Raw genomic sequence first — 57,671 nt, 5'->3', positions numbered from 1 at the left:
ACTGCGTCGTACTCAAGCCGGCCGAATCGACCCCGATCTCCATCCTGATCCTGGCCGAACTGATCGCCGACCTGCTGCCGCCGGGCGTGCTGAACATCGTCAATGGTTTCGGTCGCGAAGCCGGCATGCCGCTGGCCACCAGCAAGCGCATCGCCAAGATCGCCTTCACCGGCTCGACCTCCACCGGCCGCGTCATCGCCCAGGCCGCTGCCAACAACCTGATCCCGGCCACGCTTGAACTGGGCGGCAAGTCGCCGAACATCTTCTTCGCCGACGTCATGGACAAGGATGACGGCTTCCTCGACAAGGCCATCGAAGGCATGGTGCTGTTCGCCTTCAACCAGGGCGAAGTCTGTACCTGCCCGAGCCGTGCCCTGATCCAGGAATCGATCTACGACAAGTTCATGGAACGGGTCCTCAAGCGCGTCGCTGCCATCAAGCAGGGCAACCCGCTCGACACCGACTGCATGATGGGTGCCCAGGCTTCGCAAGAGCAGATGACCAAGATCCAGTCCTATCTCGAAGTTGGCAAGCAGGAAGGCGCCGAATGCCTGATCGGTGGCGCCCGCGCCGTGCTCGAAGGCGACCTGGCCGGCGGTTACTACATCCAGCCGACCTTGTTCAAGGGCCACAACAAGATGCGCATCTTCCAGGAAGAAATTTTTGGACCAGTGCTTGCCGTCACCACCTTCAAGGATGAAGCTGAAGCCCTCGAAATCGCCAACGACACCCTGTACGGCCTCGGCGCCGGCGTCTGGAGCCGCAACGGCAACGTCGCCTACCGCATGGGTCGCGCCATCAAGGCCGGTCGCGTCTGGACCAACTGCTACCACGCCTACCCGGCGCACGCAGCGTTCGGCGGCTACAAGGAATCCGGCATCGGCCGTGAAACCCACAAGGTCATGCTGGACCACTATCAACAGACGAAGAACCTGCTCGTTTCGTACAGCGAAAGCAAGCTGGGCTTCTTCTAAACCGGGCATCTCCTCCACTGGCCGCATTTAGTTTTGCGGGCAACTCTTCGGGGGCGGGCAACCGCCCCCCTTTTTTAGGAGAAAAACATGGTCGACCGTGTCATTTGCACCCCGGCAACGCTTGAACTCATTGCGCTCCTGAAACAGCAATACGGCCCGGAGCTGATGTTTCACCAATCCGGCGGCTGCTGCGACAACAGTGCTGCCAACTGCTACCTGCCTACCGACCTCACCATCGGCGCCTACGATGTCCATCTCGGCGACATCGGCGGCGTGCCTTTCTACATCAGCGCCTCGCAATACGAATACTGGAAGCACACGCAACTGATCATCGACGTGATCGACGGATCGGGCGGCACCTTCTCGCTCGAAGGCAATACCGGCAAGGCTTTCCACACCCGTTCGCGACTGTTCACCGATGCCGAATGGGCTGAATTGCAGGCGGCTGGCCTCGTTTAATTCAAGGAATTTTCCACATGAACAAGCACCTGAGCATTACCCTGCTGCCTCTGCTCGCAGCCACCCTGTTCACCGCTGCCCCGGTCCATGCAGCCGACGGCGAAGCCATCGTCAAGAAAGCCCGCTGCGTCGCCTGCCACGCCGTCGACCAGAAGCGCGTCGGTCCGGCCTACAAGGAAGTCGCCGCCAAATACAAGGGCGATACCAAGATTGCCGCTGTCCTTTTCGACAAGGTCCGCCACGGCGGTTCCGGCAACTGGGGCCAGGTCCCGATGATTCCCCACCCGGCCGACAAGATCAGCGACGACGACCTCAAGGCCGCCGTACAGTGGATTCTGGCACTGGAATAAGCAACACGGCGCCCCGGTTTCGGGCGCCCAAAGGGAGAACAGCAACTCCTCGACAAGAATGGCCGCAGGCCATCGAATGAAAAACCGCGGGCCCCAAGCCGGTCACGACCCCGGCCGAGCGCCCCGCCCCCTCTGCGCTGCACCGTTTCTGCGAAGCAGGCCGAATTCCACGGTCAACCCGAAAAAACCGCCAAAATCGAAAGGCCGGGCCAGTTCGACAAGGGCCGGAACAGGCAACAGTTTGCACTGCCGGGTCCGGATTTCGGCGCCCATGTTAAAATTGGCCGCTTTTTCCGGTAAAAGAAGCGGAGAGCAAGATGAGCACCCTAACCACAGGCGATCGAGTGACGCACCCCAACCAGCAGGAATGGGGTCTGGGCAAAGTGCTTAGCGCAACCCCCGACAATCTTGATGTGTTTTTTGTCGGCGCGGGCCGCAAGCGGCTCTCACGATCCTTCATCAAACTCGAGAAAGCCGAAGGGGCAGCCTCGAAACACCGCCTCCTCGACAACCTGATCGAAACCTCGCAAATTGTTGGCGACAGCTTTGTCACCATTCCCATGGCGATTGAACGCTTCATGGCCAAATACCCGAACGGCTTCGAGGATGCTGATTACATCAAATCCGTGCGCGAGGCCAACATGCGCGGGCAAAAGATGTGCGCCCAGCTGCTGAGCCAGGACGAGCTTTCCCGGCTCATTGCCGAAGGCAGCTTCGATGCCGTCTGCGATCGGGCCCGGCACGTCGAAACCAGCGCCAACCTGCTGACCAAGAGCGAGCGCAAGACCCTGCACGAAGCCCTCGAACTGCCCGCCTGCCAAAAACTGTTCTCCCTGGCCCTGGCCGAACTGCTCTACGGGACAGAAAGCGAGGAGGCGCGCTTCAAGCACTTCCTGCGCACGCTCGGCATCCTGGAACTGAACAAATGGCAGTTCGCGACACTGTTCAGCTTCATCCGCCACCCGCAGCAATCCGCCTTCATCAAGCCGACCGCCATCCAGAATGCCGCCAAGGCCCTGTGCTGGCGGATCAACTACAAGCCCGACCCGAACTGGAAGACCTACGACGCAGTCGCCCGGCTGTACAGCTACGTCCGCACAAATCTGCTCGAAGAAGGCCTGATGCCGCGCGATCTGATCGATGTGCAGGCCTTCATCTGGTCCGTCGCCCAGAAATAACCTGGCCGCCCTTCACTGGCGCAGCGCCCCACTCTCAGAAAAGGAAAAACATGAACGCTCAAGCCTTAGCCGAAAAACTGAACAAGCTCGGATTTACCCCCACCGCCCTGAGTGAACCGTCGAAACGCGAGGACGGGATGATCGTCTTTACCAAGGGCGTGCACGTTCAAGTGCCGCTGCATGGCGACGAACCCAACGTCGTCCTTGAAAGCGACGATGGCGACCTGGAGTTTTACGATGCCCAGCGCAACATCGAGGATCTGATCACCGATCTGAAGGCCGCCCTGCAAAGCGAACAGGCCATGAATTCACGCTGAACCAGGCAGGGCTGATGAAGCCGACGGGGCAACAAGAAGTGCCTCTTCGGCGCCAGCCTGCCCTCAAGCCACCCCGGCCAGAACTGAGCGCAGCACTCCTGCTCCCTTTGCCGTCAGCGACCAAGCCAACACCCCGCAATTGATCAGCACCGTTGCCCAGAACGTCGTCTGAAACGACGCCTTGCTCGACTTGTGGCGCAGCACGCGCTGCGCCATCAAAGCTCCCGGCCAGCCGCCGAACAGGGCGATCATGTGCAAGGTATTCTCCGCCGTCCGCCACCGCCCACCCTGCGCTGCCGCCTTGTCCCAGGCATAAATCACAAAAGCCAGCAGGCTCGCCCCGGCATACAGGCCGACGACCGCCAGCGGCAGCTTGCCAGCCAGCGCACAGGCACCGACGAAGGCAAAAAACAGCACGGCCAGCATCGGCAAGCCGCGGCCAGAACTTTTCCAGCCCGAAGCCGCAACCCGCGAATTCGTCGACTCGAGAAACGCCACGCCCTCCGCCCGAGCCCTGCCCTTGGCATCCGTCGCGTGCTCATAAGTCACGATCACGCCCTCGACCGGTCGCCGACCGCGCCGGGCAAAGGCCTTGATGTGCAGGAAGACCGGCTCACCCCCGCCATTCGGCGTGATGAAGCCAAAGCCCTGATCGTCTTTCCAGCTCGTTATTTTTCCCTGATAGCGCATGAGTCTGATCCGCAAAACCGATTAACTCTGGCTTGTATCACCTGATTCAGGGTTCAATCAACACCCTGCTGATCGGTGCACCGTCTATACATCAGGCATTAACGCATCACCCAGCCACCGCAAACGGGGAATACCTGGCCGACAAAGCAATTGGCCAGATCGCTGCACAAATAGGCGGCGAATTCGGCGTCCTCTTCCGCGCCGACCAGCCGTCCGAGCGGAACCTCGCGCTTCAGACGTTCCTGAAAACGCGGGTCGGCCTGCACCTCGGGCGGGAAGTAGGTCGGGTTTTCAACGAAGTTCTGAGCAATGGCATTGACCTGAACATTGTGCGGTGCGACCTCGACGCCGACGGCCTGCGCGTAGGCCAGCTGGGCGCCGCGCGCCGCGCTGTAGGTCGACCGCCCCTTCATGCCGCGCAGGGCCGAAGCGCTGCCCATGACCAGAATCTTGCCCGAACGGCGGGCGATCATTGCTGGCAAGACGGCCCGGAACAACCGCGCCAACGGATGGACAAGGATCCCGAAGGTGTCGTTCCACTCCGCTTCGGCGACCTCGGCGACGGCCGTGCCCGGCGCCGGAATAGCTAGGTTGGCGACAAGAACATCGACCCGCCCAGCCTCGGCGACGATGGCAGCAGGCGCATCGACATCAACAAGCGAGGCCGTATTGGCGATCACCGTCGCGCCATGGCGGGCAAACACCTCACACAGCACCGGCCCCATGAACATGTCGGCCTGGGTGACCAGCACCCGTTTACCAAGCAGTTTTTGATCGGACATGTGCGCTCCTTTGGCGAAGGTCTGCTAATCCCTGCGCCGCGACGGCTTAGCGCACGGGGGGTAGCGTGGTGATTTTTTCCAGCCGGTCTTCCAGCTCGCCGATGTAGGCGGCAAGCGTGTTACCGGATTGTTCGGTGAACGAGCGGAAATCATGCTCAAGCCGGTCGATTCTGGCAAGGACCATCTCTTTCGCTTCGCCGTTCAGCGTCGTTTGCCGGGTCAATTCGCTATCAAGAAAGGCGCGCAATTCGGTGAAGCGGGAAGCCTCGGCACTGTCCGCAAGCTCCCGGTTGGTCTGCAAGGCGCGTGAGTGGCGACGGGCTTCAAGGAGAACGGAACCCTGCAGGTAGACGACATAGATCAGAAACAGCACCGTGATGAAGACCAACAATCCGAGCATCAACAGGCCCAATGGCATTTGCACCGAGGTAAAGCCGAGCCATAACTCGGTAGGCGCAAGAAAGACGCCCCAGTTCAAGGCAGCGAAAACGGCGACCACGGCCAAAATGATCAGCAACAATAGCGAGTGAAGTTTCATGTCAGGGCTCCCGAATGGACGAGTATTGATGGGTGAAAGCCTGCACCAGGCTTCAATACGAGGCACAGGAAGAACGCGAAAAGTCGACGCACTGTGCCCCAACAAATTTCACGGCTGTTTATCCAGCCAATGCTGCGTGCCAAATTTGGTTTTTAGAATATCACGCATATTCAGACCGCATCTGTGCGCTACGGCACGTAAAAAAGCCACCCGAAGGTGGCGATTAATTTGAATTTTGGCTGTTTTTCCCGGTTGACCGTAGCAATGGCTATTACTTTGGTCAGAGCATCTTGCTCCGCTGTGGAGCAGCTGTTCCATTTTTGAACAAACCGCCGGGCAGCATGCGTTGCAGCGTACCGTCACGTTTGAACAGGTGTTTGAGTGCGCCGGCGATGTGCAGGCCGATCAGGCCGGCGAGGCCCCAGACAAAAACAACGTGGCCCAGTTTGAAGGCGCCGTTGAGCGTTTCGTCCGGCCAGCCCATTTTAGGCAGTTCGATGCCGAAGAACTTGATGGCGTAGGGCGTGAAGGACGAGGCAAGGAAGCCGGCCAGCGGCGCCATGAACAACAGGGCATAAAGCGCGTGATGAACCGCCGTGGCCAGTTTGGCCTCCCAGCCGGTGACTAGCGGCTTGGGGGCCGTATGACCGCGGCGCCAGGCCAGGCGGGCGAAGATGAGCAACAACGCGAGCAGGCCGAGCGATTTGTGCAGACTGTAGGCAGCGCTGCGCTCGGCGCCCTTGGGCAGATCGACCATGGTCCACCCCAGCCAGAGCAGCCAGATGACGACGATGGCCTGCGCCCAATGGAGCACGATGGCCGGCAGCGTGTAGCGTTGACCGCTCATCGGATGCTGACGCCCCAAGGCAGTTCGCCGACTTCGATATCAGGCAGCTTCTTGTAGCTGGCAGTGTCGATGACGGAAACCGTACCGGAGCGGCCATTGGCCACGTAGAGCTTGGCGCCGTCCGGCGTGATGGCCATGTTCCACGGGCGTTTGCCGACCTCGATGGTGGCGACGACGGTGTTGCTGGCAACATCGATGGCCATCACCGACGGGTCGCGCCCGTTGGAAACGAAAACCCGCTTGCCATCGGGATGGATGGCAATCCCCGCAGGGTACTGGCCAGCGGGGATTTCAGCGATGACGCGGCGTTCAGCAACATCGATGGCGTAGACCTTGCCGGCCATTTCGCTGGCCACATAGGCCCGGCTACCGTCGGGCAGGAAGCCGATACCGCGCGGCCGCTTGCCGACCGGGATGCTGGCCACCTGCTTGCGGGCCTTCACATCGACGACATCGACCTGCTCCGCCTCTTCGGCGCTGACATAGAGCCAGCGTCCGTCCGGGCTGAACACGGCATGTTCCGGATTCTTGCCCTGCACCTTGATGCGCGCCAGTTCCTTGCCCTGCGGCGCGGCGAGCAGCACGACGCTGTTGTCGTCCTCGACCGCCACGGCGAGCAATTTGCCATCGACCGAGAGGCTGACGCCTTCCGGCGAATCGCCAACCGGGACGGTCTTGATCAGCTTGCCGGCAACGGTATCGACGATCAGCAGGCTGCCCGTCTTGCCGTCAGTCAGATACAACCGCCCTGCGCCGGCGGCAATGCCGCGCGGCCGCTGACCGGCTGGAATGTCGCTGAGACGCTGGTCGGTGGCGGTGTCGATGACGCTGACCGTGGCCGATTTTTCATTCGGTACATAGGCAAACGGCGCGGCCAGTGCAGCGCCGCCGAAAGCCGCAATCAGCGTGACCAGCAGGAGTTTCGGCAGGCGCGGGCGCATGTTCAGATCGCCTGATATGAAATGCCGTTGCGCTTGAAGATGTCGGCAATCGTGCCGTCATTCTTCAATGCCACCAGCGCCCCGCCGATGGCCTCGGCCAGCGCCTGATCCTCGACCTTGACGGCCATGCCAAGCGGCCAGCTGTCGATCTTCAATTCGGCGAATTTCGGGCTTTCCAGAACGAGATTGCCCTGCCCCTTGGTCGCCGCTTCAAGTTCGGCGCGCGGCGCCAGTACGGCCGCCACCTTACCGTCGGCCATACCCTTGGCGGCTTCGGCCACCGTCTTGAAATGCACGACGTTTTCGCGCAGGCGGCCATTCAGCACGCCAAGCAGGAAGGAGTCGGCCAGCGAAGCGGTTTCGACACCGATCTTCTCGCGCGTGAAGATTTCCAGTGCGACAGCCGCCGAGCCGGACAGCGGCTTCGGCACACGCTCCGGATTGCGCGCCAAGGCCAGCGTTTCGACGTGGTAGGCGCCGAAGATGCGGACCTTGTCGTTGGACCGCGCCAGATACTCGTCGACCGGCACGTGCATCATGACGTCGGATGGCTGGGTGCCCAAGTAATGGCCTTTCCAGACCATGTTGCGCAGGTCATCGTTCATGTCCTCGTCGGCGTTGTAGCCGACGACTTCGGCCGTCAGGCCGAGCTTGGCAGCAATCGCCCGGGCGACGTCGGCATCGATACCCTTGCCGCCGGCCATCGAATACGGCGGGAAATCGTTATACACCGCGACGCGCAGACGACCGCGCTGGCGAATCGTTTCAAGGCCATCGGCCAGCGCCGGCAAGGCGGCAACCATGGGCAAGGTGGCCAGTGCCTTCAGCCAGAGACGACGATCATTCTTCATGGACGGTTTCCAGCCAGGTACGGATGGCCCACATGGCCTCCTGACTCAGTGTACCCTCGAACGGCGGCATATAGACACGACCGTCGCGAACGGCCCCCTTGCGGATGCGGGGCAGGAAAACCTCATCACCTTCATCGCCGAGCGGCAGGTAGCGCAGGTCCGGGGCGATGCCGCCGGAGATGCCACCCAGGCCATGGCAACGGGCGCAATTCTGGTTGTAGGCGGAATCTCCAATGCGGATGGCGGTCTTATCCTTGCGAAAAGGATTGCTTGGCAGGAAATCGGCGCCCAGGTTTTTCAGCCCGGTCGTATCGACGGCCTGTGGTACGACGTCACCGTGAGCAAAAACCTGTGGCGCGGTTGTGCAAATGAAAAGGGCTGCGGCAACAGCACCGAGGTGTCGGAAGGGATGTTTCACAATGTCTCCTTATTTGATTGCGGGTTACTGCCTTTGTGACAAGACATCTGCAAACCCTGTGCCAGCTCACTAGGCAAACCGGAAAATCCCTTGGCCACCGGCTTTCGCCAGAGACGGTGCGAAAACAGTCACATTTGCCAGCGCATGGCACGGCATTTGCTGAAAGGTGTAGCGCACTGCTCGCATCATTGCTAATAAAAAGGGCAGGTGTTACGTTATGAAGCAACAAAACTATAAATACAGATAGAGAAGTCGCCGGAGGAGAGATGGGACAAATTCAACTATTGGCCGAAATTCACGGCCAGCGCCTGGAACAGGCAAGGCAACTGTTTTTTGATCAGGGCACCCTGCCCGATGGTTTGATCGATCCGGTCATCCTTCGTTCCTGGGAACGTTGCCGGCGCTTCGGGCTGGGCGATGCCCATGCTATCCCGGCCGTCGAGGCCATGGATCGCGTAGCGCTCAAAACCGAACAGGACCGCAACCGCTTCCTGCTCGCTCAGGGGCGGCCGATCATGGAGCATGTCTACGAGCAGATCCGTGAATCCGGCAGCATGGTTATCCTGGCCGACGCCAACGGCCTGCTCCTCGAAACCGTCGGTGATGCCGATTTCGTCGGCCGCGCCGACCGCGTTGCGCTGTCGGCCGGTGCCTCCTGGGACGAAAACCAGCGCGGCACCAACGCCATCGGCACCGCCTTGTCGGAAGAAATTCCCATTTCCATCCTCGGCGGCGAACACTTCCTCGAACACAACGGCTTCCTTACCTGCTGCGCCAGCCCGATCTTCGGGCCGGACGGCCGGCTGATCGGTGTCCTCGACATTTCCGGTGACTACCGCAGCTATCAGCGCCACACCCTGGGCCTGGTCCGGATGTCGTCGGCCATCGTCGAAAAGCGCCTGTTCGAGTCGATGCACGCCCGCGACATCCTCGTCTGCTTCCACAGCCGCGCCGACTACCTGGGCAGCCCGAAAGAAGGCATCGCCGCCGTTTCGCCGGATGGCCAGGTGCTCGCCATGAACCGCAACGGCACAGAGCTGCTCGGCATCCGCCAGGTGGACGCTGTGCGCCGCGACTTTTCGATGGTTTTCGAAAGCAACCTGTCGGCGCTCGTCGACCGTCTTCGCCATACGCCATTCGGCAGCTACGAGATCAACGTCAATGGCAAATCCCTACACGTCCAGCTGCGCGGTCAACTGCCGCCGCTATCCGTGGCCGGCCGCGTCTACGACGAACCAGCAAGTCTGCGCGCTCCGCGCCGGCCCGAAACCGCCGCCCCGTCAGGCCCGACGCTCGACACCCTGAACACCGGCGACGCCCGCCTGCAGGCCGCCATCGAACGGGCCCGGCGCATTCTCGGCAAGGACATCCCGATCCTCATCCAGGGCGAATCAGGCGCCGGCAAGGAAATGTTCGCCAAAGGCTTCCATAACAGCGGCCCGCGCGGCACCGGCCCCTTCGTCGCGCTCAACTGCGCCTCGATCCCGGAAACCCTGATCGAGTCCGAACTGTTCGGCTATCAAGGCGGCGCCTTCACCGGCGCCCGCAAGGAAGGCGCGCCGGGCAAGATCCAGCAGGCGCACGGCGGCACCCTCTTCCTTGACGAAATCGGCGACATGCCGCTCAACCTGCAGGCCCGCCTGCTCCGCGTACTGCAGGAGCGTTGCGTCACGCCGCTGGGCAGCACACGGGCGATTCAGGTCGATATCTCGCTGGTCTGCGCCACCCACCGCAAATTGCGCGAAGAAGTCGCCCGCGGCGCCTTCCGCGAAGACCTTTATTACCGCCTCAACGGCATGAGCGTCACCATGCCCGCCCTGCGCGAACGGACCGACATCAGCGCCCTGGTTGCCAAGATTGCCGCCTCGGAAACGACCACCCGCAGCCTGCAGGTGCGTTTCTCCGACAAGGCCCGGCACGCCATCGAGAATTACGCCTGGCCGGGCAACATCCGCCAGTTGTTTAACGTCATCCGCGTCGCCATCGCCCTGCTCGACGACGACGAATCGCTGATCACCGAAAGCCACTTGCCGGAAGAGCTGTTCGAAACCATCATCGCCAGTGCCCCCAACGCGCCACAAGCCTTCGACCCGTGGGCTGCGGCACCGCTCGAAGGCGCCAACAGCATGGACGCCATCAGCCGTCAGGCCGCCATGCGCGCCCTCGACGCCGCTGGCGGCAACATCTCCTCAGCCGCCCGCCAGCTCGGCATCAGCCGCAACACGCTGTATCGCAAGCTGGGGCGAATGTAAGGACTAGAGGCCAGGCAGCGGGCTGCGCGTCAGCGCCACGCTGACGATGTAGACGTAGGCCAGCACGGCCAGCCCGAAGTAGCGCACGCGGATGGCCAGGGTCCGGCCGCGTTTGAGCGCCATCATGCCGAGCAGGATGTAGGCGAGCAGACCGAAGAGCTTGGCGGTCAGCCAGCCGTTCACGAACGGGTACTGGCCGCTCAGCCAGGCCATCGTCAGCGCGCTGCCGAGCAGCAGGGTATCGACGATGTGCGGTAGAACCCGCGTCAGCCGGTGCTGGCGCAGCGGCGATTCGCGCAGCATCCACCAGCCACGCAGGCAAAAGCCGAGGCCGCTGAGCACAACGCAAGTGATATGCAGGTGTTTGAGGACGAGGTAGCTCATGGCGTTGCCGGCCTGGCGGCGAGTTTAGCCTCGATTTCGGCGAAGTGCTGGCGATAGCGTCCGATGGCGCCGGCCAGGTTCCACCACAGCCAGCCATTGGCCACGGCAAAGGCCAGACCGGCCGGGCGGGCCAGCCAGGCCGGGATGAAGATGGCGGCGAGCAGCAGGGCCAGGGCGACGCCGTAAGCCAGCATCTGCCGGTGCATGGCTGGCTCGGCGAGAATCTTGTTCATGGCCGGGGCCGGCACCTTGGCCTGACCGCAGTTCTGCAGGTGCATCCAGGATAAAAAAGGGACGATCTTGTAGAGCATGCCGGTGATGAAGGGGATGAATCCGCCGGCAATGAGCAAAACGCCGAACATCAGCGTCCAGCCTTCGATGTCGGAAGCTGAGGGCAGGATTGCCACGGTCAACAGGAAAAAAAGGCCAAAAATGAAAAGTATCAGGCCGAGTTGCCAGTAGCGGTAGGTGGCATCCGGCCGCGCCCGCCGCCGCTTGCCCTGCAGGCGCAGGGTCAGCCCGGCGAAGGCGATGCCGGCCAGTGCGGCGCCAAGCTGGCCGAGACGGACGAGCAGCGGCCAGTCGGCGAGCACGCCAACGCTCCACAAAAGCAGCATGGCCAGCATGAAGACCGGGAACCACCAACTGGCGCGCGCCGGGTAACCGGGCGTTAGCTGGAACATTGGCACGACGACATAGGCCATCGCCGCGAGCAGGACACCGGCCCAGCCGCCCAGCCCCCAGCCGGCATGCAGGTCGGCCAGCGCCATGAGGGGCAAGGGCCAGCCATAGGCTAGCGCCAGGGCGAGGACGGCGCCGAGGCCGACCACGCCGGCCAGACTGAACAGGGCGAACTTGATGCCGCGGATGGTCGGGCTGGTTGTCGGGACTGCGATCAGGGCGCTGACAGTCACGGCCAGGAAAAACAGCACGGTCAGCGCGAGCATGAAAGCGGCGATGCCGAGCAGCGCGGGCGCGCCGAAGAGAAAACCGGCCGCCAGCAGCAGCGCCCCGGCCGAGAGGCCGACATGGACGATCCGGGCCACGGCCACTGGCCGTTTGAGACTGGCGCCGGCGACTACCGGCAAAATCTGGATGAGCGCGCCGAGCATGACCTGGAGCATGAAGCCGATGGTGATCAGGTGCGTCGCCGCGAGGGCGCCGGGCGTCCACCGCGAGGCGAAGATATCCGGCCCTTCGAAGGCGACAAGCAGGCCGGCCAGCACGGCAAAGAGCGGCGCCGTCAGGAAGAAACGCAGCGGTGCGGCGAAGGGCGGCGCGTTCTCGAAGGCCAGCATCGCTTGCATGGAGCGTGAATTGTCGAGGGAAGCGGCTGGTCTAGCGGGAGATCAGGATTTCGAAGGTGCCGTCGGGCAGCAACTCGGTTTCGTACGCATGGCCGTTCTGGCGCAGCACCTTGTAGAGCGGGTGCGGCTCGCGGAAGAGGAGCAGCAACATCTTCTCGCCGTCCTTGAGTGTGTCGAGCATTTCCATGGTGGCCACGAATGGGCCGGGCGGCTCCATGTAGCGGGCGTCGACGACGTGCGGGGTCTTGGCGTGGCTCATTGTTCGCAAAGTTCCGTTTCCAGCCGTTCGAGAATGGCCGGCAGTTCAGCTGTCAGATGCTGGTCGCACATGGGATAGAGCATGTTCTCTTCCTTCATGTTGTGCTGCTGCATCATGATGACCAGGGTATCGGCCAGCCCGAGGTAATCCTCGGCATTGGCCGTCTTCAGCGCCTCGGCGGCATCGTCAAGCAGGCTGCGCAGTTGCTCGTGCTCCATGCGCATGACCTGGGTCGGCCCCATGCGCATGCCGGTCTTCGCTTCGAAGGTCGGGAAAAGCGTTTTTTCCTCGCTGTCGAAATGCGCCAGCATGGCCGAATGAAAATGCCCGAAGGCGGCGCGGGCCAGGTCAAAACTGCCTTTGCCGACGGCTTGCTCGGCTTCGGCAAAAAGATCATCGCAACGGCGATGATCTTCGGTCATGAAACTGCGAATGGTGGTCATGGGCGACTCAATGGCGAATGAATGAGCCATTCTCGGGGTAGCCGCCCGAGAGGCTCCTTGACCGCCATCAAATCCGCCTCAATCAACCGCCGCAGATGCCAACCTGCAACCCGTCGAACCAGTTGATGAAACGCTGCACGTCGGCGCCCTGATAGATGGCACCGTGCTGCGGGCAGAGCATGTCGATCTCCATTTGCGAAACCCGCTCGCACCAGCGGCGCTTGGCCTCGTTGGAGCCCATCCACCGGCGGTGGAAACCCTCGGCATGGCGGATATGCTTGTCGAAGCTTTCGACGAACAAGCCGTCTTCGCCCGGCGGCAACAGGGCCGCCCCGACGTCGCCGGAAAACAGCACCTTGGCGACCTTGTCATAGAGGTGGAAATTTCCCGACGAATGCAGGTAATGCGCCGGAATGGCTTTGAGCATGAGGCCGTCAAGCGAGATATCGGCACCTTCATCGGGCATCGCCACAAACGTTTCCGCCGTGCCACCAAAATGCGGGATGAAACTGCTCCACAGCCAGCTGACGTAGCAACGCATCTTCGGATTGAATTCGAGCCAGAGGGCCAGCGAAGAACAAATGTCGGGGTCCTGGTGCGAGGCAAAAATGGCACTCAGCGCCGACGGATCAAACTCCGACGACAAGGCCGAGAACACCGCCGGGAATACCTCGGCGCCACCCGGGTCGAGCAGAATCCCCTGGCTGCCATGGGTCACCAGGTATTCATTGGTATCGATCAGGAAATTCGGTTTGTCCGGATCGCGCACGATGGCGATCCATTTGTGGTTGCCATCCTGAAAGATCGTTTTTGTTTTTTTCACGCATCCGCTCCCGTATTCTCAGTTGCCGGTAAAAAAGGCTGACCGGCGCAGCGCTTCCAGCGAGGTGCGGATTTCTTCGACGACGCCGTCGAATTCCCCCGAAACCTGCGACAGCGGCACGGCAAATGATTGTCCGTAGGCCGCCTCGATCTTGGCTGATTTGGCCAGCACCCCACCCAGTTCAACCATCCGGAAGGCATCGTCGAGGGCTCCCCGGAGCTGCTTGCGCAAGCGGGCCAGACGCTCGGCATGGCGTTCGTTCTCGACTTCCCGCGCGGCCAGCACATCACGCCCGTAACCGCCCGGCGACAGTTCGACAGCCCGCCGCAACAACGCGGTATGGCGGATGTCCTGCAGCACCAGCGAGACTTCGGTGACGCAGCCATGGATCAGGCTGGTCAGCGATGACATGCCGTCGCGCAGATCCTGCGAAAAAACCCGCAGCTCGTTGGACAGCACGCCGAAGCCCCGCGCCGCCGTTCCCGCCCGCTTGGCGAGGAAGATGGCATTGAGGGCCATGATGTTGATCTTGAAGGCGACGCCAACGACCGACTTGATTTCCTCGTTGATCCGCACGATGCGCAACAGGTCTACGCCGGCCAGCTGCGCCTTGGTCGGTCGGGTGGTCAGTGCAGTCGTCATGGTCATTCCGCAGCCTGTTGTTCAGTCAGACAGCAATGTATCAATTTCAGCAAGGAACAACCAGAAAACTGTTGATTTTGCCACTTATTTTTCGAGCACATAGCTGCCCGGTGCATCGGCCAGGGCCGGGAACTTGCGATTGGCCGCCGGGTAAGCATCGACCAGATTGCCAGTGCGTTCGCCGAGCCAGCGGGTCCAGTCTTCCCACCAGGTGCCCGGCTTTTTCTCGGCCCGGTCAAACCAGTGTTCCCAATGCTCGTTGCGTTCCGGCTCGGCAATCCAGTAGGCACGTTTGGGCGGATTGGCCGGCGGATTGACGATGCCGAGAATGTGTCCCGAGGTCGACAGCACGAAGCGTACGGGCGCCTTGACGTTGATCTGCTTGCGGATGCGGTAACACTGCTTCCACGGCGCAATGTGGTCGTCTTCGGCGGTCACCGCGTAGAGCGGCTGTTCGATCAGGTCAAGGTCGATTGACTCACCACCGATGGTCAGCTTGTCGCGCTTGATCAGGTTGTTGTTGAGATAGAGTTCGCGCAGGTAATAGGAATGCATGGCCTGCGGCATGCGCGTCGTGTCCATGTTCCAGAACAGCACATCGAAGGGCGGCAAGGGCTGGCCGAGCAGATAGCTGTTGACCCAGTAGTTCCAGATCAGCGGGTTCGAGCGCAGCAGGCGGAAGGAACTGGCCATTTCGCTGCCGTCGAGATAGCCCTTCTTGGCCATCGACTCTTCGAGCGCGTTGATGCAGGCTTCGTCGATGAAAACGTCGATGTCGCCGGGGTGGGCGAAATCGGTCAGGGTCGTGAATAGCGTCCAGTGGGCGACCGGCACCTTGTCCGTCCCCAAATGCTTGTTGGCCCAGGCCATGTAGGTACTGACCAGCGTGCCGCCGATGCAGTAGCCAACCAGATGCACCTTGGGCACCTTGCAGAATTCGGTCACGACGCGAACGACTTCGTTGACGCCTTCGAGCAGGTAATCGTCGAAGCGGATATCGGCCAGATCCACGTCCGGATTCTTCCAGCTCGTGATGAACACCGAGAAACCCTGATCGGTCAGGTACTTGACCATGCTCTTCTTGGCCGTCAGGTCGAGGATGTAGAACTTGTTGATCCACGGCGTGATGATGACGATGGGCATGGCCCGTACTTTTTCGGTAGTCGGCGTGTAGTGGATCAGCTCGACCAACCGGTTGCGGAAGACAACCTTGCCCGGCGTCGTCGCCAGATCCTCGCCGACCTTGAAAGCGTCCGGCTCGACCATCAGGATGTTCTTGGCCTTGACGTCGCGCTGGAAGTTTTCCCAACCCTGCTTGATGCTGCCGCCACTGGTTTCGACGAAGCGTTTCATGGCCACCGGGTTGAGCCAGAAGAAATTGGTCGGCGCCACCATGTTGAGCCAGTTACGCAGCCAGAAGGCTGAGCGACGACGCTCCTTGTCGGACAAGCCCGGCGTTTCGAACAACATGTCCTCGAAGCGGTGCTCGAAGGCGACGTACCATTCCTTGACGATGTCCCAGCTGGCCGACTCGGTCCAGATCGGGTCGGCAAAACGGGCGTCATCGGCACTCGGCCGGACGACGTCGCTGGATGGAATGCCCAAGGCCCGGCGCATGACGTGAGACTGGAGCGCGATGAGGTCGCCGGACAGCGCGCTCATGGCGCGGGTCAGTTCCTGCGGGTGCATCAACCAGGCCATTTGCGCATTGAGCAGCGAGGTCGTGACGCCGTAGGGGTCAATGGCGTTGCTGACGGCCTTGCCGACCGACTCGACCGGGCTCAGGGTATTGATATCGACGCCGTTGTGGCGACCTGTTCCATTACCAGACATGGGATTACCTCTTGTTTATTCTGAATCAACACAAAAATTCATGTTACGCCGTTACGGTCTCGCCAGGGAGCGGCAATCGGACATTCGGCCAACCGAGCGTGGCTTCGATGGCACGCTTGAAATTGGCCGAAGCGCCGGCTTCGCCGTGCACGACGAAAGTGTTGGCCGGCGGCGTGTGAAAACCACCCAGCCACTTGAGCAAAGCGGCCTGATCAGCATGGGCCGACAACCCGCCAACGGTGTAAATGCGGGCCCGAACGGGAACCGGCTGGCCGAAGATGTGGACCAGTTTCGCCCCATCCACCAGGCGCCGGCCGAGCGTGCCGGCGGCCTGAAAGCCGGCGATCAGCACGCTGCACTCGCTGCGCGGCAGGTTTTCGCGCAGGTGGTATTTGATCCGCCCGGCCTCGCACATGCCGCTGGCCGAGATGATCACGGCGCCGCTGCGAATGTCGTTGAGCTGAATGGAGCGCTCGACATCGGCGACCAGTTCGAGGCTCATCTGCTTGGGATGCGCTTTCAGCCAGGCGATCAGCTCGCAGGTTTCGGCATCCAGCAGGTGCTGGTTGGCCAGCGTGATGCGCGTCGCCGCGTTGGCCATTGGTGAATCGACATAAACCTTGAGCGGCGCCAGACGCTTGCGTCGAACAAGGTCGGCCAGCATGTAAATGATTTCCTGCGTCCGCCCGACGGCAAAAGCGGGAATGATCAGGTTGCCCTTGGCCGCCCGCGTGCGCTCGAAGGCGGCGACGATTTCGTCTTCGGTTTCCGGCATGGAACGGTGCAGGCGGTCGCCGTAGGTCGATTCGATGAGCAGGACATCCGCTTCGGTGGGCGACGGCGCCGGGTCGCACAGCACCGGCCGGTTCGACATGCCGAGATCACCGGAAAAGACCAGCCGGCGAGGCTTGCCTTCGCCCCCGACAGTGACCTCCAGCGAGGCCGAGCCGAGAATGTGGCCGGCATCGCGGAAAATAACGCTTACGTTTTCGGCCGTTTTTTCCGGTTGACCGTAGGAAACGGGCCGCAGCAGCTTGAGTGAGGCCAGCGCCTGTGCGACGGAATACAAGGGCGCCGGAATGCCCCGCTCTGCCTTACCGCCACGCCGCCGATGGCGCAATTGCCACTCGGCTTCCTTTTCCTGGATGTGGGCGCTGTCCGGCAAGAGAACTTCGAGCAGGTCGATCGTTGCCTGCGTGGCATAAACCGGGCCGCGATAACCGAGCATGGAAAGCCTCGGCAACAGCCCGGAATGATCGATGTGGGCATGGGTGAGCAGAACGAAATCAATCTGCCGGACATCGAAGCCGAAATTGAGCGCTTTCTGGTTCTTTTGCCGCGCTTCGGGGCCGCCCTGAAACATGCCGCAATCGACCAGAAAACGGACGCCGCCCGCTTCCACCAACGTGCATGAACCGGTCACTTCACCGGCCGCTCCGAGAAACCCGAGACGCATGTTTTCATTCCTCCCGACTTGGCGTAGCATGAACCTCAACAAGGCGAAATACAATGCCAGCAGACCATTTCAGGAGGTTAAGCATGTTCCAGCATATCTTCGTCCCGACCGACGGCTCCGAACTCTCCCGCGCCACGGCACAACGCGCCGTCTCCTTTGCCAAGGATGCCGGCGCCCGGATCACTGTGTTTTTCGCCAAACCGGAATACCCCATCGCCTACTTCGGCGAAGGCGCCCTGATCGACCCGACGACCCCGGAAAAATTCGCCGAACTGGCCGACCAGCAAGCGCGCGAATACCTCGGCGAAGTCGAGAAAATGTGCGCCGATGCCGGCGTCCAGTGCAGCACGACCGCTGCCACCAGCGACGTCCCCTACGAAGCGATCATCGAAGCCGCCGAGAAATCCGGCTGCGACCTGATTTTCATGGCCTCGCACGGCCGTCGCGGCATCAGCGGTTTTTTGCTGGGCAGCGAGACCAACAAGGTATTAACCCACTCCAAGGTGCCGGTACTGGTTTATCGCTGAACCCGCCAGAACTTGTTCAACGGCCGGTGCAGCGCCCCTGCCCCGGCCCGATGCGGCAAAGCACTTCGCCGCTGGCGGTATCGATGAACGCCACTTCTTCCAGCGCGCCGACCAGATAGCGCTTTTTCAGGGTGAAATCGGTCGGCTTGCCATAGGTTGCTTTCCAGAAGGTCGTGCTCTCGCTGATCACCGGTTCGATCAGCCGTGCCTTCGCCCGCATGCCTACCTTGCCGGCCAGCGCAGCCGGTAGATTGGCCGAGAACCCGGCGTCGTCATCGACACTGCGCGGATAGAAATCATAGAGATTGGCGAAGGCCAGGAAATAGTCGTAGCGCCACGTCACCTTCATCTGCTGCGGCGTGCCGATCTTGTCCTCGTGCTCGTATGTGCCGCGCTCGACGGCGACCGACTGCAGCGGCAGGAATTTGAACTGGTAATAGTCGTCGACCGCAGGATCGGCCAAGGGACGCCAGTTCCAGCCTTCGGCGATCTGGTTAAAGGCCATGCGGTAGAGGACGTCGATCCGCTCGCCGAGAACCTTGACATCAAGACTGCCGCTGGCGGTCAGATCGACATCGACTTCAATGCCCTGCCCGACTTTGGCGCCGAGCTTTTCGCTCGGCAACCCGGCAATGGAAGCGAATTGCTGCTCGGCCATTTCCGCCGCCTGAGCCGCGCTAAAAAAGACGGCGACCAGAGTCGCCGCGAATGTGTATCTGAGGAAAAACATGTCGACTTGAAACGCTTCCATGGAGGAACAAGTCGGATGAATTTTCCGCACCCACGCATGAGCTGCCCATGATGCATATCAACAAATTCTGATGCGGTTTACACCTGCGTCTGCGTCACTGCCTTGCGGAAACGAGTCAGCGCGACGATGAAGAAACAGGCGCCGACGCCGGTCATGGTCAGCAGGTCGCGCCAGATGACGTCGAAGCCGGCGCCACGGTAGAGGATGGCCTGGGCCATGCGGACGAAATAGGTGGTCGGGGCGCCGAGCATGATGTTCTGGACGATGGCCGGCATGCTTTCGCGCGGCGTCACGCCGCCGGAGAGCAGCATGAGCGGAATGATGGTGAGGATGATGAGCAGGCCAAGCTGGGGCATCGAACGGGCCAGCGTGCCGAGGAAGATGCCGATCGACGCGGCGGCGAACAGGTAGCAGATGGTGGCCGCCAGAAACAGCGGCAGCGAGCCGGCAATCGGCACCTTGAGCACGACCTGCACCATCACGGTCAGCGCAAAAGTGACGCCGATCAGCACGGCCAGTCCGTTGGCCCAGATCTTCGCCATCATGATCTCGAACGGTGTCAGCGGCATGACCAGCAGGTGCTCGATGGTGCCGTGTTCGCGCTCGCGGATGAAGGCGGCGCCGACGAGGATGATGGTCAGCATGGTGACGTTGTTGATCACCTCCATGACCCCGCCGAACCACACGCCGGTCAGATTCGGGTTGTAGCGCACACGCGGCGCCAGGCGGATCGGCTTGGCGCTGCTGTCGCGGGTGCCGGTCAGGTATTCGTTCACCTCGCCGAGGGCGATGCTCTTGATGTAGGTGGCGCCGATGAACGCCTGGCTCATGATCGTCGCGTCGATATTGAGCTGCATTTCCGGCTGCCGGCCGGCCTGCACGTCGCGCTGGAAGCGGGCCGGGATGATCAGCGTGAAGCTGTAGGTGCCGAGATCCATGCCGCGATCAAGTTCGACCAGCGTGATCTCCTGCGGCACCTGGAAATAGGGTTTGTAGAAGGCGCCGACGATGCGCCGGGAGAGCGGCGACTGGTCTTCGTCTACCACCGCCACCGGCGCGTTGTGCAACTCCTGCGAGGTCGCCGTCGCCGCCGTGTAGATCGCCCCGGAAAAGGCCCAGCAAATGAGCACCAGCAGCACCTTGTCGGCGGTCAGGCTCTTCAGTTCCTTGAGGCCCAGGCGGTAGATGTTGGACAGCGACATCTCAGCGCTCCTGCTTTCTGAGCAGCAGCACCGACAACACGGTGAGCACCGGGATGAAGGCGGCCAGCGCGAGGAAATGCGGTAGCAGTTCGGCAAAGCCGAGCGCCTTGGTGAAGATGCCGCGACTGATGACCAGAAAATAGGTGGCCGGGAAGAACTGGCCGATCCAGTAGCCCGCCCCCTCCAGCGCGCTGACCGGGCTGGTCAGCCCGGAGAAGCTGACGGTGGGCAGGATGCACAGGATGGCGGTGCCGAACAGCGCGGCGATCTGAGTGCTGGTGAAAGTCGACACGAGCAGCCCGAAACCGGTGGTAACGATGACATAGAGCAAGGCGGCGAGGCACAGGGCAAGCAGGCTGCCTTTGACCGGCACATGAAAGACCAGTTGCGACTGGATGAGCAGCAGCACGAAGCTGATCATGGCCACGGCAATGTAGGGCAACTGCTTGCCGAGCAGGAATTCAAGCCGCGTCACCGGCGTTACGTAGAGGTTGGTGATCGAGCCAAGCTCTTTCTCGCGCACCACGCCGAGCGCCATGAGGATGGCCGGGATGAAGATGAGGAGCAGCGGAATGACCGCCGGCACCATGGCGTAGATGCTCTTGACGTCCTGGTTGTAGCGGTAGCGCGAGACAATATTGACCGGATAGCTGGAGGTCACGCCGGTTGCTTCGCGGATCAGTTGCTGGACGTAATCGAGGTGCATCCCCTGGACGTAGCCGCGCACCGTTTCGCCGCGGTAGGGCATGGCGCCATCGATCCAGACGCCGATTTCCGGCCAGTGGCTGCGCCGCAGATCGCGGCCGAAATCGGCCGGAATGTCTATGGCCAGCGACAGTTCGCCGTTATTCATGCGGCGGTCGAGATCGGCCGTATCGGTGATTGGCGGGCGTTCAATGAAATAGCGCGAGCCGGCGAGGTTGTGCACATAGGCACGGCTTTCCGGCGACTGGTCGCGGTCGAGCACTGCAAAGCGCAGGCCTTCGACATCGAGCGAAATGCCGAAGCCGAGGACGAACATGAGCAGCACCGAGCCGATCAGCGCGAAGGCCAGACGGATCGGATCGCGGCGCAGTTCAAGCGATTCGCGGTAGGCGTAGCCGAGCAGGCGGCGCAGGCTGAAGGCGGCGGGCCGGGCCGACGGCGTGTTGGGCGGCGCCTCGGCCGATTTCATTTTTGGCTCATTTTCCCGGTTGACCGTGGAAGGCTGCCCGGCAACGCCCGTCGCCTCCTCCAGATAACTGATGAAGGCCGCTTCCAGCGTCGGCTCGCCACGCGCCACGCACAGCCCGGCCGGCGTGTCGCTGGCCAGCACCTTGCCGGCGTGCATCAGCGAAATGCGATCGCAGCGCTCGGCCTCGTTCATGAAGTGGGTCGAAATGAAGATGGTGACGCCCTGCTGGCGCGACAATTCGACGAGCAGCGCCCAGAATTCGTCGCGTGCCACCGGGTCGACGCCGGAGGTCGGCTCGTCGAGGATGAGCAGCTTCGGTTCATGGACGACCGCGACGGCCAGCGACAAACGCTGGCGGATGCCGAGCGGCAGATCGACGGCCGCCTTGTCGGCGTAAGGTTCGAGCCCGAAACGCGCCATCAGTTCGGCAATGCGCGGGCCGCGCCGGGCATCGGGCAGATGGAACAGGCGGGCGTGCAGATCGAGGTTGGCGGCGACGCTGAGCTCGCCGTAGAGCGAGAAAGCCTGCGACATGTAGCCGACCTGCTTGCGCGTTTCGAGGTCGCGGGCGTCGATGGTCTTGCCGAACAGCTTGGCCTCGCCTTCCGTTGGCGGCAGCAGGCCGGTCAGCATTTTCATCGTCGTCGTCTTGCCGCAGCCGTTCGAGCCGAGAAAGCCGAAAATCTCGCCCGGCTCGATCTTGAAGCTGACGTGATCGACCGCCGTAAAGTCGCCAAAACGCTGCGACAGCCCCTCGGCCTCGATGGCGAACACGCCGCCAGCGCCAACCCGCGGCGGGATGACCAGTTCGTGATGCGCCTGCCGGCGCTCGTCCGGCAGCAAGGCGATGAAGGCCTCGTCGAGCGTCGCCTGCCCAGTCTGCGCCCGCAACGCCGCCGACGTGCCGGTGCCGATCACTTTGCCGCCATCCATCGCGACCAGCCAGTCGAAACGCTCGGCCTCTTCCATGTAGGCCGTCGCCACCAGCACGCTCATGCCGTCCCGGCGGGCCCGGATGGAATCGATCAATTCCCAGAACTGGCGCCGGGAGAGCGGATCGACGCCGGTCGTCGGCTCGTCGAGAATGAGCAGGTCGGGGTCGTGGATCAGGGCGCAGCACAGGCCGAGCTTCTGCTTCATGCCGCCCGACAATTTGGCCGCCGGGCGGTCCTTGAAAGGCAGCAGGCCGGTGCTGGTCAGCAAATCATCGATGCGCTGCTCGCGCTCGCGCTTGCCCTGCCCGAACAGGCGGCCGAAGAAATCGACGTTCTCGAAGACCGATAGCGTCGGGTAGAGGTTCTTGCCCAGCCCCTGCGGCATGTAGGCGATGCGCGGCTGCGCCGTGGCGCGAAAATGGCGGTCGCCGATGTCGCCACCGAGCACCTCGACCTTGCCCGCCTGAATCTGCCGCGCCCCCGAAACCAGCGCCAGCAGCGACGACTTGCCAACGCCATCCGGCCCAATCAGCCCGACCATGCAGCCGGCCGGCAGCGCAATATCGACTGCCTCCAGCGCGACGACGGCGCCGTAGCGATGGCTGACTCCGGACAACTTGGCGACCGGCGGGCGGTCCATGGCGAGCTACTTTCCGTCGATCTGCAGATTGGCCGGCCAGGCCGCGTTGGCGTCGAGTCGGACGTAGGCAACGCCCGGCATGCCGCCCTTGGCCAGATCGCGATGCGCCTCGAGCCAGGCTGCATCGGGCTTGACCTTGAGGCGGAACATGAGTTTTTCGCGCTCGCTCCGGGTTTCGACCTCACGCGGCGTGAATTGCGCCTTCGGCGCAACAAAACTGACGGTGGCCGGAATCACCTGCCCCGGCAAGGCGTCGAGCACGATGCGCGCCTCGCTATTGAGTGCCACCTGCCCGGCCTTGTCGGTCGGCAGGTAGATGGTCATGAACATGTCGGAAAGATTGAGCAGGGTCAGCGCCTTGCCGCCCGCAGCAAGCACTTCGCCGGGTTCGGCCAGCCGGTAGAGGACGCGGCCGGCAATCGGCGCCTTGAGGGACGAATCGTTGACCGTCACGCGCAGGCTCTCGGCCTTCGCCTCGGCAGCAGCCACGCCGGCATCGGCCTCGCCGACCTTGCCGCGCGCCTGCGCCATGCCGGCCATGGCGCCTTCCATGCCGGTCTGGTCGGTATCCAGCTTGTTGCGCGAAATGAAGCCTTTGCCGACCAGCTCCTCCGAACGCTTGAGCGTCTTGCCAGCCAGCGATACTTCGGACTGCGATTTGCGCACGCCGGCCCGCGACTGATCGACGGCTCGTTGCGCCTGGAGAATCTGCGCTTCGGCAGCCTGCAACTGGGCCCGCAGGTCATCGGCATCAAGCCGGGCGACGACCGCCCCGGCCTCGACATAATCACCCTCGCGCGGGCCGAGCTCGGCGAGGCGCCCGGCGATCTTGGTCGCGACATCGACCTCGGTGGCTTCCAGCCGCCCGTTGCCCGAGGCCAAGCCAGCCGGCAAACCGGCCGGGCGCTGCAGATAGAGGTAAAAACCGATTGCTACGGTCAACCCGAAAAACAGGGCAAAAAGCAAAATCCTGACGAGGCGGGAACGGTTCATGGGGCACCTAATTAGCTACTGACTTAACGGTCATTAAGTAGTTTGATTATAGGCTTCCGGCTTCAATCTGCCCACCGCGGATAGCGCGCAGTTTCCCGCCAGCAGCGGACAAACCGGCTGGCCACGGCGTGTCAGCGAATGACCAGATGCTCCCCTTCGCGCCACACCGGCATGGCGAATTCGAAGAGATCGGGCTGGGCGGCGATTTCAAGGTCGGCCAGCGGCAGGTTCGGCCAGGTGCCAGCGGAAAAGCGCAGCCCGAAATCGGACTGCCGGACGCGCTGGACGAACTGGTCCGGTGCGACATCCGCGCCGCGCAACAGGGCTTCGATGTAATCGGCGCAGGCAATGTCCTCGTCGCCGTCACGGTCCACCCATTCGCCGGTGATGACGAAGCAGACTTCATCGGCCCCCGCCGCACGGACGGCCTCGGCCGTGGCCCGGGCGCAGACCAGACTGGCGGCGTAGAGCCGGCGCGCCTGGCGAAACCGCTGCAGGCCGCGAACCCCCGCGGCCGTGGTCATCACCACCTGCCGGCCGGCCACATCGGCCTGCATCAGTTGCGACGGTGAGTTGCCGAAATCGAAGCCGGGCACCGGATCGCCGCCGCCCACGGCGCCGACCGAAAGCGGCTGCTGCATTTCTGCCAGCAGGGCCGTCGCCGCCGCGATGCGCTCGACCGGATAGATCGCCCGCGCCCCCCGGGCCAGCATCACCGCCGCCGAGGTAAACGAACGCAGAACGTCGATGACGACTACCGTATCGGTGACGACCGATTGGTTCTGCAGGCGGTTCAGGAATAGGCGGGAGAACTTCATGGCGGCGATTGAAGCGGGGCTCGGAAGCGCCAGCATAACGCCGGGCCGGGCGTCATCGCAAAGACGACCTTGTCGGCGTCCGTGCCTCAGGCGCTGACGGGTGTCGCCGCCTGCTCCCAGGCAGCTAGCGAGGGCTGCCGGCAGAGACTGGTCAGCAGGCCGAAGGCCGCCTCAAGATGGCGGCTCGCGGCGGCAGACAGTGCGTCGCCGAGTTCGAACTGCTCGCCACGAATGCACAGCACGAAGGCCGGTGGCGGTTCCTCGCCTTCAGTCTGAACGTACACCTGCAACACTGCCTCGGGCGGCAGTTCGTGCGTCGTATAGGCAGCACCGGTGGCCGGGGCGATGCGCTCGAAGGTAAACGGCCCAGGCGTGCTGGCGCCGGCGTCGATGAACAGCGCTAGCTGCCGGCCCTGCAGGTCGAGGGCGTGTTCGATCTGGAGCTGGAAGTCTTCGATCAGTTCGAACTGATCGGCCAGCATTTCATTTTTGAGCCATTTTTCCAGTTGACCGTGGCATTCCGGCCCGAGGGCGTCGTCGCCGCGGCTCGGGTTGCCGACGGCGAAGATGACGACCGGTGCGCTCATGAACGGCTCAGCGAATGAACGATGCGCCCTTCCGGATCGACCAGTTCGACTTCGAGCGGCATCTTGCCCAGCGCGTGCGTGGCGCAGGACAGGCAGGGGTCGAAGGCGCGGATGGCGACTTCGATGTGATTGAGCAGGCCTTCGGTTATTTCGTGGCCGTGCAGGTAGCGCCGGGCGACGTGGCGGATGGCTTCGTTCATCGCCTGGTTGTTGTTGGTCGTCGACACGATCAGGTTGGCCATGGTGACCAGATCGTTTTCATCGACGCGGTAGTGATGGAACAGCGTGCCCCGTGGCGCCTCGATGACGCCGACGCCTTCCATCTGGCGCTCGCCCTGGACCACGAGGTCGCTGCCGAGCAGATCATCGTCGTGCAGCAACTCCTTGATCACCTCTGCGGCGTGCAGCATCTCGATCATGCGCGTCCAGTGGTAGGCGAGCGGCGCGTGCATCGGCGAGCCACCGGCGTAATCGACGAATTCCTTGCGCTCATGTTCGGCGAAGGGGGTCGAAATCTGGTTGCAGTTCTGCACCCGGGCCAGCGGGCCGACCTTGTACCAGCCGTGTTCCTTGCCGATGGACTTGAAGAACGGGAACTTCATGTAGCTCCACGCCCTGACCTCTTCCTCGATGTACTGGTCGTATTGCTGGTAATCGACGTGGTCGAAGATGATCTTGCCGTTGTCGTCGCGGGCGCGCAGGGTGCCATGATAGAAGTCGAGATCACCGTTGTTGCCGACGATGGACATGAAATTCGAACGGAAAATGCCGAAGCTGTTGTACAGCCCGGGGTCCTGCGTATGCACCTTCTGGATCAGTTGCACCGCGTCGCGCGACCACTGGACGATGTGATAGATGTCCTTGAGCAGCTCGTCGCGCTCGGCCACCGTCAGCGCCTTGTTGACGCCGCCCGGAATGGCGCCTGTGCCATGCACGCGCTTGCCGGCCGTGACGCGGATGACTTCCTGACCGAAGCGGCGCAGCAACACGCCACGCTTGGCCGTTTCCGGATGCGCCATGGCGACGCCGACGATGTTGCGCTTGGTAACGTCGCTGTCGAAACCGAAGAGCAGGTCCGGCGAGCAAAGGTGGAAGAAATGCAGCGCATGCGATTGCAGCATCTGGCCGTAGTGCATCAGCCGGCGCATTTTCTCGGCTGTCGCCGTGATCTTTTTGGCGCCAACGATGACATCGAGCGCCTTCGAGGCGGCCAGATGGTGCGACACCGGGCAGATGCCGCACAGGCGCTGGACCATGACCGGTACTTCCCAGTACGGCCGGCCCTGGATGAATTTCTCGAAGCCGCGGAATTCGACGATGTGCAGGCGCACCTGATGCACCTTGTTCTGGTCGTCGAGCAGGATGGTCACCTTGCCGTGGCCCTCGACCCGGGACACCGGGTCGATCGCCACGCGGCGCAAGGTTTCGGGGTGAGCGGCGGTTTCTAGTTGGTAGGTCATTTTCTACCTCAATCGTAATGCATCAAGCCATGGCCCAACTCGGGCTCACGACCAGCGAGAAGATCGGTCAACACCTTCCAGATCGCGTCAGCCGAAGGCGGACAGCCAGGCATGAAGTAATCGATCTTGACGACTTCATGGATCGGATGCACCTGGTTGAGCGGCAGCGGCAGCTCCGGGTCGTTCGGGATCATGCCGTTGGCCAGCCCCGGGCTGGTGTGATAAACCTCTTCAAGAATGGTCGTCAGTGGCAGGTGGTTGCGTTGCGCCGGCAGGCCGCCGTTGATGGCGCAGGCGCCCATGGCGATGAGGATCTTGCAGTTCTTGCGGAACTCGCGCAGGACATGGACATTTTCGGCATTGCACAGGCCGCCTTCGATGATGCCGATGTCGCAGTCAGGGCTGCAGGTCTTGATGTCGGTCAGCGGCGAGCGGTCGAACTCGATGTGTTCGAGCAGGGTGAACAAGCGTTCGTCGATGTCGAGGAAGGACATGTGGCAGCCGAAACAGCCGGCCAGCGAAGTGGTGGCGACCTTGAGCTTTTTCTTGGCAGTCATCTCAGCGGCCCTCCGTTGTGTCGGCGGTTTCGGAAATCGGCGCCTTGTCGTATTTGCGCTCGCCAATCGGCACGGCGAAGCCCTGACGCTTCTTCAGAATAACGCCGACCGGGCAGACCTGCGCCGCCTTGTCGGCCAGCGTGAAGTTGGTGTCGGCCAGCTGGCCGGACTTGGCATTGACGATCAGGTGGGTCTTGATACCGCGCCCGGACAGCCCGAAAACGTTCTTGCCATCGACATCGCGGCTGGCCCGCACACACAGCGAGCAGAGGATGCAGCGGTTGAAGTCGAGCAAAACCTCGGGATGCGAGGCGTCGACCGGACGATTCGGGAAGAAATGGTCGTAGTGCGGCGACATCATGCCGAGATGGTAGGCCGTGGCCTGCAACTGGCAATTGCCGCTCTTCTCGCACGACGGGCAGAAATGGTTGCCCTCGACGAAGAGCATCTGGGTCAGCGCCCGGCGTTCGGCGTTGATTTCCTCGGTCTCGCTCTCGACCACCATGCCGGGCGCCGCGCGCATCGTGCACGACGCGGTGTGCCGGCCATTGACCTTGACCGTGCACAACTTGCACGAGCCGTGCGGTTTGAATTCCGGGTGGTAGCACAGGTGCGGAATGAAGACGCCGGCGGCGCTGGCGGCCTGGATGATGGTCTGCCCATCGACGAAGGGAACGACCTTGCCGTCTAGCGTAAAGGTATGGCTCATGATTGACCTCCATGTTCCGTCGCCAGATGCGCCCCTGCATCGTCGCGTCCGGTCATCTGCCGGGCGGCCGACAGTTCGCGGTCGAGATCGAAGGCTGGCGTGAAGTCCTGCTGCATCATCCGCTTGTCGTAGGCCGGGCGGAACTTGGCGATGGTGTCGAGCACGGGGTTGCAGGCCGTATGGCCAAGGCCGCAATGGCTCATCGACTGCAGCAGCTGGTTGAGCTTCTCGATTTCGGCAAAGTCGTAGGGCGAACCGCTGCCGTAATGCAGCTTGTCCATGAGATTCTTGAGCAGCGAGGTGCCAACCCGGCACGGTGTGCAGAAACCGCAGCTTTCGTGCTGGAAGAAATGCACGTAGTTGCGTGCCACCTCGAACATGTCGCGGGACTTGTTGAAGATCGTGAAGGCACCGGCGGTCGGGATATCCTCGAAGCCGATGATGCGGTCGAATTCGTTCTCGGCGACGCAGATGCCGGACGGCCCGCTGACCTGGACAGCCTGCGTGTCGGTGGCGCCGCAGTCTTCGAGCACCTGGCGGATGCTGACACCGAACGGATATTCGTAGATGCCCGGCCGCTCACAATCGCCGGAGACCGAAATGATCTTCGTCCCGGCCGAGTGCTTGGTCCCGATGCCGGCGTACCACTCGCCGCCTTTCAACGCGATCAAGGCCGCGGCGGCATAAGTTTCGACGTTGTTGACGATAGTCGGCTGGTCGAGATAGCCGTTGGTCACCGGGAAAGGCGGCCGGTTGCGCGGCGTGCCGCGCTTGCCTTCAAGCGATTCGATGAGCGCCGATTCCTCGCCGCAGACGTAGGCGCCGGCGCCTACGTGAATCTCGATATCGAAATCCGCCCCGGGCAGGCCGCAGATGTCCTTGCCCAGCAGATTCTCGCGACGACGGTTGGCCAGCACGGCATTGAGGTGATCGAGCAGGTAGCGGTATTCACCGCGCAGATAGACGAAACCACGCGTCGCGCCGATGGCATAGGCGGCGACCGTCATGCCCTCGAAAACGAGATCGGGAAATTTCGAGAGCAGGACGCGATCCTTGAAAGTACCCGGCTCGCCTTCGTCGGCATTGCAGACAACGATGCGCTGATGGCCGGCCTTGAGCTGCGCGTTACGACAGGCTTCCCACTTCAGGCCAGTGGTAAAGCCGGCGCCGCCACGGCCGCGCAGGTTGGCCCGCTTGATTTCATCGAGCGTGGCGCCCGGGCCACCGATGCCGCTGGGCAGGCCTTCGCGCCAGGAACGCATGTTTGACGAATTGAGGCCGTCGCTTGGCGCCCGCGCCCGGGCGGCGAGCAAGGCCTCGCCGGGTTTGAAATCCGCGTTGAGCAGTATGTCGGCACGCCGGATGTTATCTTCGATCTTGAAATAGGCCGGAGGCCATTCGGTCAGTGGCACCTTGTTGCGGATCAGTTCGGCGATTTCGTCGATACGCTCGACACTCAAGCCACCAATCGCATAGTTATTGACCAGCATGCCCGGCCCCTGGTCGCACAGGCCGGTACAGGCCGTCTTGCCGACGCTGACCAGACCGTCTTCGGAAATCTTGCCACGCTCGACCCAGAGGTTGTTGCACAGGCGTTCCATGAGCGCCCGGTTGCCTTGCATGCGGTCGGTGATGTTGTCAGAAAACAACACCCGGTATTTACCGCGCGGCTCGGTGTAAATGAAGGAGTAAAAACCGGCGACGCCTTCGATCTTGGTCCGCGGCACGCCGAGCATGGCCTGCATGCGGTCGATGGCTTCGGGGGGAACCCAGTCGCAGGCCTCCTGAACCTCGCGCAGAATCTGCAACATGCAGGTCGGATCGCGTCGATATCGATTGATCACCCGGTCGACAACACCGGCGACCGCTTCGGCATGCATCTCATTTAGCCCCACGACAATCTCCTGAAAATTGCCTATGACATCAAAAGACTAGCACCGGAACGTTTCCGTTTGTTGTCCGAGGTCAACTGCCGGGCATTTGTAACACTCCGGAAAACCGGAATGTGCAACAATGGTGCTGCGTCGCAACATAAACCAAGCACCATCAATCGGTGATATTCACCCAAACATGGTGCAGCGCAATACTCCTGGACCTAACCTGGAAGGAAGAACAGCATGAACACAATAAACGAACAAGCCCCGCTGGCCAGCATGAATGCTCTCTTGCCGCTGGCAGGCAAAAAAGGCCTGATTACCGGTGTCGCCAACGACAAGTCGATCGCTTTCGCGGTGGCCAAGGCCATTCGCGCCCTGGGCGGCGAAATTGCCCTGACCTACCAGAACGACAAGACGGCTAAATACACCCAGCCGCTGGCCGAAGCACTCGGTGCCAAGCTCTTTCTGAAGCTTGATGTCACCGAAGAAGGCAGCCTTGAAGCCGCCATCAAGCAGTGCGGCGACGAATTCGGCGAACTCGATTTCGCCATCCACTCGATGGCCTTCTGCAATGGCGACGACCTGCACGGCCGCGTCATCGACACCACCGAAGCCGGTTTCGACTCTGCCATGAACATTTCCTGCCACAGCTTCCTGCGCATGGCCAAGGCGGTCGAACCGCTGATGGCGCACGGTGGCTCGCTGATCACCATGTCCTACCTCGGCGCCGAGCGCGTCGTCCGCAACTATGGCGTCATGGGCATCATCAAGGCGGCGCTCGAATCGGCCGTCCGCTACATGGCCTACGACCTCGGCCCCAAGGGCATTCGCGTCTTCGCCGTGTCGCCCGGTCCGATCATGACCCGGGCCGCTTCCGGCATCGCCAATTTCAACACCCTGCTCGAGAACGATGCCGCCAAGGCACCGCTCGGCCGCACCGTGACCATTGACGAAGTCGGTGCCCTGACCGCCTTCCTGTGCACATCCGGCTCGTCCGGCATGACCGGGCAGACGATCTACGTTGACGCCGGCGCCCATATCGTCGCCTGAGGCCGTTTTTGTAGCGATTGCTACGGTCAACCGGAAAAAAAGGCTAAATTTCGAATTGGCGGGGGACTAGCTCCCGCCAGCTTGAAACGATTTCGGAGAATCTGATGCCTGACATTGACGGACTACTCCCCGATCCCGTACCGGATCATCCGCTGTTGCGTGGCAGGCAGGAAATCGGCCGCGGCGAGAGCACCATCGTCCTCGAAGCCGACACCGTAGATGGCCAGGAGCGCGTCTACAAGGTGCTCTCCTCGCCTACCGACTATGCCTACTACACCGCCGATGATCGCCCGACCGGCAACCATTTTCCGGTCGTCTTTGCCGATCACGGCACGGTCGGCCGCTCCAGCCGCGGCTTTCCGTTTCATGTCGTCGAAGTCGAGCGGCTCTACCCGCTACCCGTTGCCGGCGACGCCGCCGAAGTAGCGACCAAGTTGTCCACCTCGTATTTCGACGCCTGCATGATGTGGCGCAACCTGGCTCAGGACATGGGCCGCATCGCCCTGCACCACCTCGTCGTGACGCCGATGGGATGGACCGATGCGCTCAAGGAATCGCTCAAGGCGGTGGAAGATTTTTCGACTGAATACGGCGCCCTGCCCGACCTCATCAAGGCCGACAACCTCATGATGCGCAAGGACGGCACCCTGGTTTTCTCCGACCCGGTATTCATGGAATGAGCATCAGCAAAGTTTATTTCGCCTCGCGTGAACTGGCCGAATCGCTCATCGGCAAGCCGTCTATGGCAGTCATATCGATTACCGATCCGGGCACTCCGGAAGCCAACCTGCACGCCAATTTCGAGCACGTCCTGCGCCTGGCTTTCTATGACGCCATGCCGGCCGACGAGTACCTGCCGGCGCCGATGCCCGGCCTCTTCGATTACCGGATGGCCCGCCAGATCGCCACCTTCGTCCAGGACCTGCACAACGCCCCGGATGCGGTTTCGATGCTGGTCCATTGCGAATACGGCGTCAGCCGATCGGCCGCTGTGGCCCTTTTCGTCGAAGCCTATTCTGGTGCGCCGCTGATTTCGCGCGAATTCACCGGCGAGGCCAACCAATGGGTCGTCGACCAGCTGTCGCAATTGCGCCCCGAACTGGATATCGACATTCCGCCGGCCAATGCGGCACGTGACCGGCGCAGCAGGCCGCGACCGGCCTGACCATTTACCTGGAGCATTACCATGCATGAAAGCAGCGAGCAGCGTTATCTGGTCAACAAGACCTACGACGAAATCCGCGTCGGTGATTCAGCCAGCCTGACGCGAACCCTGATGCCCGAGGATGTGAAGCTGTTTGCCATCCTGACCGGCGACGTCAATCCCTCGGTGGTCGACCCGGGCTATTCGGAAAGCGGTTTGTTCCGCGAAGTAATCGCTCACGGCATGTGGAGCGGCTCGCTGATCTCGACCGTCCTGGGCACCCAGTTTCCCGGGCCCGGCACAATCCTGATCGACCAGTCACTGCATTTTGCGCGCCCGGTCACCATCGGCGACACGATCACCATCACCGTCACCGCCAAGCAGAAATTCGATCACAACAAGCACATCAATTTCGACTGCGTATGCACCAACCAGGAAGGGCTGCAGGTCGTACGCGGCACCGCCGAAGTGCTGGCCCCGGAAGAGAAAGTCTCCCGCCTGCAGGAAATTCACATGCCGGCGATTCGCATCGACGACAAGCACGAGCGTTACATCCACCTGCTCGAACGGGTCAAGGGTCTGGAGCCGATCCCGACTGCCGTCGCCCACCCCTGCGATTTTGAATCGCTGAAAGGCCCGGTCATGGCCTTCCAGGCCGGCATCATCGAACCGATCCTGGTCGGCCCGGAAAACAAGATCCGCGCCATTGCTGAGGAGTTCGGCATTGATCTCTCCGGCATCCGCATCGTCCATGCCGCGCACAGCCACGATTCGGCTGCACTGGCTGTTTCGTTGGTCCGCACCGGCGACGCCGAGGCCTTGATGAAAGGCAGCCTGCATACCGACGAGTTGATGGGCGAAGTCGTCGCCCGTGCCAACGGTTTGCGTACCAGCCGTCGGATCAGCCACGTTTTCGTCATGGATGTGCCGACCTATCACCGCCCACTGCTCATCACCGACGCGGCGATCAACATCGCCCCGACGCTCGAGGAGAAGGCCGACATCATCCGCAACGCCATTGATCTTGCCCACATCCTCGGCATCCCGGAACCCAAGGTGGCGATCCTGTCAGCGGTCGAGACGATCAATCCGAAGATTCAATCGACGCTGGATGCCGCCGCCCTGTGCAAGATGGCCGACCGCGGCCAGATCAAGGGCGGCATCCTCGATGGCCCGCTGGCTTTCGACAACGCCATTTCCATTGTCGCAGCCAAGACCAAGGGGATCAAATCAGCCGTTGCCGGCCATGCCGAAATCCTCGTCGTTCCCGACCTTGAATCCGGCAACATGGTCGCCAAGCAGCTCGAATACCTGGCCAATGCGCTGACCGCCGGCATCGTGCTCGGCACCAAGGTGCCCATCGTGCTGACCAGCCGCGCCGACACGGCCGAAACCCGTACCGCATCGTGCGTCATCGCCGCACTGATCGCCCACCACAACCGCAAAACTGGAACCGTCTAAATGAAGCAAGGCATCCTGACGATAAATGCTGGATCGTCATCCATCAAGTTCGCCCTTTTCTCCCTCGCCCACCCGATTTCCCCGGAAGCCGAAGTCTCCGGCCAGATTGACGGCATCGGCACCAACGCCACCAAAATGGTTGCCAAGGACCGCTCTGGCGAAAAAATCGCCGACCAGATGATCGCCGGCGAGCAGGTCAGCCACGACCAGGCTTTCGATGCGCTGCTCAAATGGTTCATGGCCACCCATGCCGGCTGGCAGATCGTCGCCGTCGGCCATCGCGTGGTGCATGGTGGCGAGCGTTACTCGCAGCCGACCATCGTCGACGACACCGTGCTCGGCCACCTGACCAGCTTCATCCCGCTCGCACCGCTCCACGAACCGCACAACGTCGCCGGCATCCGCGCCCTCCAGGCGCTGCTCCCCGGTGTGCCGCAGATCGCCTGTTTCGATACTGCCTTCCACCGCAGCCAGCCCGATGTCGCTCAAACCTTCGGCCTGCCCCGTGCCCTGTCGGCTGAGGGCATCAAGCGCTATGGCTTCCACGGCCTGTCCTACGAATTCATCGCCCGCGCCCTGCCCCAGCATTCGCACCGCGCCAACGGCCGCGTCGTCGTCGCCCACCTCGGCAACGGCGCCAGCATGGCGGCCATGGTCAATCGCAAGTGCGTTGCCACGACGCTTGGCTTCTCGACCATCGACGGCCTGTTGATGGGCACGCGCTGCGGCAATCTCGACCCGGGCGTCATCCTGCACCTCATGGAAACCAAGGGTCTGTCGGTCAAGGACATGACCAAAATGCTCTACAAGGAATCCGGCCTGCTCGGCGTTTCGGGCATTAGCCAGGACATGCGCACCCTGCTGTCGAGCAACAAGCCGGAAGCCCAGGAGGCAGTTGACCTGTTCTGCTACCGCATCGCCCGCGAACTCGGCTCACTCGCTGCAGCCTCTGGCGGCATCGATGCGCTGGTGTTCACCGGCGGCATCGGCGAACACGCCGCCGAGGTTCGTCGCCGTGTCTGCCTGCAGTCCGAATGGCTGAGCATCCGTCTCAATCCGGAAGCCAATGCGCGTCACGATATCGTGATCAGCGCCGGCAACAGCAGCGTCGACGTACTGGTCATTCCGACCAATGAAGAATGGATGATGGCGCACCACGCGCAGACACTTCTCGCTCTCTGAAGAATTTATTTTTCTTCATGAGCCCCGGTAGCGAAAGCCGCCGGGGCTTTGTTTTTTCGGGGTTTTTTTACGCCGACAGCATCAAGAAACAGGGACACACAAAACACCGTATCTAGTCAAGATATTGCCTTCGAGCACTATATCTAGTAGCTTTGCAACATTCGAAAATTAACAACCCAAAAAAATCCGAATTTTGTAGAGGAGCCTTGGATGAGCAAAATCGCCGAACAGCTTTCGCTGACAGACATTCCCGCAGCACCGGAATTCGCCCCGCTGCCGGAGCAGGAAATTTCCGCTGAAGTGCTCATCGAGAAGTACGCCAAGGGCAAGGAAACCAACGTCCACGACGTGCGCCGTCGCGTTGCCTATGCCCTGTCCCAGGTTGAGCAGGAAGCTGATCGCGCCCACTGGGAATCGAAGTTCCTGTGGGCCCAGGAAAACGGTTTCATTCCGGCCGGCCGCATCAATTCCGCCGCCGGCACCGATCTCCAGGCGACGCTGATCAACTGCTTCGTGCAGCCGGTTGGCGACTCCATCGTCGAAAACACCGATGGCAAGCCCGGCATCTATACCGCCCTCGCCCAGGCCGCTGAAACGATGCGCCGCGGCGGCGGTGTCGGTTATGACTTCTCGTCCATCCGTCCGCAAGGCGCCCGCGTCAAGGGTACCCAGTCGCGCGCTTCCGGCCCGGTGTCGTACATGCGCGTTTTCGACCGTTCCTGCGAGACCGTCGAATCGGCCGGCGCCCGCCGTGGCGCCCAGATGGGCGTCTTGCGCTGCGACCATCCGGATATCGAAGTCTTTATCCACGCCAAGGACAAGGGCGACCTGACCAATTTCAACATCTCGATTGGCGTCACCGACCCGTTCATGGAAGCAGTCGATGCCGACGGCGACGTCGAGCTGCTGCACCGCGCCGAACCGAATGCCGAGATGCGTGCGGCCGGCGCCTATCAGCGCGACGATGGCATGTGGGTTTACCGCAAGCTGCGCGCCCGCGAACTGTGGGACCAGGTCATGAAATCGACCTACGACCACGCCGAGCCGGGCATCCTGTTCCTCGACCGCATGAACAAGGACAACAACCTCAATTACTGCGAAGTGATCGAGGCGACCAATCCGTGTGCCGAACAGCCGCTGCCGCCGTATGGCTGCTGCTGCCTGGGTTCGATCAACCTGACGCTGTACATCAAGGACGCTTTCTCCGAGCAGGCCGAATTCGATTTCGACACCTTCGCCGAAGTCATCCGCATCTCGACGCGCATGCTCGACAACGTGCTCGACGCCACCCACTGGCCGCTTGAGCGCCAGCAGCAGGAAGCCGCCAACAAGCGCCGCGTCGGCCTCGGCTACACCGGCCTCGGCGACGCGCTGACCATGCTCCGCCTGCGCTACGACAAGCCGGAAGCCCGCGCCATGGCGGCCCGTATCAGCGAATTCATGCGCGACACGGCCTATATGTACTCGGTCGAAATGGCCAAGGAACGCGGTGCCTTCCCGCTCTTCAACGCCGAGCTCTATCTGTCCGGTGGCAACTTCGCTTCCCGCCTGCCGGGTGACGTCAAGGCCGAGATCCGCAAGCACGGCCTGCGCAATTCGCACCTGCTGTCGATCGCCCCGACCGGCACCATTTCGCTGGCTTTCGCCGACAACGCCTCGAACGGCATCGAACCGCCGTTCTCCTGGACCTACAGCCGCAAGAAACGCATGCAGGACGGCACGATCAAGGAATACTCGGTCGAGGACTACGCCTGGCGCCTGTACAAGCATCATGGCGGCGATGTTTCCAAACTGCCCGAGTACTTCGTTACGGCACTCGAAATCTCTGCCCAGGCGCATAGCGACATGGTTGCCGCTGTCGCTCCGTTCATCGACACCTCGATCTCGAAGACGGTCAACGTGCCGGCCGACTACCCGTACGAAGACTTCCAGGATCTCTACATGAGCGCCTGGAAATCCGGCCTCAAGGGTCTGGCCACCTATCGTCCGAACAGCGTGCTCGGCTCTGTACTCTCGGTAACCTCGACCGAACCGGCCAAAACCGAAGCTGAAGCAGCCAAGGCGCCACAGGATTTCGTCTCTGACGCCAACCGCCGCCTGTCGATCAAGAACCTGCCGGCCCCGGTGCTCGCCAGCCTGCGCTGGCCGGGCCGCCCGAACCTGCCGGAAGGCAATCTGTGCTGGACCTACATGCTCGACTCGCCGATCGGCAAGTTTGCGCTGTTCGTCGGCCACGTCGAACCAGAAGGCCGGGCCTGGCCGTTTGAAGTCTGGGCCAACGGCCCGGCCGAACCGCGCGGCCTGGGCGCCGTCGCCAAGACGCTGTCCATGGACATGCGCGCCAAGGACCACGCCTGGCTGGAAATGAAGCTCGACGCGCTGGCCAAGACGCCGGGCGACTCCTTCGAAATGCCGATGCCGCCGCACGGCGAGCGCAAGCGCGTGCCGTCCGTGGTTTCCGCCATGGCCCAGGTTATCGCCTGGCGTTGTGAACAGCTCGGCGCCTTCAAGCACGAAGGCCCGACGCCGGTGAAGGACGCCCTGTTCAGCGCCAAGGAGCCGAAGACTGGCACCGATGGCACGCTGTCCTGGACGGTAGACATCACCAACCCGTCGACCGGCGAAGATTTCGTCCTCGGTCTCAAGGAAATCACGCTGCCGGATGGCGTTACCCGCCCCTACTCGATGTGGCTCTCGGGCAACTACCCGCGCGCCCTCGACGGCCTCTCCAAGCTGCTCTCGCTCGACATGCGCGTCCTCGACCCGGCCTGGATCGGCATGAAGCTGCGCAAGCTGATCGACTACTCCGAGCCGCTCGGCGACTTCATGGCCTTCGTGCCGGGTTCGCGCAAGCAGCAAACCTTCCCGTCCACCGTGGCCTACATCGCCCAGCTCATCATCCACCGCTACGCCATGCTCGGCATTCTCGACGAGAGTGGCTTCCCGCTGCAGCAGATGGGCATCCTCGAAGCGCCGGAAGACTCTACCAGCAACAAGGTCCTGCCGACGCAAGGCAAGCTCTGCGGCGAGTGCGGCAACCACACGATGATCCGCAAGGACGGCTGTGATTTCTGCACGGCCTGCGGCGCGGTAGGTACCTGCGGCTAAATCAGCCAATGCTACGGTCAACCCGAAATGTGGGAACCCCCAATGTTTGCAATTGGGACCACATAGTCTGCAATTCTTGCCCCTATAGTTTGCAACTGTAGGGGTTTAGAAACCTCTTTATTGAGGCGCATAAAATAAGGCGCATATTGAGTGATCAATATGCGCCTTTTCATTTAAACAAGGCTCGCTTACAAACGATTGAGCCCTATCCCCGCACCTTTCATCGATAGAAAAAATCAAATCACGAAAACGTTCGTGAATCTCAATATTGCGGAATATTGAACAATGCAACCAAGCATATTTTTGATTAAATCATCGAGGAACAAAAATGAACGGAATTCACAAATACCTGATGGCGGTAGCTACCCAATCAATTCGCCAAGCGGCAGGCAAACTTATCGCAAAAAGCGAGCTCAACCCAGTTGAGATTGCTTCTAGCCTAAGCGAACTATTAACCGAAATGGAAAGGATAGAAGAAAGTCCAATGCTCAAATCTACGTGCGAAGTTGATTACAAAGGTGGATGGGAAAACACACGACCAACCTTAACTGACACCGGCATCAATCCTATTTTTATCAAGCCAGCCAAGAATAATAGCGCGTAACTCCGGACAGGTACCAACAGGAAGGTTTACGTTATTACTAGTGTTATTATCATCCTTGATACCAACCACGGTTAACGTAAGCTCTTCCTTATCTCCAGAACCTGAAAAATAAAAATCAGCAACGAAATCAAGATTAATATAACGATTTTCAAATTTCAATATATTAGCCACAACATCAAACCTCGCAAAATAATTAATAAATGTTCCCAAACAGCTCCGACTTACCTCTAGGCAAAACCAATCCTACTGCGACAACTTGATCTGATTATTAACTTTATTATTTATCAACAATCCTTTAGCCCAGTGGCGACGTAGAATTTCACCAAACTCCATAGGAATGGTTGTTCCCTCAAGTTCATCCCAATCAAGCGACCTCAGAATAGATTTGGTTATCTCTACCCCATATTGATATAACTTGACCGACTGGACCAGTTCTGCCTCACGCACCATTGCAAGTCCAGCGAGGAGATCATCACCAGTACGTGAAGCAAGCATATGGCGCAATACAGGTTCGATATCTAGAAGCTCATGCCGCCAGAAGACCTCGCTTGCCAGTTCAGGGGGGAGAATGAAGAAATTCCGAATTTTCATGGGCAACCCTTCATAGATTCGCCGAATCTCACTCATCTCCATCGGAGCCTCGTCGGCTAAACGCCATAGCGGCGAAAACAGCCACTTTTCCGTACCCGGGTAACGCGCCTCTACTCGCTCAACCAACTTTGGCCGGCCATCACCTTGGAATCGGCTACGAGGAACGACCTCTCCTCGCTTGTATTTATTCCAAATACAGGAGCGCGGCGCCTGGGCACTCCCTTCTTCCCGAAACTCCTTCTCCAGTTCCCCCACCGTCAGTCCGCTCGCCTGCGACACGGCATAAAACCAACTCCGGACCCGCATCGACCGGATTTTTGGATTCTCCACATAGCGCCAGGGTTGCTTGGTCATCATTCTGATAGGAAATCGACTCCGAATATAGTCTGAATTTTCCTTTTATATTAGTTAGTTATCTTGAAATTAGTCAAATTTCTTTCTAGATTTTGACAATGACTAGAAAAGCCAAAGCCTTCCGGGAGAATCGTTTTTAGTCCCGCCATTCTGGTGAGACAGGGATGGCCACCCATTAGGCCAAATCAGAAGGAGAAAGACAGAGACAGGACGCAATGACAGGGGGCCCTTTCGTGGGCCAAAAGCGACAACGGCCCAAGCTCTCCCGAGCCCAGGCCGTTTTTGAAGAAAATCTAGTTTCGCACACCAGATGACTTCATTCTACGATCAGAAGGCGACAAGTCAAGCGCCTCTCTGCCGGTGTCGCTCACCTTCGGGAATCCAACAGCTGATGTCATTCAGACGTCGGCACGCTTGAGTTTCGCCTGCGATTTGTCCCGGTCTCTCCGTGTTCAGCAACTCTGAAGGAGAGCGTCATGACTTATCAAGTTGAAATTGAATTTGCCGAGGAAGAACGCGCCCGCCGCGTTATATCTCGCTCCAACAGCCGCGTCACCGGCAAATATCCTGGCCTTAAAAGTCGCCGAATGCATTACTGGGAGTCCTCCCTCGAGCGAGATGCTTTCATGCTCCTGGATGTATCCACCGAGGTCGTCTCATTCGACGAGCAGCCCGTAACCCTCCACTACGGCATCGGCAAGAAGCTTCGTCATTACCCGGATGTGCTTGTCTCGTACCCAACCCGCCAAGTGTTCGTTGAGATCAAAACGGACCGCGAAGCGCAAACCGAGGAAATCATTACCCGAACTGCCTATCTGATTCCGGCATTAGCACATCATGGCTATGGCTACCGGATCTGGACCGAATCGGAAATTCGGGATCGATCGTTCCGTTTGTCCAATCTGAGATTTCTGCTCAGGTTTGGGCGGACTGAGGTCGAGCTTACTCGGTTCGAATGGCTTCGGCAGTTGTTCAGAAAACATGCTTCGCTACCTTGGAAGGAGATCGTCGGCCAACCGACCGATGGCGGAAAACTTTCAGCCCTCTGCCGACTCATCCTCGAGGGACGACTTCGAATCGATCTGACACGACCGATTCTCCCGGAATCATTGATCAGCGTAGGGAGGATGTAATCATGAGCCGCGCAAAATTCATGAAAGGGATGGAAGCCTATCTGGATGGCCGCATCTGGATTTTCCTTCGGCAAATCGATGCTGGCCTCTGGCAACTCGAGGACAAGGTCACAGGAGAACTGAAACGGCTTCCACAAGCCGAACTACTCAATCTTTACCTCGACGGTCGCTTCAGATTCGTCGAAACACCTGAAGCACAGCCCTCAATCAGCAAGAAAAAGCAACGTGAGAACGCCATCAGCCAGTTCAACTGCCTGCCGGAAAAGCTGCGCAATCGGGCGAAATACCGTCGGCATTACGTCGAGGCATTGCTGACCAAACTGGGGCCTACACCAAGCCAAGCCATGGCCAAGGAAGTCATCAAGGCTGAGTGGAAGGAAATCAAATGGCCGGCAAAGCCACCTCATTACGTAACGGTATGGCGATGGATGAAGCGCTACCTACCGGGTGGCAACGATATCCGCTCCGTTGTTGACCAGTATTGCCGCTCCGGCAATCGAGATGCCAGGCTCCCGGCCAAGCTGATTGAAATCATGGAGGCAGCCATCGACAAGGTCTATATGACCCAGGAGCGTAAAACAGTCCAGGACACCCTCGACTATGCAATCACCGAAGTCAGGCGCGAGAACGCTCTCCGACTCGAGGACTGTCAATTACCGAGGCCTAAACTGCGCCAGGTCAGGCGTCTGATTAACGCCATTCCTCCATATGACCGATATGCCGCTCGCCACGGCAAACGAGCTGCTGACATCCATTTCCGGTCAGTCAAGAAAACTCCGGGCACTTCGCTACCGCTTGAGCGGGTCGAAATCGACCACACCCGACTTGACGTCTTTGTCGTCGATGAAGAGACAATGCTACCCCTCGGGCGCCCGTGGCTGACACTCTGCATCGATGCTCATACGCGCATCATTCTCGGCTTCGATCTCAGCTTCGACCCACCCAGCCATCTCACCGTCGCTCGCTGCCTTCGGCATGCGATGCTACCCAAAGGCAATCTGAAGGAGAAATATCCGGCAGTCGAGGGCACATGGGAGATGTTCGGCGTCATGGATACGCTGGTCTGCGACAACGGCGCGGAGTTTCACGGAGAAAGCCTTGAATCCGCCTGCCTGACTTTGGGTATATCCATTCAGTATTGCCCGCGCAAGCAACCGTGGTTTAAAGGACCTGTTGAGCGTGTCCTGGGCACGTTAAATCGGGGGGTTGCACACGGCGTTCCCGGAACGACCTTTTCCAACATCTTGGAAAAAGGCGATTATGACGCAGCAAAAAACGCCACGATGACGTTGAGCACCCTGCGAGAAACCCTGCATGTCTGGATCGTAGATCACTACCACCAACGTCCTCACAAAACCTTGGGCGACACGCCAGCACATGCCTGGAAGATCGAGACGGTTGGCCTGGACATCCCGATTCCCGCCGACCCCAATGAACTCAAAGCCATCCTTGGCACGATCGACACCCGTCGCCTCACGCACAAGGGAATCGAGATCAATAGTCTTTTTTACAACTCACCCGAGGTACAACTGGTTTCCCGGCGCCTGGGAAACAACCTTGATGTGACCGTGAGATTCCAGGCCGACAACGTAGGGGAAATCCATATTCTGGTGCCCGATACCAGCATATATCTGGCAGTGTCGGCCATCGACCTTGAGTACGCCAGAGGATTGACCCTTTGGCAGCACAAGGTCTGCCGCAGGTTTGCCAAGCGCAATCTGCAGGGGCGCACGGATGTCGAGGCTTTGGCCGAAGCCAAGCGCCGGATAACCGAACTGGTTCTCGATGACTTCGACCGCAAGGTTCGGAGAAGCCGGAATCGAAGTTACCGCTTTCTGGGCCATCACGGTACTTCGCCATTAGCTCAAAACAGCGCGATGCTGCCGGCACCACCAATGGATCCTCCACCCACCGCCACTCCAACTGTTCCGCTGCCAAAAATCAAGCAGGCCCGAACTTTCAAGGCGTTGGTTGAACCGCGTCGCCCCGATAGCACCATTTAATCCTGCCCCCAGGAGAGCTCAAATGTCATCTTTTTCAGTTACCTCTGAAAATCTCGACGATCTCGTCGACCGAATCCTGATCCCACACACACAGTTCGAGCGGGCTATCGCCCGTATCGAGCAATGCCTACGGGTAATGCAGAGATGCGCTGACCCTGTCGGCCTAGCCATTGTTGGAGAATCCCGAACAGGTAAATCACGCACCCTGGAGCACTTTGAAAGTCGTCATCCGCCCATCCGGACCGCCGATGGGAGAAAGGTTCCGTTCCTTCGCGTCAAGGTTCCGTCCAAGCCAACCGTCAAGGGTTTGGCCGAACTGCTTCTCTACCATTTGGGCGACCCGGCTTTCGATAAAGGGACAGAAATCGCCAAAACGCTTCGCCTGGTGATTTTGCTTGAGCAGGCAGAAACGATAATACTGGCACTGGACGAATTCCAGCACTTTTACGACAAAACGACCCGTAAGGTTCAGCATCACGTAGCCGATTGGCTAAAAGTCCTGGTCGATGACGCCAAGCTGGGGCTGATCGTTACGGGCCTGCCCAGATGCCTGTCCGTCATCGAGCAGAACGAGCAGTTGGCCGGCCGTTTCATGACGCCGATACATCTTCCTCGCTTCGACTGGACGAACGAGGATGACCGTGAAGAATTCTCTGGCATCTTGATTGGGATGGGGGAAAGCCTGTCAGTCTTCAAGTGGCCTCAGCTAGATTCGCCAGAAGTCGTTTTTCGCTTTTACTGCGCCACAGGAGGATTGATTGGCTACCTCACCAAGCTGCTGAAGCAGGCAACTTGGAATGCACTGGATGCTGACAACCGTTCAATCGGCCTGCCGGAACTGTCCGTAGCGCATCACGAAGCGCTGATCAAGAATGACCCAGCGTTACAGCCAGGATTCGATCCCTTCCAAAGAAATTTCAGTTGCGAGATGACGGAGGAAATTATCCATCGGGTCAGGGCCATCGGCACAGTCCAGCAGGAACCGCCAACCCCAAGGAAATCTTCCGGCCGTACACGTAAGCCGAAGGCCTCGGAAGTCTTGTCGGGGAGAATCTGAGCAATGTACACGACCTGTCCCGATGGCCAGCTCGTGTACACCCCTCCCGCCAAAAATCGGGAGGGGTTGCTCGGTTACGTTCTTCGGCTCTCTGAAGCCAACGGCTATGACACGCCATGGCACATTCTCAAAATGGCTGGCCTGACTCAATCGCAGATGACCAGCGCCTCTCTACCGATCGGCAAACTATCCCGGCTTATAGGCCGGCCGGTTCAGGAACTGGAGCAACTACCGTGGCAACGATATCCAAACGGGGATTCCGTGCCCACGGACGGACGTGCAGAACTACTGGCACACCTCCTTTTGAAGCACCCAAAAATCTGCCCCCATTGTGTTGCCGAAAATGGCTTTGTCGACCCGGCTTGGGATCTCCGTCTCATGCTGGCTTGCCCAACACACGGTATCACCTTGGTAAATCGCTGCCCTGCATGCCAGCGCAAACTGAGTTGGTTTCGCCCTGGCCTGTTGCGATGCCGCTGTGGGCACGACATCACGACAGCAGAACACTCGGCCCTTCCACAGCACACCCTAGATCTTCTTCAGGTCATTTACGACACAGTGCATGGTTTGCCCACTAATCCGCGGCCACCAAGCAGAATTCCAGCGAATGACCTGCATCGAATGGGAATTGACGATCTTCTCAAGTTGCTAGGCAAGGTAGGAAATGCACTGATTGGGAATGAACCACGAGGGAAATACAAAGCCTGGTCACAGGACCGACTCGAGCGTATCGCTACCTTCTTTCAGGACTGGCCGAAGCATTTCCATCACTTCCTGCGTACCAATGACCCAAGACCAAATCAGGCAACCATGGGACTAGTACGACGCTTCGAAGACTTCTACCGAAGCGTCGTAATGGCGAAGAGGATCCCAAGGGAAAAGATGCTTTTCTTCCGAGCTGCCTTTGGGCAATACGGCAGCTATTACGGCGTCAACGCCGGCGCCGACCCACGGTTTTTCTTGTCGCCACAGAAATGGCGGGCATTACGTAAGAACCACTCCGTTGCACAAATTCGCCGACAAACCCATGAAAAAAGTGCTCCCACCGATGTCTTAAATCAAACCGAGCTTGCCAGGCAACTCGGCGTACAAAGCATCACCGTACGCCGTTGGGCTGAGCAGGGCTTGTTCGGGCTGAAACGTGAAGCTGGAACCGTCGGTGGACAAGCGTTCTACAAACCACCGTCCCAACTGCCACGTAGGGCCACGGGCACGCTGGACACACGTAAAGCGGCAAAGTATCTGGAGATTCCGGTCAGTATCTTGGAAAGGCTGCGCCGCGATGGCTATTATTGCGCTGGCTATTTTGGTACCCGCGTGACCCAGTTCAACCAACTCGATCTGAACAAGTTACGCATCGACCTACTGGAACGTGCACCAGCCGCGCTCTCAACCCTACCGGCAGAGCATGTCACGCTGACAGCATTTTTTCGGATGAAGCTCTATGGCGTCGAAAACAAATACCAGATCGTACGCAACATTCTGGATGGCACACTCGTTCCTGCCGGACACCTGGGCAAAAATATCGGTGACATCGCGATCGCCAATCAATCGATCGAAGCTTTCCGGCAGGATATGACCGTCCACGACGCTATCCCCGCCATAAGGGCTGCGAAAATACTCGAATGCGATGCAAGCGTTTGCACAACACTGGTAGCCATTGGACAGTTGGAAGGTATCTATCACGGCCGTTTTTTGTATGTCACAACCGAGAGCTTGGCGAGTTTCCAAAAACGATACATATCTTGCGTGAGTATTGCGAACCGCCTTGGTACGTCTTCACGGCGTGTAACGCGGATGCTCTTAGCTGAAGGAGTTGATCTGCTCAGAGTACAGCGTACCTACCGATCGAACATTACACCGCAGGCTTTTTGCTCGACGCAGGACGCCGAAAGAGCTTTTGGCCAAAACACCTCGCCTCTTTTCTATCAAGAGGAGTCCGCCAGAGAACTCTTAGCAGAGCAGTACGCAGCATCAACGACGTATCGTTGATCGACCTATCGGCACCGCCCTCACTAAAATTGCGGAGTCCACCGTTGGGATTCATCTAACCGAGCAAAGCTTGCCTGAGATATGTCGATGCCGAATCTGGAGAACTTCAACTGGGTATCCATCAGATCGCGGTGGTAGCTAATGGTCCATCTCACCGAAGACCTATCGATATTCCTCATGATTTCATCGAAATAAGGGGTATCCACCTCGGCCAGCGAGTGCCCCATCACGAAAACTTGCCGGATCGACTTCAAATTGGCGAAAAACGGTTGATTGTGCGCGATGATTTGGGCCGTCGGTTTGAAGGTTGCTGAAAAATAGCCATCTACTATCTGGTTGCCTTCAGCGACGCGAACATCCGCTTCGGACATGTCCACATGGTAGTTAAGTGAGTCCGATTCCGCTCTTTCCCAGCCGTGTCCAATGACAAGTTGATCGGTCGGGTTGCTGGCATTCCCGTGAATGTGAAGAATCTGATCGTTGGGGATGCCGTATACCTGCTGCAAGGTCGGTGTGTAGTTGAAATTGAGATAACGAGCGCTCGGATCGAGCGACAGTCGCACAGTCTTGCAAATTGAGCGAGATGGGATGGGAAGCTGCCTCACCCACTGGGCGAAGCGCTCTTGTAGCGTTGAGGAAACCGCCTCAACGACACGCTCCAATTCGTACTGATAGTCGTGGTGACCTGAGTCGCTCCAATCATCAGCGCCGTAGGACATCAAGAATTGCGATGCATAGTCTATGGCAGCTTCGGTATCGAAGTGGGCCAATTGCTGTTCGAACTGCCACCAGAACTCATCATCGACGCTGAAATAAGCCTCGACTTCGCGATAGGTATCGCGATCGATGGCCGACAGGTAGCCCCCGAAATCGCGATAGTCGGAGGGAATGTCGTGGTGACGGTCGAAGCCGTTGCCAATGATGTAGAGCGCCGGCGACAGATTCATCGCATCAGGTTAGGAAACGTGGTCGTACACTCAGTCATCACGCATCACCTTTTCGTATACGTGTAAGTGGTACCCGCAAAGCCCACCGTTCGACTGGTCCTCTTGGCGTAGCGGTTCCTCGCAGAGCGTACATTCAGGGTAATCAAGTTCCGCCCCGCACCATAAGCAATGTTGCTCGCTAATGACAAAAGTTGAGCGCCCGCATGCATTGCACTCCTCGACATCAGCTTCACCGCCATCGCGAGGATCATAGTCGTCTGCGTCGTTAAGCTCCTTGACCATCAGTGGGCCGATCAGGTCTGAATGGCCGCAGGCCACACAGACGTACCTGAAAGTGTCATCCTGGTTTTCGATGCTGGCACCTTCGTCGATATCCTCCTGACTGGGGCGTAGAAGGGAGGAGCCACAGTCCTCGCATTGGCACCTCTCAAGCCAGGACTGCATCATCTCGGGGGTACCGGCATCCGCCCACGCAGCCTTGCACGCAGCAATAGTATCCATGACGAAATTGTGGTGGGCGAGCAGCACAGGCCAGGCTGTACCGAGTAGTTCGGCGGGCTGCTCGTTCAATTGCGTCAGGATGAAATCGCGCAACACAGGGAACAGCTCGGCAACGAAATCGGCTACTTCGCCCAGCGTATTTGCCGGGTGTAGATGTTCCAGGTGGTTCCGACAATCCTGCAGCGTGTTGATGGTGGGCCAGTCGACTTCGATGCCAAACCCGTCAAACCGCTTCTTGATGGTGACCACATCGATGGTTGTGGGCTTGAACTTGCCGACCGGCTTCCATTCAATGCCACCGTTTCCGTCAGCCAGAGGGAGAACCTCGGGGGGATTGAAGATGAGTGCAAAGGCCTGATCGGGGTCGTCGACCGAAACCGCGATCCTGTACTTGAACAGAAGCAGGATACCTGCGAATAGATTGCGCACTGCAGAGAGGGCGCGAGCCGGATCTCCTCCTTGCTCTTTTGCCAGTTGGCTACGCTGGAAATCCTCGATGCCGAGGCGAATCGAGGTCAGCGCATTTTCCTTTAGTTTTTCTGCGTCCAGTTCTGGCATGGTGAGTTGCCTTTTCAGCGAAGAATGATTGGATACCAGAGACGTAATGGAAGATTGCCCCCTCAGGCGATAGCCAATGGCATGTGAAATGGCTCCCCAAAAAAACCATGCCCTCGGGGGCATGCTTGCGCAGAGGTCACACCGAGGGCTTGCTTTGTTTTAATAGTATCGCTTTCTTGAGCAATTCGGACCAAAAGCAACAATGTTTTGGCGAGACATAGCACTAACGAAGCGTTTCTCCATGTGATTATTACGATGCGCACATGAGCAACGAAATTGCCGTGGCACTGCCGAGACAATTACTCAGGATGCATTGTCCTATAATTACTCAGAAAACCTGACCATCTCCGAAAAGAGCTAGCTGTTCACGGAGATTTTCTCAAAGAAGATCGGCAATAGAAATCGGATTTGATGGCAACGGAATTGAAAAATGGTCACGTTACTATTCTTCGACTGTGAATTCACCGATCTGAGCGACTCAGCATCATTGATTTCAGCAGGCTTCATTACCCAATCAGGTGAGCAGTTTTACGCCGAACTCTCTGACTATGAAGAAGATTCCTGCAATGATTTCGTGAAGACAACGGTTTTGCCCCTGCTGTCCTTGCCCCCGATTACAACGGCTGACTTCCTTTCCTCGCTGACCGATTGGCTCAGCAACTTGGGCGACGATTTTCTGTTCATCTCCGATTCCGATTGGGATCAGAAGATCCTGAGCAAAACCTTAGCCTCGGTCGGCAAAGCCATCCCGAAGACTTGGCGATTTCAGAAAACCCCGGACAACTTCACGAATGGCATCCAACGCAGCATCTTCAATGACGAAATGGCGGCTTTTTTCCTACGCCATCCGGATCAGAAACAGCACCATGCCCTGACGGACGCTCATGCGATCCGTAACGCATACCTGCGAGCGGAGTCGGGATACTAGATATAAAGGCTGCCACACCAGCATAGATTTTGCGCCAGCCAGCAGATCATTCGGTGCTATCGAAAGCCCTGGCTAGAAACCGGCCATCCGGGGTATGGATGGGAGGCGGTACTCCCAGCGCCTTATCGAACTCTTTGGGCTGTTTGCTGCAAAGCTCGTGGAAATCACATTTCCCACACTTTGTTGGGTGTGGGCGCGCCGGGAAGTGCCGGGCTAGAATTCCTTGTACAGCCCATTCAACGTTTGATACAGCTGCTTGCACGGCATTCGAATCGACTGGCACGTGGATTCGGCGATTATCCTTCAATAGGTGAACCGATCCTGTGGCTGCATTCTCCTGCAATATTTCCCGCGCGGCCTTCGCATATAGTTGAACCTGAAGCGATAGGGCCAACCAATCCAAGTTCGGGTCGGCAAATGGATCGCTGCCCGCTTCCATGGCCTTAAAGTCGATGACTTCGGCATCACGGATCGAGCCGTCCTGACTTTCTTTCACAAGCAGATCGATGGACCCCGTAATGAGGCAGTCGGCCGCCGGGATTTCAAACCTTGCCTCCACTTGCCTCCGAGTCGTGAAATCCTCGGCAAACTCGGTGACATATCGTTGGGCGATTTCGACAGCCTTGTTCTTGGCTCGCTCGTATGCGCCAGGCCTGTTTACCGGATCGCCACTGGGTGCGATATGTTTCAGATGGAACGACTCCGTTGTCACCGATGCTGCTTCGTCGCGAGTAGGCGGCCGCTCAGGATGAAGCTCATGCAACTTCTCGATGGAAACGTGGACCGCGCGCCCATACCCAAACAATTCGGGTACGGCCGGGCTAAATCCCCACTCGCGCCTAAACCGGTAGTCCATTGGACAGTGCAGGTAGTATCTGATGTCGCTAAAACTGGTCGGAAGGATCGTTTCGTCGATTCGGGCATGTTCTACCGCTGTGGGCAGATTGGCGGCCACATTGGTTGCCGGAATCAACTCGGCATCGGTCATCCGTAGCGAAAAAGGCGATGCCTTGTTTGCGCGCTTCCCACCTGGTAGTTTGGCGGCCCCCGTAACATATAGGAACGCTTCTGCACGGGTCAGCGCAGTATAGAAAAGCCGTGCTTCCGCTTCACGCGTACCAACATACGCACCGCGCTGAATAGCAGTTCGCACAAGCAACTCCGGGATAAGGCCACGATAGTTCGAGTTTTTCCCGGGGAATCTGCCCGCCTGACAATCCACTACAAACACCACGGGAAATTCAAGCCCTTTTACACTATGGACGGTTGCAACCGAGACGGCATCAGGCCGCTGCGTTACATCGTCAGTGCTGATGTTGTATCCGCTATCGGCAACGAATTCAAGAAAATGGGATACCTGACGGAATCGGTCGGACGAATCGACGCTCAGATAGACCCCTTCGACATCCTGGATCATTCGGCTGAAAAGCCCGATTTCCCTCATCACCTCCGGTGCGGGGGGAAATGTAGAGACCTGCAAGGCGGAAAGCAGGTCGAATACAAGGTTCTGAGGGAATAGACGTTGGCGAACACCGCCCATCGGCGCGTGAATCCGCCGGCCCCAGTCGGACAGCACACTGGCAAACTCTGCGAAACTTGCCTTCGGATAGGAGGGAATAATACTTTGGTCAAAGCTGTCCCTAGCGGCCGTCCTGTCCGGGTTACCATTAGCCAGCAAGCGGAAGACGTCACGCAAAGCCGCAACTTGCGGGCGATCGAATGGGTTTCCCCCGGCTGCCAACGTGAACGGTATGCCTTTGGCCGTCAAACGGGAGGTGAAGGGGCTATGGCGTGCCTCCCCGTTCTGTTCGTTAGCACGCGTCGATCTCATCAGGATGGCGATATCGCCAGCGGTGAGGCCGCGTAGCGTGCCATCCTTTTCCATGAATTGTGTGCCGAGTAACTGCTTGATACGATTGGCCACCCAATCTGCTTCTTCGTCCCGATCATCGAACAGGAAGTTACCTAGTTCCCGTGGTGTGACGTCACGATGGTTGTTCGGTTTTTTCGGCAGCCTTGCTGCGCCTAGCTCTTGTGCGACGAAGTCGGCCGAGACATCCACAATGGCCCTGGTGCTTCGGAAGTTGGTATCCAAAGTGTGCATTGCCTGGACCTGATAACGGTCGCGGAACATCAGGATATTGCTCACGTCGGCGCCGCGCCAGGAATAGATAGCCTGGTCGTCGTCGCCGACGACGAAGAGGGACGCCCCTTGAGCGTGAATAGCCCGGATAAGAGCCTCTTGGGACGGGGATACGTCTTGATACTCGTCGACGAGGAGATGAGATATCTCGGACAGCGCCCGATTGACAGCCGAGTTGCCATCGGCGGAGTGATCGACGACCAGTCGGATCATCGAACCGAAATCGATGTACTGATCCCTGTCCAGCAGATCTTTAAGAAGCTGAAGGACTGTCCCGACCTCGGCGTCGAGCGCTGCGACGTCTGCAAGGTTAAGACCCTCGTCCTGGCAGAGCTTCCAAGCTGCTGCTACCTCTTTGATCGTCTCGAAGTAACGATCCCCGAACCGATTTCTGAGCGGCTTGATCTGCAAGGCAGGGTAACGGGACATAAGGAAGAGCGTCAGCCGATTGTCGTCCAGAACATCATATTGACGATACTTTGCGTCCGCTTTTCCAAGCACATTTTGGCAGAAGGCGTGGATCGTACCGATATACATCTGCCCGATTAGATTCGTACTGAAACCCGCCAACGCAAGCGTTTGCGCGATGCGTCGTTTGATGGATTCAGCCGCCTTCTCGGTGAACGTAAATGCAACGATCGAGGCCGGCGACACACCTTCGGATATGAGACGAGCCACCCGGAATGCCAAGGTCTGCGACTTTCCTGACCCCGCGCAGGCCAAACATAGTACTTCCCTGCTTGTGTCCAGTGCAGCACTAGCCTGATCCGGAGTCAGTTTGCTCCGGATCAGCTCCTCCATATTGCCCATGGCAATCCTCCCTGCTTTTTGTTTTACTTGTGCTTGCGTATCGATTTGATGAGCGCCGTCGCATGGGCACTGATGAATGGAGGAGGCAAGGCGTTGCCAATCATCAGCGCGATCGCTTCCTTTCCGTGTTCTGCATTGAATTTGTATGAAGCCGGGAAGCCTTGAAGGAGAGCAGCCTCCCGGAGCGTAATCGCTCGATCGTGGACTGGATGAAGAAACCTACCCTTCGAAGGATTGTGACAGCCCCCCGTGATGGTGGGGGCCGGCAGCCCCCAACTCATCCGTCCATATACATCCTTGAACCCGTCGGTCGTCTCATGGCAGGCAAGCCAAAACTGTTCAGGCAGGTCCGTGCGGCTACCTCCGTCGTGCGGAACGGCCTTGATCAGTGCCAAGGTCTTGGGCTCACGATTTTCGGGGATATCATGTATAGGATCGCCGGAAGTACCGGCTGGTCCGAGGGTACCGATCGCATCCTGAACGGTCTTTAGCTCGTCGCTAACTTCCAGATCGGGAAGCGGATATTTGCCGCGAACAGCCAGATAAATCAGACGTCGTCTGCGTTGAGGAACATTGAACTTTGCCGCATCCTGTATTTCCGGCTGGCCGCGGTATCCTAGGCGCTGCATTTCAGCCCAAAAAATTGCGAAGCGAGGATCGTCTTTAAGCGCCGGCACATTTTCCAGCATGACTGCTTTGGGGCGGAAACCACGTACGAACCTAAGGAACTCGAAAATCAGATCGTTTCGCGCATCGTCATCCGAGCTGCTTTTATTTCTAGTCCTGATCCTAGAAAAGCCTTGGCAAGGAGGGCACCCGGCCAATAGGTCCAGCTGACCGGGTTTCATGCCGAGTTCACGCATCAAGGTTCGGACGCGGACCTTTCGTATGTCGGAAGGAATCAAATGGACATCCGAATGGTTCAAACTGTAGGTTTCCCGAGCCTTGTGGTCGATCTCGACAGCGCAGGTTACCTGGAATCCAGCTTGCTTAAGGCCAAGCGATAGACCACCACAGCCGGAGAACAGATCGACGGCCGTCGGCGCATGCGGCATGAATGATGTTGTTGTCATTTTATTCAAACTAGGTACAAACCTCCTCGGTAGAGTATAACCTCTCCCACGAGTTACCAATACTGAAGAGACAGTTTTTGGCCGCTGGTTCGGTAGTCGACGGCCAACCTTCTAGTTCTGCTTAGCTTACTCGCGTTTTTTTCCGGCACGGCTTTGCTCCAAGGCATCGGCAATCTTGAGAGCACACGCCGCAGCATCCCCCTCAACTTCATGTTCCCAAAACCGCATTACGGTCCATCCGACGCGTTCCAGGTCGGCGGTCGTCTTGCTGTCCCGAGCCACATTCCGCGCTAGTTTCTCATCCCAGAAATACTGATTGGATTGCGGCCTCGACTTGTGGGCCGGACAGGAGTGCCAGAAGCATCCGTCTACGAAAATGGCGAGCCGCGCTCCCTTGAAGACGATGTCGGGCCGGATCCGACCTATGCGTTGCCCTAGCCGGAACCGGATTCCGATTTGCCACATAGCACTTCGCAACTTGATCTCAGGTAAAGTGTTGCGTCCTCTCACCCTGGACATCAGGGCGCTTCGCTGCGCGGGTGAAAGCTTGTCCACTTGGCTCGTCTTACATCTCAGGCGATTCTCAAGCGGGCGCTAGCCATGCATCCACTTCTCCAGTTGATTGTGGATTTGCACAAGGTCTCCGTTATTATTTGGCAACTTGGCCACCTGTACATCCTCATATGTACGCTCACTTTCCATCGAGCGTTATGTCGTAGATATGTGCAGTCTTCACTCCGGTGGAGAATCGGTTCTGGTCAAACTTCGCAGGACTCAAATACCAAGCCTGAGCGATCTTCCGTCGGGAAGCTAGCACAGCCGCTGCGATGGCCTGGCTCTTCGAGCCCGTAAGTCCAAGTTCTACGTTTGCTCCGCCGACGCCATAAAGTTCGAGATACTGCTCATCCAGATATTTGACGAGATCAGCCAACGGACCCACTGCAAGTGGCGTCACCTTCGCGTTCTGATAACTCTGGCATGCGAACTCGGCCGCGTAATTTGCCACCTTCGCTCGCGGAGCATCACCCGTGGGAACAATCACGTCGACGTAGTCAAACTCCCGACGGTCAAGCAACGAGAAGAGTCGCTCGTGCTTCGGGGACGCAAAGGCGATGAGCGCGCGGCTGCGTGACAAGTCGACATCCTCATCGAGCAGCTTCGTCTCGCTGTAGGGTCCTTCTTCTCCCTTAAGAACCTTGCTGAGCGACTCCAGAAAGGCAATCGGATTTTTCGCCTTCTCTGCCGCAAAAAGCTCCTTCAGGTCGTTCTCCAGGGGATAGTGCGTCTCGGCGGACATATGGAAGACGACGACTCGCCCCTTTCTGCGCAGTTCCCGGCGGATGGCAGTAAACAAGATGGGCTTGGACAGCCCCGACACGTCAACAAGCGACACCCCGTCCGAATCATAGACCCCTGCCAGCGCTTCGTCATAGCTGACTTCGGTGAACGAATGCCCGCGATCGCGCCACATCTTTTCGATGGCATCACTATGGCCGGCGACGCCATAGCGGACCGCCTGGACCTTGGCTGCATGAAGATTCGTCGACAGCACATCGTTCGAATTGAGGGTACGCTCCTCAAACCCCAACCCGGCGAGGACTGATGTGATGCCCAAGCCTCGAAGCTCTTCAACGTTGAGTTCGCGAATGGTAGCGCCTATGGGCTTCGCAAGGGTTCCTGAAACCCGCCTAGTACGCTGCACCACGTCCACTGTCAGTTCGCTACCGAAGAGGGTTGCTTGCGGGTCTTCCACTACACCCGTCACTGCTTGTACTCCCGTAACCGGCACCTGCGCTGGTAACGTCCGATAGTCTGGCTTGTCTGCTTCCTCGCCGATCTGGTTGCGCAACAAAATGTCCTTGTCCGGCGACATGAGCCAGTCCAGCAAGTCTTTCCCGGATAGTTCGAAGCGATCACGATCGGAAAGGCCGATGTATGCGGCCAAACCGTAGATTTTGCGATAGCTCAGTTTGAATTGCTGGATGGGATTGGAGTCCTTTGTCTTCGAACGTGGCGAACCTCCCGCGTAGACGAATACGCCCGCATCAATGAGATCACGTAACTTATCGATCTGTAGATTCAGGCTTTCCTGACTCTCCGCAGACACCCGTACGTAAATCGAAGAGTACTGACGCAGTCTCGGCTGAGCTCCGGCTTGTTTGGGTACTTTCTTGGCTGAACGTACCAGCAATTCGTGAGCGGCCTCTGCAAAGGCCAAGGCGTGATTCTTGTAGTAGCCTCCGCGGCGGTTCAGGTCATAGATCCGGCGTGAACTAAGCGCTTGGAAGCACTCCGCCTGGACCGCATCTGCGATCGGTATGGACAACTGCCCCCTTCCAGCGGAGGCTTGCCGCAGAATTTCTTCGTAAAGCTTGATAACGTCACCAATATCGCCGACGCAAACATTGGTCAGGCACGACAGGCCACGATATGCCTGCTTTCTGTCCCTCGATGTGTTACTTGAGGCAGCAATCTCTCGCGCTACTTGCTCAAGTGGGACATCCCCGAGTAATTCCCGGGGGCCAAACTTCGGGTGTGCGACGTGGTACCTGGCGCGCTGTCGAAGAATCTGCTCGACAAAATCCGTGCCTTTGTCCTTGCCCACCCCGTTAATCGTATCAAATACGTCCGCACCAAGATCAAAGACGGCAAGGTCACGGTCAATCCGGATTGGGTGAATACGACCCGGCGAGCGTAGCCCAAGTTCTATCGTCTGCCACTCCGATGTAAACTTGAATGCACAGGTTGGACTCTGGAACAGCAGCGCGGACAGGAGTTCTTCGACGCGCTCCAGCTCAAGGTAACGTGTCGATACATCGTCGAGCAGGAAGAACACTGTCGAGGATGCCGTGAGCGCTGAGCAACTACGAAAGGTATCGGCCAAGCGCTGGAAGACCTCAGCTGGAGCCTGTCTCACTTCGTAAGGCGAAGCACCTCGAGAAGACAGTACGGCCATACGCTCAAGGCGTCGCTCCAAGTCTTCAAGCGATGTCGAACGTAACAGGTCTTCTGAGTTTTCAAGATAGTCCGTGACAGCTTCTGCGAGTTTTGTGTGCGCTCCAAGGCCCACCGCATGCTCGTCAAGATCCCGGAGATGCATCAATGCTCGGACAGCCTGTAACGAGTAGTTAACGAACAATCGCGTTAGTCGATGTTCAACCTTCGTGGTCGAGTGCCTAAGATCCAGTAGGCGTTGCGCAGAAACGAATAGGCCGACGAAACCATCCGTGCGAATTCTGTCAAGGACTTGTTGAGTAGACTCGCTATTCGTACCGTCGCTCAATCGTGCTGCACGCGCGTGCACGTCAAGTGCACGCAGTAACATAGTTTTCCCGCATCCCCGCATGCCGGTAATGATTTGTGGCCCCGGCTTGGTGACCTCCTCCAGCCATCGGTTCTGTGGGTCAACCAGCAACCTCGGGACATCCCAGGACACCAAAGTCTGGGCATTGTAGTGGTCCCCGAACCCTTTTAGCATGAGTGGATTGCTCCATGGACGCCAAGGTTGGGAGGCCCGGAAATATGCTTCCCGAATCTGCGTCGCCAGATCGTCGAAGTTCGGATGGCGGACGTTCTGCACATCGGTGAGCAAGCCGTTGACGATACTTTGCAAAGCCAAGGCAGTACGACAGTCCCTGTCCTCGAGTTCCACTGGATTGACCAACAAGCGGTCAAGGAGCTTATCGACATGCACGGCAATCGAATACATGTCGCCCAAGCGTTCATGAGTACTCTTGCTGCGGTCAGCGATGCTCCCCAAGTCGATGGCCTTAACCCTGATCGTGGGGTCGATGGCTTCGGCGCGACGAGTCTGAGGTGTTAGGCGTTCGACGATAAGGTTCTCAGCATGCAGGTCATTGTGGTTCAGATGATGCGCCTCGAACTCAGCTCGGACCCGGAGCAGGTCGATCGCTATCTGGCAGATGGTTGCTGCATCGGCGTTGAGCTTTCCATCGATGTAGTCCTGCAGTAGATTTCCCTCGACATAGTCGAGCACGGTGACATGGCAATTGAGTATTGTCTTGCCGTCCCCGAACGTGACTATCTCGTCGAAAGCGTCGTCAATGCCGACAACGTGCTCAGCCCCTTTGGCCAAAGTCGCATGGAGTTTGGTTTCATCTGTAAATGGGGCTTTCCCGAAGAAAGTGTAGAACTCGACTGGAGAAATTTTCAGAACATACTGCTTGCCGAATGCACCACGTTCGGCCACATAGGCAGCACCATAGAAACCTCGCCCCAGTTCCTGCGTAATACGATATTGCCCAATAGCCTTTGGCATCTCACTGAGGACAAAGCCAAATGTCCGACCACAGGTCGGACATGGTTCATCCAATGCCTTTTCTGAGTAATCCTCGGCTGGACAGAAAAAACAGCAATACTTTCCAAGCTTCATTTTGTGGTTTCCGCAGGTAGGTTCGTCACGCATATTGCCGCTCTTAGGCCCTCAAGCAGACTGTCTCGCATCGATACAACATCGACTCGCACCGTAGCAAGAACATCGCCCTTAACCACGGTATCGCCCGACCTTTTCTGTAAAATGATGCCAACGGGGTCAGAAAATTCGCCAATGTCTTTCAAGACAACAGCCGACTGAGCGGAGACCAACAACCGGCGTATTCCCTCAAGCGATACCGATGCCTTCCCCTCCTTGTCGGCAAGAATCTCCAGATTTGTAGCGTTGCGTACTTTTAGCACGGCCTGCTCAAACGCAGCCTCGCTTGCACCTTGGGCAACAACGTTGGCTTTAAAGGAGCGGTACAAATCCTCAATACTTGCTGAAATGACCAGGGGCGCGCATTCATCAGATACCGCAGCCAGACTGAGACGACGGCAAGTTTCTACATGTTCCAGCAGCCAGGAGTTTGCAGTGCCGGTGAAGATATCTGCCAAGGCTGCAAGTGCTTCGGAGCGCCCGATATATGGTTGGTAGGGGGCGCTTCCATCGGTCAGCATGGGCCGACCGTCAAGCCCAAGCAATCTTGCGGCCTGCACAAATAGGACAGCGTTTTCACTGGCCTCCACCATGGTTTGCCCGAAATTTCCATGAGGTGCCACCCT

General features: G+C 59.2%; 52 protein-coding genes (2 of these 52 only partly in view). 19 read left to right on the top strand and 33 right to left on the bottom strand.

Features of this window, described 5'->3' with window-relative positions; translation table 11 throughout:
• The 5 genes from adh to WBK19_RS13355 form a co-directional block, all read left to right on the top strand.
• Positions 1–974 carry the 3' portion of an aldehyde dehydrogenase gene (gene adh, locus WBK19_RS13375; RefSeq protein WP_511290481.1) on the top strand. It extends 550 nt beyond the left edge of the window, so the window shows 974 of its 1,524 coding nt (coding positions 551–1,524); its start codon lies beyond the left edge, outside the window; it ends in the stop codon at positions 972–974.
• Positions 975–1,061: 87 nt separating this feature from the next.
• Positions 1,062–1,433, top strand: coding sequence for a DUF779 domain-containing protein (locus WBK19_RS13370; RefSeq protein WP_511290479.1), 372 nt, complete (start codon positions 1,062–1,064; stop codon positions 1,431–1,433).
• Between the two features lie 17 nt (positions 1,434–1,450).
• A complete protein-coding gene (locus tag WBK19_RS13365; protein ID WP_511290477.1) occupies positions 1,451–1,783 on the top strand; it encodes a c-type cytochrome in 333 nt (110 codons plus the stop codon).
• 317 nt (positions 1,784–2,100) lie between these two features.
• The gene (locus WBK19_RS13360) at positions 2,101–2,961 is read left to right on the top strand and encodes a DUF3553 domain-containing protein (protein WP_511290475.1); all 861 of its coding nucleotides are present in this window, start codon (positions 2,101–2,103) and stop codon (positions 2,959–2,961) included.
• Positions 2,962–3,011: 50 nt separating this feature from the next.
• Entirely contained in the window at positions 3,012–3,278 is a 267-nt protein-coding gene (locus tag WBK19_RS13355; RefSeq protein WP_226497609.1) for a hypothetical protein, read from the top strand.
• A gap of 63 nt (positions 3,279–3,341) precedes the next feature.
• Here the strand turns inward: WBK19_RS13355 and WBK19_RS13350 are convergent, their stop codons facing one another.
• The 7 genes from WBK19_RS13350 to pedF all read right to left on the bottom strand — a co-directional run bounded on the left by WBK19_RS13350 (position 3,342) and on the right by pedF (position 8,345).
• Positions 3,342–3,968 (bottom strand): DUF1294 domain-containing protein, encoded by a 627-nt coding sequence (locus tag WBK19_RS13350; protein WP_511290473.1) that lies wholly within the window; start codon positions 3,966–3,968, stop codon positions 3,342–3,344.
• A 98-nt stretch (positions 3,969–4,066) separates the two neighbouring features.
• On the bottom strand, positions 4,067–4,750 hold the full coding sequence (locus tag WBK19_RS13345) for an SDR family oxidoreductase (protein ID WP_511290472.1): 684 nt from the start codon (positions 4,748–4,750) through the stop codon (positions 4,067–4,069).
• A gap of 46 nt (positions 4,751–4,796) precedes the next feature.
• Entirely contained in the window at positions 4,797–5,288 is a 492-nt protein-coding gene (locus tag WBK19_RS13340; protein WP_511290470.1) for a hypothetical protein, read from the bottom strand.
• Between the two features lie 280 nt (positions 5,289–5,568).
• Entirely contained in the window at positions 5,569–6,135 is a 567-nt protein-coding gene (locus tag WBK19_RS13335) for a cytochrome b (RefSeq protein ID WP_511290469.1), read from the bottom strand.
• The gene (locus WBK19_RS13330; RefSeq protein ID WP_511290467.1) at positions 6,132–7,076 is read right to left on the bottom strand and encodes a beta-propeller fold lactonase family protein; all 945 of its coding nucleotides are present in this window, start codon (positions 7,074–7,076) and stop codon (positions 6,132–6,134) included. Before WBK19_RS13330 ends, WBK19_RS13335 begins: the two co-directional genes overlap by 4 nt.
• 2 nt (positions 7,077–7,078) lie before the next feature.
• The gene (locus WBK19_RS13325; protein WP_511290465.1) at positions 7,079–7,927 is read right to left on the bottom strand and encodes a substrate-binding periplasmic protein; all 849 of its coding nucleotides are present in this window, start codon (positions 7,925–7,927) and stop codon (positions 7,079–7,081) included.
• Positions 7,917–8,345, bottom strand: coding sequence for a cytochrome c-550 PedF (pedF, locus tag WBK19_RS13320; RefSeq protein WP_511290463.1), 429 nt, complete (start codon positions 8,343–8,345; stop codon positions 7,917–7,919). Before pedF ends, WBK19_RS13325 begins: the two co-directional genes overlap by 11 nt.
• A 266-nt stretch (positions 8,346–8,611) precedes the next feature.
• Between pedF and WBK19_RS13315 the strand changes: the two genes are divergently transcribed.
• Positions 8,612–10,597, top strand: a complete 1,986-nt coding sequence (locus WBK19_RS13315) for a sigma-54-dependent Fis family transcriptional regulator (protein WP_511290461.1) — start codon at positions 8,612–8,614, stop codon at positions 10,595–10,597.
• Positions 10,598–10,600: 3 nt separating this feature from the next.
• Here WBK19_RS13315 and WBK19_RS13310 read toward each other — a convergent pair whose 3' ends face one another.
• The 8 genes from WBK19_RS13310 to WBK19_RS13275 all read right to left on the bottom strand — a co-directional run bounded on the left by WBK19_RS13310 (position 10,601) and on the right by WBK19_RS13275 (position 17,744).
• Complete coding sequence (locus WBK19_RS13310; protein ID WP_511290459.1) at positions 10,601–10,981, bottom strand: SirB2 family protein; 381 nt, start codon at positions 10,979–10,981, stop codon at positions 10,601–10,603.
• Positions 10,978–12,288, bottom strand: coding sequence for a hypothetical protein (locus WBK19_RS13305; RefSeq protein WP_511290457.1), 1,311 nt, complete (start codon positions 12,286–12,288; stop codon positions 10,978–10,980). The genes WBK19_RS13310 and WBK19_RS13305 overlap by 4 nt, the downstream gene beginning before the upstream one ends.
• Positions 12,289–12,319: 31 nt before the next feature.
• Positions 12,320–12,547, bottom strand: coding sequence for a DUF2249 domain-containing protein (locus WBK19_RS13300; protein ID WP_511290455.1), 228 nt, complete (start codon positions 12,545–12,547; stop codon positions 12,320–12,322).
• Complete coding sequence (locus tag WBK19_RS13295; protein ID WP_494648561.1) at positions 12,544–12,990, bottom strand: hemerythrin domain-containing protein; 447 nt, start codon at positions 12,988–12,990, stop codon at positions 12,544–12,546. Before WBK19_RS13295 ends, WBK19_RS13300 begins: the two co-directional genes overlap by 4 nt.
• 82 nt (positions 12,991–13,072) lie before the next feature.
• A complete protein-coding gene (locus tag WBK19_RS13290; protein ID WP_511290453.1) occupies positions 13,073–13,813 on the bottom strand; it encodes an oxygen-binding di-iron domain-containing protein in 741 nt (246 codons plus the stop codon).
• An 18-nt stretch (positions 13,814–13,831) separates the two neighbouring features.
• Positions 13,832–14,455, bottom strand: coding sequence for a methyl-accepting chemotaxis protein (locus WBK19_RS13285; RefSeq protein WP_511290452.1), 624 nt, complete (start codon positions 14,453–14,455; stop codon positions 13,832–13,834).
• An 84-nt stretch (positions 14,456–14,539) separates the two neighbouring features.
• Positions 14,540–16,288 carry a PHA/PHB synthase family protein gene (locus WBK19_RS13280; protein ID WP_511290450.1) on the bottom strand — a complete coding sequence of 583 codons (1,749 nt, stop codon included), beginning with the start codon at positions 16,286–16,288 and terminating at the stop codon, positions 14,540–14,542.
• A 43-nt stretch (positions 16,289–16,331) separates the two neighbouring features.
• Complete coding sequence (locus WBK19_RS13275; RefSeq protein WP_511290448.1) at positions 16,332–17,744, bottom strand: MBL fold metallo-hydrolase RNA specificity domain-containing protein; 1,413 nt, start codon at positions 17,742–17,744, stop codon at positions 16,332–16,334.
• Positions 17,745–17,827: 83 nt separating this feature from the next.
• Between WBK19_RS13275 and WBK19_RS13270 the strand changes: the two genes are divergently transcribed.
• Positions 17,828–18,271, top strand: a complete 444-nt coding sequence (locus WBK19_RS13270; RefSeq protein WP_511290446.1) for a universal stress protein — start codon at positions 17,828–17,830, stop codon at positions 18,269–18,271.
• A gap of 16 nt (positions 18,272–18,287) precedes the next feature.
• Here the strand turns inward: WBK19_RS13270 and WBK19_RS13265 are convergent, their stop codons facing one another.
• From WBK19_RS13265 to WBK19_RS13220, 10 genes are all read right to left on the bottom strand, one after another.
• On the bottom strand, positions 18,288–19,001 hold the full coding sequence (locus WBK19_RS13265; RefSeq protein ID WP_511290444.1) for a hypothetical protein: 714 nt from the start codon (positions 18,999–19,001) through the stop codon (positions 18,288–18,290).
• 98 nt (positions 19,002–19,099) lie between these two features.
• Complete coding sequence (locus tag WBK19_RS13260) at positions 19,100–20,224, bottom strand: ABC transporter permease (protein ID WP_511290442.1); 1,125 nt, start codon at positions 20,222–20,224, stop codon at positions 19,100–19,102.
• Between the two features lies 1 nt (position 20,225).
• The gene (gene rbbA / locus WBK19_RS13255; RefSeq protein WP_511290440.1) at positions 20,226–22,973 is read right to left on the bottom strand and encodes a ribosome-associated ATPase/putative transporter RbbA; all 2,748 of its coding nucleotides are present in this window, start codon (positions 22,971–22,973) and stop codon (positions 20,226–20,228) included.
• A 6-nt stretch (positions 22,974–22,979) separates the two neighbouring features.
• Complete coding sequence (locus tag WBK19_RS13250; protein WP_511290438.1) at positions 22,980–23,966, bottom strand: HlyD family secretion protein; 987 nt, start codon at positions 23,964–23,966, stop codon at positions 22,980–22,982.
• Between the two features lie 131 nt (positions 23,967–24,097).
• Complete coding sequence (locus tag WBK19_RS13245; RefSeq protein WP_511290436.1) at positions 24,098–24,784, bottom strand: 2-phosphosulfolactate phosphatase; 687 nt, start codon at positions 24,782–24,784, stop codon at positions 24,098–24,100.
• A gap of 86 nt (positions 24,785–24,870) precedes the next feature.
• Positions 24,871–25,371 carry a hydrogenase maturation protease gene (locus WBK19_RS13240; RefSeq protein WP_511290434.1) on the bottom strand — a complete coding sequence of 167 codons (501 nt, stop codon included), beginning with the start codon at positions 25,369–25,371 and terminating at the stop codon, positions 24,871–24,873.
• Complete coding sequence (locus WBK19_RS13235) at positions 25,368–26,831, bottom strand: Ni/Fe hydrogenase subunit alpha (protein WP_511290432.1); 1,464 nt, start codon at positions 26,829–26,831, stop codon at positions 25,368–25,370. The genes WBK19_RS13240 and WBK19_RS13235 overlap by 4 nt, the downstream gene beginning before the upstream one ends.
• Positions 26,832–26,839: 8 nt before the next feature.
• A complete protein-coding gene (locus WBK19_RS13230; protein WP_511290430.1) occupies positions 26,840–27,388 on the bottom strand; it encodes an NADH-quinone oxidoreductase subunit B family protein in 549 nt (182 codons plus the stop codon).
• A 1-nt stretch (position 27,389) separates the two neighbouring features.
• Positions 27,390–28,097 carry a 2Fe-2S iron-sulfur cluster-binding protein gene (locus tag WBK19_RS13225; RefSeq protein WP_511290428.1) on the bottom strand — a complete coding sequence of 236 codons (708 nt, stop codon included), beginning with the start codon at positions 28,095–28,097 and terminating at the stop codon, positions 27,390–27,392.
• On the bottom strand, positions 28,094–29,992 hold the full coding sequence (locus tag WBK19_RS13220) for an NAD(P)H-dependent oxidoreductase subunit E (RefSeq protein ID WP_511290426.1): 1,899 nt from the start codon (positions 29,990–29,992) through the stop codon (positions 28,094–28,096). The genes WBK19_RS13225 and WBK19_RS13220 overlap by 4 nt, the downstream gene beginning before the upstream one ends.
• Before the next feature lie 258 nt (positions 29,993–30,250).
• Between WBK19_RS13220 and fabI the strand changes: the two genes are divergently transcribed.
• From fabI to WBK19_RS13185, 7 genes are all read left to right on the top strand, one after another.
• Positions 30,251–31,024, top strand: a complete 774-nt coding sequence (gene fabI, locus WBK19_RS13215; protein ID WP_511290602.1) for an enoyl-ACP reductase FabI — start codon at positions 30,251–30,253, stop codon at positions 31,022–31,024.
• 104 nt (positions 31,025–31,128) lie between these two features.
• Positions 31,129–31,704, top strand: a complete 576-nt coding sequence (locus tag WBK19_RS13210; protein WP_226497583.1) for a hypothetical protein — start codon at positions 31,129–31,131, stop codon at positions 31,702–31,704.
• A complete protein-coding gene (locus tag WBK19_RS13205) occupies positions 31,701–32,189 on the top strand; it encodes a hypothetical protein (RefSeq protein ID WP_511290424.1) in 489 nt (162 codons plus the stop codon). Before WBK19_RS13210 ends, WBK19_RS13205 begins: the two co-directional genes overlap by 4 nt.
• 21 nt (positions 32,190–32,210) lie before the next feature.
• Positions 32,211–33,629, top strand: coding sequence for a bifunctional enoyl-CoA hydratase/phosphate acetyltransferase (locus WBK19_RS13200; RefSeq protein ID WP_511290422.1), 1,419 nt, complete (start codon positions 32,211–32,213; stop codon positions 33,627–33,629).
• On the top strand, positions 33,630–34,811 hold the full coding sequence (locus WBK19_RS13195; RefSeq protein WP_511290420.1) for an acetate/propionate family kinase: 1,182 nt from the start codon (positions 33,630–33,632) through the stop codon (positions 34,809–34,811). It abuts the gene before it with no gap.
• A 210-nt stretch (positions 34,812–35,021) separates the two neighbouring features.
• Entirely contained in the window at positions 35,022–37,919 is a 2,898-nt protein-coding gene (locus tag WBK19_RS13190) for an adenosylcobalamin-dependent ribonucleoside-diphosphate reductase (protein ID WP_511290418.1), read from the top strand.
• 328 nt (positions 37,920–38,247) lie between these two features.
• A complete protein-coding gene (locus WBK19_RS13185; RefSeq protein ID WP_511290416.1) occupies positions 38,248–38,523 on the top strand; it encodes a hypothetical protein in 276 nt (91 codons plus the stop codon).
• Between the two features lie 243 nt (positions 38,524–38,766).
• On the opposite strand, the gene WBK19_RS13180 is transcribed toward WBK19_RS13185, so the two are convergent.
• The gene (locus tag WBK19_RS13180) at positions 38,767–39,471 is read right to left on the bottom strand and encodes a hypothetical protein (protein ID WP_511290415.1); all 705 of its coding nucleotides are present in this window, start codon (positions 39,469–39,471) and stop codon (positions 38,767–38,769) included.
• Between the two features lie 473 nt (positions 39,472–39,944).
• On the opposite strand from WBK19_RS13180, the gene WBK19_RS13175 reads away from it, so the two are divergent.
• The 4 genes from WBK19_RS13175 to WBK19_RS13160 are packed head-to-tail and all read left to right on the top strand — an operon-like array spanning position 39,945 to position 45,653.
• Entirely contained in the window at positions 39,945–40,601 is a 657-nt protein-coding gene (locus WBK19_RS13175; RefSeq protein WP_511290413.1) for a TnsA endonuclease N-terminal domain-containing protein, read from the top strand.
• Between the two features lie 2 nt (positions 40,602–40,603).
• On the top strand, positions 40,604–42,604 hold the full coding sequence (locus tag WBK19_RS13170) for a TnsB C-terminal domain-containing protein (protein WP_511290411.1): 2,001 nt from the start codon (positions 40,604–40,606) through the stop codon (positions 42,602–42,604).
• A 22-nt stretch (positions 42,605–42,626) separates the two neighbouring features.
• A complete protein-coding gene (locus WBK19_RS13165; protein WP_511290409.1) occupies positions 42,627–43,661 on the top strand; it encodes a TniB family NTP-binding protein in 1,035 nt (344 codons plus the stop codon).
• Between the two features lie 3 nt (positions 43,662–43,664).
• The gene (locus WBK19_RS13160; protein WP_511290407.1) at positions 43,665–45,653 is read left to right on the top strand and encodes a TniQ family protein; all 1,989 of its coding nucleotides are present in this window, start codon (positions 43,665–43,667) and stop codon (positions 45,651–45,653) included.
• Between the two features lie 23 nt (positions 45,654–45,676).
• On the opposite strand, the gene WBK19_RS13155 is transcribed toward WBK19_RS13160, so the two are convergent.
• Positions 45,677–46,600, bottom strand: coding sequence for a bacteriophage abortive infection AbiH family protein (locus WBK19_RS13155; RefSeq protein ID WP_511290405.1), 924 nt, complete (start codon positions 46,598–46,600; stop codon positions 45,677–45,679).
• A gap of 30 nt (positions 46,601–46,630) precedes the next feature.
• Entirely contained in the window at positions 46,631–47,659 is a 1,029-nt protein-coding gene (locus WBK19_RS13150; protein WP_511290403.1) for a hypothetical protein, read from the bottom strand.
• Positions 47,660–48,089: 430 nt separating this feature from the next.
• On the opposite strand from WBK19_RS13150, the gene WBK19_RS13145 reads away from it, so the two are divergent.
• Positions 48,090–48,587, top strand: coding sequence for a hypothetical protein (locus tag WBK19_RS13145; RefSeq protein WP_511290401.1), 498 nt, complete (start codon positions 48,090–48,092; stop codon positions 48,585–48,587).
• 46 nt (positions 48,588–48,633) lie between these two features.
• Here the strand turns inward: WBK19_RS13145 and WBK19_RS13140 are convergent, their stop codons facing one another.
• The 5 genes from WBK19_RS13140 to WBK19_RS13120 all read right to left on the bottom strand — a co-directional run.
• The gene (locus WBK19_RS13140; RefSeq protein ID WP_511290399.1) at positions 48,634–51,540 is read right to left on the bottom strand and encodes an ATP-dependent helicase; all 2,907 of its coding nucleotides are present in this window, start codon (positions 51,538–51,540) and stop codon (positions 48,634–48,636) included.
• Between the two features lie 23 nt (positions 51,541–51,563).
• Positions 51,564–52,613, bottom strand: a complete 1,050-nt coding sequence (locus WBK19_RS13135; RefSeq protein ID WP_511290600.1) for a DNA cytosine methyltransferase — start codon at positions 52,611–52,613, stop codon at positions 51,564–51,566.
• A gap of 126 nt (positions 52,614–52,739) precedes the next feature.
• The gene (locus WBK19_RS13130; RefSeq protein WP_511290397.1) at positions 52,740–53,168 is read right to left on the bottom strand and encodes a very short patch repair endonuclease; all 429 of its coding nucleotides are present in this window, start codon (positions 53,166–53,168) and stop codon (positions 52,740–52,742) included.
• Between the two features lie 136 nt (positions 53,169–53,304).
• Positions 53,305–57,006: an ORC-CDC6 family AAA ATPase gene (locus WBK19_RS13125; RefSeq protein WP_511290395.1), complete on the bottom strand. Its 3,702-nt coding sequence runs from the start codon at positions 57,004–57,006 to the stop codon at positions 53,305–53,307.
• A protein-coding gene (locus tag WBK19_RS13120; RefSeq protein ID WP_511290393.1) for a hypothetical protein crosses the window boundary here: on the bottom strand, positions 57,003–57,671 show its 3' portion. It continues 231 nt past the right edge of the window; the window shows 669 of its 900 coding nt (coding positions 232–900); its start codon lies off the right edge, out of view; the stop codon is at positions 57,003–57,005. The genes WBK19_RS13125 and WBK19_RS13120 overlap by 4 nt, the downstream gene beginning before the upstream one ends.

Origin of the sequence: Azonexus sp., from assembly GCF_049652925.1 — a bacterium.
GTDB lineage: Bacteria > Pseudomonadota > Gammaproteobacteria > Burkholderiales > Rhodocyclaceae > Azonexus.
This window is presented reverse-complemented; position numbering and strand designations above follow the sequence as displayed.

Coding starts and splice junctions, on each gene's coding strand:
- WBK19_RS13370 (WP_511290479.1), top strand. CDS start 1,062: ATGGTCGACCGTGTCATTTGCACCCCGGCAACGCTTGAACTCATTGCG.
- WBK19_RS13365 (WP_511290477.1), top strand. CDS start 1,451: ATGAACAAGCACCTGAGCATTACCCTGCTGCCTCTGCTCGCAGCCACC.
- WBK19_RS13360 (WP_511290475.1), top strand. CDS start 2,101: ATGAGCACCCTAACCACAGGCGATCGAGTGACGCACCCCAACCAGCAG.
- WBK19_RS13355 (WP_226497609.1), top strand. CDS start 3,012: ATGAACGCTCAAGCCTTAGCCGAAAAACTGAACAAGCTCGGATTTACC.
- WBK19_RS13350 (WP_511290473.1), bottom strand. CDS start 3,968: ATGCGCTATCAGGGAAAAATAACGAGCTGGAAAGACGATCAGGGCTTT.
- WBK19_RS13345 (WP_511290472.1), bottom strand. CDS start 4,750: ATGTCCGATCAAAAACTGCTTGGTAAACGGGTGCTGGTCACCCAGGCC.
- WBK19_RS13340 (WP_511290470.1), bottom strand. CDS start 5,288: ATGAAACTTCACTCGCTATTGTTGCTGATCATTTTGGCCGTGGTCGCC.
- WBK19_RS13335 (WP_511290469.1), bottom strand. CDS start 6,135: ATGAGCGGTCAACGCTACACGCTGCCGGCCATCGTGCTCCATTGGGCG.
- WBK19_RS13330 (WP_511290467.1), bottom strand. CDS start 7,076: ATGCGCCCGCGCCTGCCGAAACTCCTGCTGGTCACGCTGATTGCGGCT.
- WBK19_RS13325 (WP_511290465.1), bottom strand. CDS start 7,927: ATGAAGAATGATCGTCGTCTCTGGCTGAAGGCACTGGCCACCTTGCCC.
- WBK19_RS13315 (WP_511290461.1), top strand. CDS start 8,612: ATGGGACAAATTCAACTATTGGCCGAAATTCACGGCCAGCGCCTGGAA.
- WBK19_RS13310 (WP_511290459.1), bottom strand. CDS start 10,981: ATGAGCTACCTCGTCCTCAAACACCTGCATATCACTTGCGTTGTGCTC.
- WBK19_RS13305 (WP_511290457.1), bottom strand. CDS start 12,288: ATGCAAGCGATGCTGGCCTTCGAGAACGCGCCGCCCTTCGCCGCACCG.
- WBK19_RS13300 (WP_511290455.1), bottom strand. CDS start 12,547: ATGAGCCACGCCAAGACCCCGCACGTCGTCGACGCCCGCTACATGGAG.
- WBK19_RS13295 (WP_494648561.1), bottom strand. CDS start 12,990: ATGACCACCATTCGCAGTTTCATGACCGAAGATCATCGCCGTTGCGAT.
- WBK19_RS13285 (WP_511290452.1), bottom strand. CDS start 14,455: ATGACGACTGCACTGACCACCCGACCGACCAAGGCGCAGCTGGCCGGC.
- WBK19_RS13280 (WP_511290450.1), bottom strand. CDS start 16,288: ATGTCTGGTAATGGAACAGGTCGCCACAACGGCGTCGATATCAATACC.
- WBK19_RS13275 (WP_511290448.1), bottom strand. CDS start 17,744: ATGCGTCTCGGGTTTCTCGGAGCGGCCGGTGAAGTGACCGGTTCATGC.
- WBK19_RS13270 (WP_511290446.1), top strand. CDS start 17,828: ATGTTCCAGCATATCTTCGTCCCGACCGACGGCTCCGAACTCTCCCGC.
- WBK19_RS13265 (WP_511290444.1), bottom strand. CDS start 19,001: ATGTTTTTCCTCAGATACACATTCGCGGCGACTCTGGTCGCCGTCTTT.
- WBK19_RS13260 (WP_511290442.1), bottom strand. CDS start 20,224: ATGTCGCTGTCCAACATCTACCGCCTGGGCCTCAAGGAACTGAAGAGC.
- rbbA (WP_511290440.1), bottom strand. CDS start 22,973: ATGGACCGCCCGCCGGTCGCCAAGTTGTCCGGAGTCAGCCATCGCTAC.
- WBK19_RS13250 (WP_511290438.1), bottom strand. CDS start 23,966: ATGAACCGTTCCCGCCTCGTCAGGATTTTGCTTTTTGCCCTGTTTTTC.
- WBK19_RS13245 (WP_511290436.1), bottom strand. CDS start 24,784: ATGAAGTTCTCCCGCCTATTCCTGAACCGCCTGCAGAACCAATCGGTC.
- WBK19_RS13240 (WP_511290434.1), bottom strand. CDS start 25,371: ATGAGCGCACCGGTCGTCATCTTCGCCGTCGGCAACCCGAGCCGCGGC.
- WBK19_RS13235 (WP_511290432.1), bottom strand. CDS start 26,831: ATGACCTACCAACTAGAAACCGCCGCTCACCCCGAAACCTTGCGCCGC.
- WBK19_RS13230 (WP_511290430.1), bottom strand. CDS start 27,388: ATGACTGCCAAGAAAAAGCTCAAGGTCGCCACCACTTCGCTGGCCGGC.
- WBK19_RS13225 (WP_511290428.1), bottom strand. CDS start 28,097: ATGAGCCATACCTTTACGCTAGACGGCAAGGTCGTTCCCTTCGTCGAT.
- fabI (WP_511290602.1), top strand. CDS start 30,251: ATGAATGCTCTCTTGCCGCTGGCAGGCAAAAAAGGCCTGATTACCGGT.
- WBK19_RS13210 (WP_226497583.1), top strand. CDS start 31,129: ATGCCTGACATTGACGGACTACTCCCCGATCCCGTACCGGATCATCCG.
- WBK19_RS13205 (WP_511290424.1), top strand. CDS start 31,701: ATGAGCATCAGCAAAGTTTATTTCGCCTCGCGTGAACTGGCCGAATCG.
- WBK19_RS13200 (WP_511290422.1), top strand. CDS start 32,211: ATGCATGAAAGCAGCGAGCAGCGTTATCTGGTCAACAAGACCTACGAC.
- WBK19_RS13195 (WP_511290420.1), top strand. CDS start 33,630: ATGAAGCAAGGCATCCTGACGATAAATGCTGGATCGTCATCCATCAAG.
- WBK19_RS13190 (WP_511290418.1), top strand. CDS start 35,022: ATGAGCAAAATCGCCGAACAGCTTTCGCTGACAGACATTCCCGCAGCA.
- WBK19_RS13185 (WP_511290416.1), top strand. CDS start 38,248: ATGAACGGAATTCACAAATACCTGATGGCGGTAGCTACCCAATCAATT.
- WBK19_RS13180 (WP_511290415.1), bottom strand. CDS start 39,471: ATGATGACCAAGCAACCCTGGCGCTATGTGGAGAATCCAAAAATCCGG.
- WBK19_RS13175 (WP_511290413.1), top strand. CDS start 39,945: ATGACTTATCAAGTTGAAATTGAATTTGCCGAGGAAGAACGCGCCCGC.
- WBK19_RS13170 (WP_511290411.1), top strand. CDS start 40,604: ATGAGCCGCGCAAAATTCATGAAAGGGATGGAAGCCTATCTGGATGGC.
- WBK19_RS13165 (WP_511290409.1), top strand. CDS start 42,627: ATGTCATCTTTTTCAGTTACCTCTGAAAATCTCGACGATCTCGTCGAC.
- WBK19_RS13160 (WP_511290407.1), top strand. CDS start 43,665: ATGTACACGACCTGTCCCGATGGCCAGCTCGTGTACACCCCTCCCGCC.
- WBK19_RS13155 (WP_511290405.1), bottom strand. CDS start 46,600: ATGAATCTGTCGCCGGCGCTCTACATCATTGGCAACGGCTTCGACCGT.
- WBK19_RS13150 (WP_511290403.1), bottom strand. CDS start 47,659: ATGCCAGAACTGGACGCAGAAAAACTAAAGGAAAATGCGCTGACCTCG.
- WBK19_RS13145 (WP_511290401.1), top strand. CDS start 48,090: ATGGTCACGTTACTATTCTTCGACTGTGAATTCACCGATCTGAGCGAC.
- WBK19_RS13140 (WP_511290399.1), bottom strand. CDS start 51,540: ATGGGCAATATGGAGGAGCTGATCCGGAGCAAACTGACTCCGGATCAG.
- WBK19_RS13135 (WP_511290600.1), bottom strand. CDS start 52,613: ATGACAACAACATCATTCATGCCGCATGCGCCGACGGCCGTCGATCTG.
- WBK19_RS13125 (WP_511290395.1), bottom strand. CDS start 57,006: ATGAAGCTTGGAAAGTATTGCTGTTTTTTCTGTCCAGCCGAGGATTAC.